Origin of the sequence: Pseudoalteromonas rubra, assembly GCF_000967655.1 — a bacterium.
Lineage (GTDB): Bacteria > Pseudomonadota > Gammaproteobacteria > Enterobacterales > Alteromonadaceae > Pseudoalteromonas > Pseudoalteromonas rubra_A.
Genome location: NZ_JXYA01000056.1, coordinates 1 through 57,407 on the forward strand (window position 1 = coordinate 1; position 57,407 = coordinate 57,407).

42 protein-coding genes and 1 pseudogene are annotated in these 57,407 nt (G+C 47.7%); 33 read left to right on the forward strand and 10 right to left on the reverse strand.

What is annotated here, in order from left to right:
- Nucleotides 1-153: 153 nt before the first annotated feature.
- Together TW77_RS20310 and TW77_RS20315 are read left to right on the forward strand one after the other, a co-directional pair.
- The gene (locus TW77_RS20310) at nt 154-375 is read left to right on the forward strand and encodes a hypothetical protein (RefSeq protein ID WP_046006801.1); all 222 of its coding nucleotides are present in this window, start codon (nt 154-156) and stop codon (nt 373-375) included.
- Between the two features lie 110 nt (nt 376-485).
- Nucleotides 486-833, forward strand: coding sequence for a hypothetical protein (locus tag TW77_RS20315; protein WP_046006802.1), 348 nt, complete (start codon nt 486-488; stop codon nt 831-833).
- Between the two features lie 76 nt (nt 834-909).
- Here the strand turns inward: TW77_RS20315 and TW77_RS20320 are convergent, their stop codons facing one another.
- From TW77_RS20320 to TW77_RS20335, 4 genes are read right to left on the reverse strand one after another with little or no spacing between them, the layout of a single operon-like run.
- Nucleotides 910-1,797, reverse strand: a complete 888-nt coding sequence (locus tag TW77_RS20320) for a phosphotransferase family protein (protein WP_046006803.1) — start codon at nt 1,795-1,797, stop codon at nt 910-912.
- A 28-nt stretch (nt 1,798-1,825) separates the two neighbouring features.
- On the reverse strand, nt 1,826-2,383 hold the full coding sequence (locus tag TW77_RS20325) for a carboxymuconolactone decarboxylase family protein (protein WP_046006804.1): 558 nt from the start codon (nt 2,381-2,383) through the stop codon (nt 1,826-1,828).
- Between the two features lie 24 nt (nt 2,384-2,407).
- Nucleotides 2,408-2,956, reverse strand: coding sequence for a redoxin domain-containing protein (locus TW77_RS20330; protein WP_046006805.1), 549 nt, complete (start codon nt 2,954-2,956; stop codon nt 2,408-2,410).
- 9 nt (nt 2,957-2,965) lie between these two features.
- A complete protein-coding gene (locus tag TW77_RS20335) occupies nt 2,966-3,547 on the reverse strand; it encodes an NAD(P)H-dependent oxidoreductase (protein ID WP_046006806.1) in 582 nt (193 codons plus the stop codon).
- 108 nt (nt 3,548-3,655) lie between these two features.
- Here TW77_RS20335 and TW77_RS20340 point away from each other — a divergent pair, with 108 nt between their 5' ends.
- The 5 genes from TW77_RS20340 to TW77_RS20360 all read left to right on the forward strand — a co-directional run bounded on the left by TW77_RS20340 (nt 3,656) and on the right by TW77_RS20360 (nt 9,605).
- Complete coding sequence (locus TW77_RS20340; protein ID WP_046006807.1) at nt 3,656-4,015, forward strand: winged helix-turn-helix transcriptional regulator; 360 nt, start codon at nt 3,656-3,658, stop codon at nt 4,013-4,015.
- Between the two features lie 340 nt (nt 4,016-4,355).
- On the forward strand, nt 4,356-4,676 hold the full coding sequence (locus TW77_RS20345; RefSeq protein WP_046006808.1) for a 2Fe-2S iron-sulfur cluster-binding protein: 321 nt from the start codon (nt 4,356-4,358) through the stop codon (nt 4,674-4,676).
- On the forward strand, nt 4,669-6,057 hold the full coding sequence (locus tag TW77_RS20350; RefSeq protein ID WP_046006809.1) for an NAD(P)/FAD-dependent oxidoreductase: 1,389 nt from the start codon (nt 4,669-4,671) through the stop codon (nt 6,055-6,057). Before TW77_RS20345 ends, TW77_RS20350 begins: the two co-directional genes overlap by 8 nt.
- 5 nt (nt 6,058-6,062) lie before the next feature.
- Nucleotides 6,063-7,289: an NAD(P)/FAD-dependent oxidoreductase gene (locus tag TW77_RS20355; RefSeq protein WP_046006810.1), complete on the forward strand. Its 1,227-nt coding sequence runs from the start codon at nt 6,063-6,065 to the stop codon at nt 7,287-7,289.
- 192 nt (nt 7,290-7,481) lie between these two features.
- Nucleotides 7,482-9,605, forward strand: a complete 2,124-nt coding sequence (locus tag TW77_RS20360) for a TonB-dependent siderophore receptor (RefSeq protein WP_046006811.1) — start codon at nt 7,482-7,484, stop codon at nt 9,603-9,605.
- Nucleotides 9,606-9,747: 142 nt separating this feature from the next.
- On the opposite strand, the gene TW77_RS20365 is transcribed toward TW77_RS20360, so the two are convergent.
- Complete coding sequence (locus TW77_RS20365; RefSeq protein ID WP_046006812.1) at nt 9,748-12,852, reverse strand: efflux RND transporter permease subunit; 3,105 nt, start codon at nt 12,850-12,852, stop codon at nt 9,748-9,750.
- Nucleotides 12,849-14,021, reverse strand: a complete 1,173-nt coding sequence (locus TW77_RS20370) for an efflux RND transporter periplasmic adaptor subunit (protein WP_046006813.1) — start codon at nt 14,019-14,021, stop codon at nt 12,849-12,851. The genes TW77_RS20365 and TW77_RS20370 overlap by 4 nt, the downstream gene beginning before the upstream one ends.
- Nucleotides 14,022-14,187: 166 nt before the next feature.
- Between TW77_RS20370 and TW77_RS20375 the strand changes: the two genes are divergently transcribed.
- From TW77_RS20375 to TW77_RS20410, 8 genes are all read left to right on the forward strand, one after another.
- Entirely contained in the window at nt 14,188-15,009 is an 822-nt protein-coding gene (locus TW77_RS20375; RefSeq protein WP_046006814.1) for a nicotianamine synthase family protein, read from the forward strand.
- A 5-nt stretch (nt 15,010-15,014) separates the two neighbouring features.
- On the forward strand, nt 15,015-16,280 hold the full coding sequence (locus tag TW77_RS20380) for an MFS transporter (RefSeq protein WP_046006815.1): 1,266 nt from the start codon (nt 15,015-15,017) through the stop codon (nt 16,278-16,280).
- 9 nt (nt 16,281-16,289) lie between these two features.
- The gene (locus TW77_RS20385) at nt 16,290-16,742 is read left to right on the forward strand and encodes a hypothetical protein (RefSeq protein ID WP_046006816.1); all 453 of its coding nucleotides are present in this window, start codon (nt 16,290-16,292) and stop codon (nt 16,740-16,742) included.
- 157 nt (nt 16,743-16,899) lie between these two features.
- Complete coding sequence (locus TW77_RS20390) at nt 16,900-17,622, forward strand: ABC transporter ATP-binding protein (RefSeq protein WP_046006817.1); 723 nt, start codon at nt 16,900-16,902, stop codon at nt 17,620-17,622.
- 39 nt (nt 17,623-17,661) lie between these two features.
- The gene (locus TW77_RS20395) at nt 17,662-19,101 is read left to right on the forward strand and encodes an ABC transporter permease (RefSeq protein WP_046006818.1); all 1,440 of its coding nucleotides are present in this window, start codon (nt 17,662-17,664) and stop codon (nt 19,099-19,101) included.
- Nucleotides 19,088-20,446: a DUF3526 domain-containing protein gene (locus TW77_RS20400; protein ID WP_046006819.1), complete on the forward strand. Its 1,359-nt coding sequence runs from the start codon at nt 19,088-19,090 to the stop codon at nt 20,444-20,446. Before TW77_RS20395 ends, TW77_RS20400 begins: the two co-directional genes overlap by 14 nt.
- A gap of 143 nt (nt 20,447-20,589) precedes the next feature.
- Complete coding sequence (locus tag TW77_RS20405) at nt 20,590-21,084, forward strand: GNAT family N-acetyltransferase (protein WP_046006820.1); 495 nt, start codon at nt 20,590-20,592, stop codon at nt 21,082-21,084.
- Between the two features lie 145 nt (nt 21,085-21,229).
- On the forward strand, nt 21,230-21,916 hold the full coding sequence (locus TW77_RS20410; RefSeq protein ID WP_046006821.1) for a hypothetical protein: 687 nt from the start codon (nt 21,230-21,232) through the stop codon (nt 21,914-21,916).
- Nucleotides 21,917-22,017: 101 nt separating this feature from the next.
- On the opposite strand, the gene TW77_RS20415 is transcribed toward TW77_RS20410, so the two are convergent.
- The 4 genes and pseudogenes from TW77_RS20415 to TW77_RS20425 all read right to left on the reverse strand — a co-directional run bounded on the left by TW77_RS20415 (nt 22,018) and on the right by TW77_RS20425 (nt 24,885).
- Nucleotides 22,018-23,154: a hypothetical protein gene (locus tag TW77_RS20415; protein ID WP_046006822.1), complete on the reverse strand. Its 1,137-nt coding sequence runs from the start codon at nt 23,152-23,154 to the stop codon at nt 22,018-22,020.
- A gap of 157 nt (nt 23,155-23,311) precedes the next feature.
- Nucleotides 23,312-23,521 carry a cold-shock protein gene (locus tag TW77_RS20420; protein ID WP_010385841.1) on the reverse strand — a complete coding sequence of 70 codons (210 nt, stop codon included), beginning with the start codon at nt 23,519-23,521 and terminating at the stop codon, nt 23,312-23,314.
- Nucleotides 23,522-23,796: 275 nt separating this feature from the next.
- Nucleotides 23,797-23,901, reverse strand: a pseudogene (locus tag TW77_RS26025) (hypothetical protein); the annotation flags it as partial.
- Between the two features lie 108 nt (nt 23,902-24,009).
- Nucleotides 24,010-24,885 carry a LysR family transcriptional regulator gene (locus TW77_RS20425; protein WP_046006823.1) on the reverse strand — a complete coding sequence of 292 codons (876 nt, stop codon included), beginning with the start codon at nt 24,883-24,885 and terminating at the stop codon, nt 24,010-24,012.
- A gap of 102 nt (nt 24,886-24,987) precedes the next feature.
- Here TW77_RS20425 and TW77_RS20430 point away from each other — a divergent pair, with 102 nt between their 5' ends.
- From TW77_RS20430 to TW77_RS20515, 18 genes are all read left to right on the forward strand, one after another.
- Entirely contained in the window at nt 24,988-26,562 is a 1,575-nt protein-coding gene (locus TW77_RS20430) for an NADH-quinone oxidoreductase subunit L (RefSeq protein ID WP_046006824.1), read from the forward strand.
- Between the two features lies 1 nt (nt 26,563).
- Nucleotides 26,564-29,014, forward strand: coding sequence for a YbcC family protein (locus TW77_RS20435; RefSeq protein WP_046006825.1), 2,451 nt, complete (start codon nt 26,564-26,566; stop codon nt 29,012-29,014).
- A 195-nt stretch (nt 29,015-29,209) separates the two neighbouring features.
- Nucleotides 29,210-29,431 (forward strand): hypothetical protein, encoded by a 222-nt coding sequence (locus tag TW77_RS20440; protein WP_046006826.1) that lies wholly within the window; start codon nt 29,210-29,212, stop codon nt 29,429-29,431.
- A gap of 91 nt (nt 29,432-29,522) precedes the next feature.
- A complete protein-coding gene (locus TW77_RS20445; protein WP_046006827.1) occupies nt 29,523-30,269 on the forward strand; it encodes a substrate-binding periplasmic protein in 747 nt (248 codons plus the stop codon).
- A 277-nt stretch (nt 30,270-30,546) separates the two neighbouring features.
- Nucleotides 30,547-31,497 (forward strand): GlxA family transcriptional regulator, encoded by a 951-nt coding sequence (locus TW77_RS20450; protein WP_046006828.1) that lies wholly within the window; start codon nt 30,547-30,549, stop codon nt 31,495-31,497.
- A complete protein-coding gene (locus TW77_RS20455; RefSeq protein ID WP_046006829.1) occupies nt 31,494-32,747 on the forward strand; it encodes a peptidase S41 in 1,254 nt (417 codons plus the stop codon). Before TW77_RS20450 ends, TW77_RS20455 begins: the two co-directional genes overlap by 4 nt.
- A 261-nt stretch (nt 32,748-33,008) precedes the next feature.
- Nucleotides 33,009-35,243 carry a hypothetical protein gene (locus tag TW77_RS24475; protein ID WP_052713289.1) on the forward strand — a complete coding sequence of 745 codons (2,235 nt, stop codon included), beginning with the start codon at nt 33,009-33,011 and terminating at the stop codon, nt 35,241-35,243.
- Nucleotides 35,244-35,650: 407 nt separating this feature from the next.
- Nucleotides 35,651-36,694 carry a type III polyketide synthase gene (locus TW77_RS20465; protein ID WP_046006830.1) on the forward strand — a complete coding sequence of 348 codons (1,044 nt, stop codon included), beginning with the start codon at nt 35,651-35,653 and terminating at the stop codon, nt 36,692-36,694.
- 308 nt (nt 36,695-37,002) lie between these two features.
- Nucleotides 37,003-39,069: an LruC domain-containing protein gene (locus TW77_RS20470; protein ID WP_046006831.1), complete on the forward strand. Its 2,067-nt coding sequence runs from the start codon at nt 37,003-37,005 to the stop codon at nt 39,067-39,069.
- A 9-nt stretch (nt 39,070-39,078) separates the two neighbouring features.
- A complete protein-coding gene (locus TW77_RS20475; RefSeq protein ID WP_046006832.1) occupies nt 39,079-39,639 on the forward strand; it encodes a hypothetical protein in 561 nt (186 codons plus the stop codon).
- Nucleotides 39,640-39,960: 321 nt separating this feature from the next.
- Nucleotides 39,961-44,457 (forward strand): ATP-binding protein, encoded by a 4,497-nt coding sequence (locus TW77_RS20480; RefSeq protein WP_046006833.1) that lies wholly within the window; start codon nt 39,961-39,963, stop codon nt 44,455-44,457.
- A 242-nt stretch (nt 44,458-44,699) separates the two neighbouring features.
- A complete protein-coding gene (locus TW77_RS20485; protein ID WP_046006834.1) occupies nt 44,700-46,631 on the forward strand; it encodes a tetratricopeptide repeat-containing diguanylate cyclase in 1,932 nt (643 codons plus the stop codon).
- Nucleotides 46,632-46,752: 121 nt separating this feature from the next.
- Nucleotides 46,753-47,652 carry a sulfite exporter TauE/SafE family protein gene (locus TW77_RS20490; RefSeq protein WP_052713290.1) on the forward strand — a complete coding sequence of 300 codons (900 nt, stop codon included), beginning with the start codon at nt 46,753-46,755 and terminating at the stop codon, nt 47,650-47,652.
- 363 nt (nt 47,653-48,015) lie between these two features.
- On the forward strand, nt 48,016-50,124 hold the full coding sequence (locus TW77_RS20495; protein WP_046006835.1) for an ATP-binding cassette domain-containing protein: 2,109 nt from the start codon (nt 48,016-48,018) through the stop codon (nt 50,122-50,124).
- 15 nt (nt 50,125-50,139) lie between these two features.
- Nucleotides 50,140-51,090, forward strand: coding sequence for a prohibitin family protein (locus tag TW77_RS20500; protein WP_052713291.1), 951 nt, complete (start codon nt 50,140-50,142; stop codon nt 51,088-51,090).
- A 14-nt stretch (nt 51,091-51,104) separates the two neighbouring features.
- Nucleotides 51,105-53,747: an ABC transporter substrate-binding protein gene (locus TW77_RS24480; RefSeq protein ID WP_052713292.1), complete on the forward strand. Its 2,643-nt coding sequence runs from the start codon at nt 51,105-51,107 to the stop codon at nt 53,745-53,747.
- 115 nt (nt 53,748-53,862) lie between these two features.
- A complete protein-coding gene (locus tag TW77_RS20510; protein WP_156158722.1) occupies nt 53,863-54,228 on the forward strand; it encodes a hypothetical protein in 366 nt (121 codons plus the stop codon).
- A gap of 13 nt (nt 54,229-54,241) precedes the next feature.
- Nucleotides 54,242-56,890 carry an ATP-binding cassette domain-containing protein gene (locus tag TW77_RS20515; protein WP_046006837.1) on the forward strand — a complete coding sequence of 883 codons (2,649 nt, stop codon included), beginning with the start codon at nt 54,242-54,244 and terminating at the stop codon, nt 56,888-56,890.
- The last annotated feature ends 517 nt before the right edge of the window (nt 56,891-57,407 follow it).

Below are 57,407 nucleotides of genomic sequence, written 5' to 3' on the forward strand. Positions count from 1 at the left end.
AACCAATGGGGTCCAGCTCTTTTTTAATCGAAAAAGATCAAATATGGAACCTTAGATGATGTATCAAGAAGATACAGCAGCGCCTTTCCGGTCTATCGGTTTGGAAGCAGAAACAGGCGTCACAACTAAAGGAGTCTTGTGCTGGAGAACTGAATGAAACAATACTCAGTCGTAAGAATAAAGTCTCTAAACAAAGAGTTTCAACATTCAGAGCAAAGCTTTGGTTCGCGCGCTCCTCAGATAGGCGATGTCGGAACAATTATTGATGTTTATGACGATTGTCTTGAGATAGAGTGCAGTGATGAAAAAGGCGTTACTCTTTGGTTAGAGTTGTTTGAACCTAATGACGCAGATTTGGAGTTGCTGTACATATAACAAGCGTATAAGGAGAAGGATTGCTAACGTTTGGCCCGGTTCCTCTTCGCTTTATAGTATGGCCATGCATTATCAGCCTTTTATGCGGGTATTAGCATGCAGGAAAGTTTGTGAGAAGATTTCTAGTTTTTGTGTCATTACTCCTAATTGCGTGCTCGCCATCTTGGGAAGAGTCGCCTTATGAGGTTTACTATATCGATGGTACTAAGACGTTAGGATATAGCCTAGGTGAAGGCGGATATATTGGGCGTATTGATGAGCCTGTAAATATCACAGCTAATGAAAAATTCATATCAGTTTATGCTTGCCCATATAAAGCATGTGGCTTTTATTACATTGATAAAATTAAAGACCACAAGTTTGCAGAGCACGATGAATTTGTGTTTGGGCCGTATACAAACGAGCAGTTTATAAGGCTAGTTAAAAAGTTAGGTTTACCGAGCATCAGCTCAGAGTAAACTGATTACCAATAAACGCTATAGAGAATGAGGACAAAAAGCTTGGCGTGTGCTTCTTTTTCGCAAAATTAACATGCTATTCCGCGGCAGATAAAACACCATTCAGGCGCTGTGTAAGTTCACTTTCGAACCGCGTCAGCTTTTCTACTCTTAATTTATTGTGTGTCAGGTAAAGGTAATCGTTGAACAGGCGCAACAGACTCCAGCAGGCTACGCGTTTTTTAAGCCTTGTTTGTTCTGCCGGGTTTTCACTGTAAAGCGCGATAGCGCGGGTTTGTAATGCTTGATCGGCGATGGGGCCATCGCCGTGCCAGTTGAGCAGGGCCAAATCAAAGGCCGGATCGCCAAAGTGGGCGCGCTCCCAGTCAATGGGGATGAGCTGCTGAGCAGGCGTAAGGATGAGATTGCCGGGGTGCAAGTCGCCATGATTGAGCGTAAATGTGCTGAGCTGGTCAAAACCAGGCTGGTGCGCCTGCAATACCGGGTATAGCGAGTGGTAGAACTCGCTCAGTTTGGCCCGTTCAGTGAGGCGGCTGCGAAAATATCGCCAGACAGCGGTGAGGTGGTTTGCCGGGTTCAGGATGAGCGAGGTTGGGGCGCTGATTTTGCCGTGGCGTGGTGCGCTTATCTGATGGATTTGTTTGAGCAGGCCGATAACCTGCTCAAGATTGAGTGCAGCCCAGTCGGCCATGCTTGTTCCCTCAATATAAGGGCGTAACAACGTCTGCTGGCCATTTTCACTTTGGTGAAGTTCAACCGGCTGCGCAAAGCGGGTGGGTTTCAGCAAGGTGTACACGTAGGCCTCAGTTTCCAGCCCTGCATGATTTCGGCCAAGTGAGCGTTTACATACCCAGAGGCTTCCGTCATCTCTTGTCAGCAGAGTGTTGCTATGGGTGAGGCCGCCGCTAAGCGGCCTGTGCTGTGTAGGCTTGCGGTGCAATGGTGGCAAAGCATTCACATTCATGGTTTATGTTGCATATTAACGCTGGTGATTAACGTCGATCCGGGTGCGTCCACTGATAGGGCTGCATGGGCGAGTCCAGCTCGGTTTTGGCCAGGGCATTGGTAAAATTGGAGATAAGCTTTGCAGCAAGGCCGGTCAATACTTCCAGCGCTTGCTGCTTGTTATATCCGGCAGCAAGAAACGCATTCAGCGCGTCATCGCCAATGTGGCCCTGTTTGGCCAGCAAGGCTTTTACAAAGTCCTGCAGTGCTTGCAGTTTGCTGTCGGGCAGCGCTGTGCCTTCACGCAGTGCGGTGATCAGCGCCTCGGGCATACCGGCAGATTTCATCATCCAGGTGTGGCCGGGCACACAGTAGTGGCAGTTATTTTGGTAGTTGGCGGTCATAAAAACCACCTGCTGTTCAACCGCCGACAAGCTGCTGTCCTGCATGAAAGCGGTAAAGGTGTCGTTATACGCCTTATAGGTGACGGCCGACTCAGCCAGTATTTTGTGTAGATTGGGCAGCATGCCAAAGCTGGCCAGCGACTGCTCCATCAGCGGTTTCGATTCTTCTGGTGCCGTATCGGGTTCATAATAGGTAAACATGGTTTTTCTCCAGCGCAATTCGGCTTAGCGGTGCATACCGCGTATGGGGTAGTTATTATCCGGGTCGCGGATCCAGGCCAGTCCGTTGGCCAGCGAGGTTAAGTCCGGGCGAACAAACGGGTTGTTAGAGATATCCGTCACCTGGATGTTGCCGGCTTCATTGACGACAAACAGTCCGGGTTCCGCAAACGGATGATCGGTTTCATGTGCTGAGCGCGGATCAGAAATAAATAAGCCCAGCGTCTTCATTTGCTCAAGGCTCAGGCCATAGCCGAGCTCAAAAGACACATCCAGCTGCTCGCTGTGGCTTTGCAGTTGTGCCAGGCTGTCGCCCGACACGGCAACAATATCGACTCTGATAGCGGCCAGCTTATCTTTGAATTGCTCAAGCTCGTTGAGGTAGCGGGTGCATAAGGGGCAATGGCGACCCCGGTAAACCAGCACCAGCTGCCAGCGCTGGTCATTATTGGCCTGTGCCAGAGGGCGGGTGCTGCCATCGGGCAAAGTCACCTGAATATCCGGAAACGGGCTGCCGGGGTGAAGTTTTTGGGTGTACTGGTATGCCTGGCTCATGAGTATTCCTTAAAAGTGGGTGTTTAAATGGCTTTCGAAGCGTGCAAGGTCGTGCTCAATGTCTGCGTTTTTCATCACATCAAAACAACTAAACGTAGGTATAGACTGCATGCCAAAGAACTTAAAGTTCATATGTGCCGGAAATAGTAAGTCGTCTACACTTTTGCCTTCAAAAAACTCGTGCTCGTCATTAAACGACTCCGCCGGGGCATTAAAGGTTACAGACAACATATAACGTGTGTTAGTGAGTGTTCCGCCACGGCCATAATTGGCTTTGGGGTTGTCTGCCGAGCGGCCATCGCCATTACACAAAGCGCCGCCCATGCCTGCGGTGTATACCTCGTCCATGTACTTTTTAAATGACCAGGGCAGGCCCATCCAGTTAATGGGAGATTGCAGGATCACCACATCGGCCCAGCGATGTAGCTCAAGTTGCTGCTCAATATCCAGCGGCTCAGCCATAGTAACCACCCGGGTCTCATAACCTTTGGCATTGAGGTGAGAGACCGTTTTATCCACCAGAGTGGTGTTCAGTTTCCCCTCAGAAAATGGGTAGTACTGATGGGCGTTTATGATCAGGGCTTTGTTCATGTTTATTCTCCAGTAGGCTTAATAACTTGTGTGGTTTATAATAGTAACCTATAGCGTTTATTCAATTAGTTTACTTTTGGTAACCACCCTGATTTTGGAGTTGTGATTGTGGAAAGTGTTGTTAAAACAGATAGTAAGGGCAGGAAAAAAGTTTTAAATGCCTGTCTGGAACCCTGCGCCATCGAAAAAGGCATGCGTCTGATCGGCTCTAAGTGGACGGGATCGATCATTTATCATCTTAAAGATGAACCTGTGCGGTTTAACGATCTGGCCAGAATGCTTGGCGGTGCCAGCAAAAAAATGATTGATCAGCGCCTTAAAGAACTCGAAGCACGGGGCATGGTGCTGCGCACGGTTGTAAATGAACGCCCGGTGGCGGTCACCTATGAACTGACTGAGTTTGGCCGCTCGGCACTGCATATTCTCGAGCAGCTGCGGGTTTGGTCGGAATCTCATCAACTTGATTAGGGTAAAAGTATGCTTAATCAGTTCGTAAAGTGATCAGACCATGCTGCAAAAACCAGCATGCCCGGATCCAGATCAATTTACGTTTATTCATTGTAAATAAATATAGCTTAATTGTTTATTCCGGGTTAATCTTCTCTCGTTCACAGGAGATGAGCTGAATGTGCCTAAAATAGGGCATAGGCGAGCGAAAGGAACCGGGAAAACGGTTATACACTTTTAAGCAGTTAACTTTTAATTATCATTTTAAGTTGCCCTCAGCGTCAATGGCTCTCACCTGTCCTGTAAATCAAGCGCGTTTATTGCGCCTGATTGATGTATCACAACACGAGAGAGACAAGCTATGAAATCACTTAAGCGCACCAGAGACATTACGCCTCTGCCTTCGCGCAATTTTAAAATTACCGTCGATGATCAACCGGTTGAGGCCTGTGAAGGGGAAACCGTACTGTCGGTTTTGCTGGCCGCAAACTATGCCAGAGTGATGGAAAACGACCGCAACGTTGCATCGGGCGCCTATTGTGGCATGGGCGTGTGCCATTGCTGCCAGGTTAAGATCAATGCAAAGCACAAGCAGCGTGCCTGCCAGACTTTGGTGGAGCCACAAATGTCGGTTGAAACCCTGACTAATCGTTTCAAGGAAGAGGGGATCAAACATGACTAGCCAGACACACGATAAAGTGGTGATTGTTGGCGGCGGCCCGTCTGGCACGGCGGCAGCAGCAGAGTTGGCACGCCATGGATTAAAGTCAGTGATCATCGACGAAGCGCCTAAACTGGGTGGGGTGATCTATCGCGGACCACTGCGTCAGACCGACTCATTGCCACATCTGGATGACAATCTGAAGCGCGCCATGACCGCCTTGCAAACGCGTTATCAGGCCCACAGTGATTCCATAGAAGTTAAAACACAGACGCGGGTACTGGGTCCGGAAGGCAGCAATCAGCTGTTGCTGAGCGATAACTCAGGTTTGAGCCGTCAGCCTTATGGCCACCTGATCCTGGCAACGGGTTGTCACGAGCGCAGTGTGCCGTTTCCAGGCTGGCAGCTTCCCGGGGTAATGCTGCTTGGCGGTGTCCAGCTACAACTTAAAAGTGGCCTGGTCAGACCGGGACAGCGCATGGCGCTGGTGGGCACCGGGCCTTTATTACCTCTGGTTGCCTGTCAGCTGCATAAAGCGGGTGTTGATGTGGTGGGTGTCTATGAAGCCAGCCCGTTTGCCAAACTGGCCAAAGAAGCGGTCGCGCTGCTTAACAAACCTAAGCTAACGCTGTCTGGTATGAGCATGATGAGCTACCTCAAAAAACATAAAATTCCGTTCAAGTACGGCTGGGGTATTGTCAGTGCGCAGGGTAAGGAGCAGCTGAACAGCATTCAGGTGGCACCTTACGACAGTCAATGGCGCGCGCAACGTGATCTGGCGCAGCAGGTGGATGTGGATGCCATTGGTGTGGGTTACGGGTTTGTTGCACGCACTCAGCTGGCTATGCTACTGGGTCTGGATCACCACTACAGTAAAGTCAGTGGCTATGTGCCTGTGCTGGATGAGTGGCATCAGAGTCAGAATCACGAGGCATTTGTGGTCGGCGACAGTAATGGCCTGCTTGGCGCCGATGCGGCCATTTGTGAAGGCCAGCTGGCGGCACTACGCCTGGCCTGGCAATGTGGCAAAATCACCGAGGCGCAGCTGAGTGCTCGCTCTACCAAAGTCAAAAACAAGCTGGCACGAATTAAAAAATTCCGTTTCGGGTTTGACCGCTTCTCCGACCGCCAAAGCGGACTGTTGTCTCTGGCGCAGCCCGAGACTGTGGTATGTCGGTGTGAGCAGGTGCGTCGGGAGCAGCTCGACGAAGCCATTGCTCAGGGCGTAAAAGACATCACCAGTTTGAAGATGCGAACCCGCATTGGGATGGGAGATTGTCAGGGTAAAACCTGTAGCTCTTATGCGCTGGATTATTTGCATCAGGCCGGTTTGACTGAAAATATCGGCGTGATCAAACCGCGTTTTCCTCTTGATCCTATCCCCTTTACCTTAATGGAATGAACACAATGAAGAAATATGATGTTGTCATCGCCGGTGGCGGTGCTGTGGGTGCGGCGTGCGCATACTTTTTAAGCCGCGATACCGATTTAAAAATCGCGTTAATTGATTTAAAGAAACCCGGCAATGCGTCGCGCGCTTCAGCTGGTGGACTGTGGGCCATTGGCGAGTCAGTTGGTCTGGGTTGTGGGGTGATCTTTTTCAAAACCTTGTCTAAGTTACACAGCGAAGCAAAGGGTGAAGAAGTACCCGTGATGCGCCCGCACCAGCTGCCAGACTGCTTTTTTGAGTTTGCCTTGACGTCTAACAACATGTATCCGGCGCTGCATCAGGAAATGCTGGAAAAACATGGGGTGGATTTTAAGTTTGAGCGCACGGGCCTGAAGTTCATCATGTATAACGAAGAAGACCGATTATACGCTGAGCAGATCACCCAGGGGATCCCGCACCTGGCCGATCAGGTACGCTGGCTGGATGCCGAGGAGCTTAAAAAGGAAGAGCCGTATGTGACGGATGATGCCATTGGCGCTATCGACTTTATCTGTGACCATCAGGTGAACCCGTATCGCCTGGTTGATGCCTATCTGGAAGGCGCGCGGCAAAACGGGGTGTCTTTGTATCTGAACACCGAAGTAACTTCCGTGATCCGCAACGGCAACGTAGTGGAAGGGGTGAAAACCGCTGACCAAACCTTTTTCTGCGATACCTTGATCAATGCATCCGGTGCCTGGGCCAATGAGCTGTATCAGCAGGCAACCGGGCGTACTATGCCAGTTTATCCGGTCAAAGGGCAGATTGTACTCTCAGAGCGTATGCCTAAGATCATGAACGGCTGTATCAGTACCAGCGACTGTTATATCGCGCAAAAAGACAACGGCGAGATCCTGATCGGTTCATCCACCGAAGAGAAGGGCTTTGATACCACCAACAGCCTGGACAAAATTCAGGAGCTGTCGCAGGGCGCAATGAAGTGCTTACCTATTTTAAAAGAGTCGAGCATCAAGCGCTGTTGGGCAGGACTGCGTCCGGGTACGCCGGATGAGCTGCCGATCCTGGGGCCGGTTAACGGCGTTGAAGGCTATCTGAATGCCTGTGGTCATTTCCGTACCGGAATACTAACCTCAGCCATTACAGGGCAGTTGATGACGGAGCTGGTGACGGGCAAAAAGACCACGCTGGATCTAACGCCGTTTAGCGTTGAGCGCTTTGAAGAAGCTGCGCAAAAAGCGGGTTAAAACCGTTTAACTTACATACGTACAGGGAGCAAGGACGCTCCCGACCTCACTCTCCTGACTGGCTTGTTTTTTATCAAAAAAGCGTCATATCAAATACACAAAACTTCATTGATTATTTCTTAACACTTGGCTGCATTCGTGGTACAGTCCTCGCGCAAAATTGTTATAGTATATCATAATGAAGGATTGATAATGAAACCCTTACACTCTGCGTGTCGTTTAAGTGTACTCTCTTTGTCTCTGGCTGCGGCGTTTTCTGTTTGTGCTGACAATGCCATTGAAACGATTGAAGTAACGGGAGAGCGTCAGGCCTATCGTGGCAACTTTAGTCATCTCCAGTCGCCCGAATCTTTGTTTGAATTTGACGCTGAATTAATTGAAAAAACGGGTGTAACCGGACTCACTCAGGTGCTGGATATGTCGGCGTCGGTGAGTCGCCAGAACAGTCTGGGTGGTCTGTGGGACAGCTTTGCGATCCGCGGCTTTTTTGGTGATGAAAATGTGCCCAGCGGCTATCTGGTTAATGGATTTAACGCGGGCCGTGGGTTTTCTGGTCCGCGCGACGTATCGGGTATTGAGCGCGTAGAGGTGTTAAAGGGGCCAAAAGCGGCCTTGTTTGGCCGAGGAGAGCCGGGCGGCTCGATTAACCTGGTGACGAAAAAGCCGACCTTTGAGTCTTCCAGCGAATTTGAACTAACTGCGGGCAGCCGGGCTCACCGTCGCCTGGAAGGGGATGTGAATGCCGTACTATCCAAGTCAGTCGCCGGACGCTTTATTGGTTTCTATCAGGAGGAAGACAGCTTCCGCGATACCATAGAAACACAAAAGCACGGCGTAATGGCCTCATTTGTCTTTGATCAGAGCCCAGATTCAACCTGGCATTATGACTTTGAATATGCCGAGCAGGAGATCCCATTTGACCGTGGCATCATCGCGCCGAATGGCAACTTCGACTTTATGCCCATCGAGCGTTTTCTGGGTGAGCCCGGTGATGGCCCAACCACGACTATGGTGCATGGCCATCAGCTTAACTGGTTGTACGATCTGAACAACGACTGGCAGCTAAGCTCCGCACTGGCATTCAGACAAACAGAGCTGGACAGCCTCTCCAGTGACGCCGATATCGCGCCGTCCAGACAAAAGTTATATCTCGACTTTCAGACGCTGACGCGTCAGCACAGACAGCGCGCTTACGATACCGACCAATATGTGGCACGTTTCGAACTGGCTGGAGATGTTACCACTGGCGCCATCAAGCACCACATCATTGTGGGCGTTGACTACGACCGATTTGAATTTGACCGTGACTACCGGGTTGCCCGCGCGCCTAAGCTGGCCACCAACCCGACCGATGCGCAGTTGTATGCCATTAATATTCACCAGCCAGTGTATGGTCAACATACGCCACCCACACCAAGTCCGGTGATTGTGCGTCAGCAAAACCAGTGGGCAACAGGTTTATATATTCAGGACCAAATTGCCCTGACGGATGCATTTCAGGTGCGCATTGGCGGTCGTTTTGACTGGTTAAAGCAAACAACAGACGACAAGGTCAGAATGCAAAATGCCTCACAGTCTGAGCAACATTTTAGCCCGCAGCTTGGCCTGGTGTATCAGTTCAGTGACAACTGGTCACTGTACTCAACCTATGGGGAAGGCTACCGTCTGAACTTTGGTACTGACTATAAAGGCGATGGCTTTGATCCTAACCAGAGTGAGTCAATTGAGTTTGGCAGTAAGTGGTCGCTGCTGGATAACAATCTGGATATTACGCTGGCGTATTTTGACAGCGAGCAGACCAACATCATAGTTGCAGACATCAATAACCCCGGGTTTAGTGCTGCCATTGGTCAGGCGACCAGCCAGGGTATTGAGCTGGACGTGGTCGGTCAGCTGCCGGCAGATGCCCAGATCCAATTCTCATACACACATCTGGATGCGCAGGTTGACAAAGACTCCATTGATACTGGCCTGGGCGTAGCCATTAAAAAAGGCGACGATCTGCTTAATATCCCTGAAAATGCAGCCAGCATTCAGCTGAGCCAGCAGTATTCGGTGGCAGGTAATGCCTTGTCTGCGGGGATTGGTGCGCAGTATGTGGACGAGCGACTGGGCCAGCGTGGCACAGACTTCTATCTGCCTTCTTACGTAACGGTAAATCTGTTCGCAGAGTATGCGATAAGCGAGCGCTGGTCGGTTAAGGCACAGGTACATAACGCCTTGGACCGTAAGCACTTTACCAACTCATATTCGCAGATGTGGGTACAACCGGGTGAGCCACGTAAGGTGTTGGTGTCGACCTCTTATCAGTTCTAACTTTTGCCCTTCGACCTGTTGAGTCGTTTAATGTGCCCTTGCGCTCCCTGCCTGGGCACTTTTTTCTATCCTGAAACGGTTATCAGATAGCTGTCTGCGTTTTAAATAGGATGCCCGGCAGTCCTTGCCGGGCTTTTTTATGTCAGCTTCGCAGCAACTTGAGTGGCACGATCTTTGTGCTTAGCAGGCGTTTAAGATCTTCGAGCATCACATACAAACAGGGCACCATCAGCAAGGTCACTCCGGTTGCGAACAGCACCGAAAAGCTCAGAGAAATGGCCGTTGGGATCACAAACTGCGCCTGTAAGCTCGACTCAAACATAATCGGCACCAGTCCTAAAAAGGTGGTCAGTGAGGTGAGTAAAATGGCCCGAAAACGGCCAATGCCAGCGCGGATCACTGAAGCTTTTATATCCAGGCCCGCTGCTCTGTGGCGGTTGATCACGTCGGTCATTACCAGCGAGTCGTTGATCACCACGCCCGCTGCAGCCACAATCCCAAACACCGACATCATGCTCAGGCTGTAGCCGAGCAGGTAATGTCCCCACAGTGCGCCAACCACGGAAAAAGGGATCACCGACATCACCAGCACAGGTTGCAGGTAGCTTTGCAGCGGCAATGCCAGCAGACAGTAGACAACCAGTAAACCAACAACAGCAAATATCAGCACTTGGCTTTGTTCCTGACGCTGAGCTTGCAGCGCGACCCCCGGCTGGGTGGTTAGTCCCGGATGGGCTGCTGTCAGCTCGTTCAGCAACTGGGATTCTATATATTCGGTGACTTGGGCAAGGCTTGTGTGCTGTTCATCGACATCCGCACTGATGGTGGCGACCTGGTATCCCTGCTCGCGGCTAATACTGGCAAAGCCCGGTACTTCAACGGTGCGTGCCACATCGCCAAAAAACACCTGCTCGCCATTGGGGAGGGTGATCAATGTGTGAGCCAGTGCGCTTATCTGCTGGCGATCGGACTGGTCGCCCCGGACCTTAAACATCACCTCCTGACCTTCACGCATAACGCGCTGCAGTTCAAGGCCGTAAAACCTGGCGCCAACTTGTCGGGTTATTTCCCTGGCGCTCAGGTTGAGCTGGTGTGCCAGCGGTTTTAGCTGGATCTGATATTCAGTCTGGGCACTGTTGAGAGAAGAGTAGACGCTGTGTACACCTGCAATGCGGTTTAGTTTGTCAATCATGGCTTGGCTGGCCTGATAAAGGGTGTCAGCGTCGCTGGCAAACAGGCGGTATTCCAGGTCGCTTTTCTCGGCAATGTCGATAACATCTGATTCTATCGTGAGCTTTTTCACACCGGGTATATCTGGCAAGTGTGCTTGCCAGCGTCTGGCCAGCTCAAAGGTGTCGAACGGACGCTGTGCTTCCGGCACTAACGGCACCACCACCTCGGCCTCAGTCAGATGGTCGATGCGGGTATACATGGCATCCATCATGGGTTTCCCGGTTTGTAGCTGGATATCTTGCTCAACCTGGTTGATCAGGGTTTCTATTTGTTCAACCGCGGCCAGAGTTTGCGCTTCAGAGACATTGTGGTCCATCTGAATATTAATTGACGGATAATCGTGCGGCACTTTGGGCACGGGAGTAAAGCGCAGCAAGCCGCTGACGGGCAGGCAGATGGCCAGGGCCAGCAAGGAGAAAAACCCGGCAATGACGGCATAACGATAATGAATACAATGTTTGAGTAAAGGGGCATAATGCGTGTTCAGCCGTTTCTGCAGCCCGCTATTAAAGCGGTTACGCCAGTGGTTGTTTGGCTTTGCCGGTAAGCGGGTTGCGGCCAGATGTGCCGGTAAAATCAGTTTTGATTCAATCAGGCTGAAGAACAGGCATAAAATACAGACTCCGGCTATGGCAATAAACTGCCCCGAATTTGGACCACTGCTGAACATAAACGGCATAAACACGGCGATGGTGGTCAGTACACCAAAGGTGGCAGGCATGGCCACTTTTTGCGCGCCCTGGATCACTTGCTCTGGCGAATGGCCCTGCGATTCAACCTGCTCACAGACGCTCTCGCCTATCACTATGGCGTCGTCCACCACAATGCCCAGCACCATGATAAAGGCAAACAAGGAGACCAGGTTCATAGTGATCCCAAGCAAGGGCATCAGCCAGAAAGCGCCCAGCATAGAAACTGGCAACCCCAGCATCACCCAGACAGCAAGGCGGGTGCGCAAAAACACGGCCAGCACGATGAACACCAAAATAGCGCCCTGCGCGAGGTTTTCCAGCATCATATTGAGGCGCCCTTGCAGGTAAAAGGTGACATCAACAAACTCGTAAATGTTGATGTGCTCAGGCAGCGCCTGACGCTTGTACTCTACATACGCCTTTACCTTTGCCACCACATCGGTAAGTGACTGCTCTTTGGCCGCCAGCACCATAATATAAACCGCCTGCTCGCCGTTAAAGCGCCCCGCATCCAGGGTTTCACTAAAGCCATCTTTGATGGTGGCGATATCGCGCAATTGCACGGTTTCGCCAAGCAAACCTCTTATAATGGGCGTACTGGCCAGAGCCGAGCCCTGATAGCCTCGTTGCGCCAGCCTCAGGTAGATGTTGCCACGCGCCGTTTTTATTTGGCCCGCTGACAGGTTGTCGGCGTGTGCCTGAATCGCACTGACCACGTCAGACAGGCTGAGGTTATATTCGCGCAACTTGAGTGGCGACAGTTCTATGGCGACCTCGTAGTCGGGAATGGCCGATAAGTCGACATGGGAGATCCCCTTTAACTGCAACAGCTCTGCTTTTAGTTCATTACCGAGTTTGCGCAGTTCAAGCGGGTCGTCCGGACCGGACAACACCACACTCAGTGCGCGCTGACGCTGTGCCCGCTCAACAATTTGCAGTGGCTCCATAGCGACGGGGAAAGTGGCAATGGCATCGAGCTTCATTTTGATTTCGTCCAGACGCAATGCCAGGCTCTGTCCATGTTCCAGCTCAATCTCCACCCGGCCACGCGAGGGGGTCGCCTGGCTGGTGAGGCGTTTAATGCCTGGCTGAGGTTTTAGCGCCTGTTCAATTTTGAGCAGGATATTTTCTTCAATCTCTCGGGCCGAGGCACCCAGCTCGGTGGCGGTGACGATAATCTTATTGTTATCAGAAACCGGAAAGGTTTGCCGTTGGATCCCCTGATAGCTCAGCAAGCCCATGCAAACGATAAACAGCATCAGCAGATTTGCGGCAACACGGTGGTGCACAAAATAGCCAATTAACTTGCTTTGCCGGCTCATTGCTTATCTCCTTTACTTGCCAGTTGGGTATGATCCGTGCCGCTGCGCACCAGCATGCCCGTTTGCGGATAGTCAGGTAGATGTGTGATCAGTTGATAGTCTGTGCGCGGTGGTGCCACGATCAGCACACTGCTTTGCTCCCGGCGCAGTATTTTGGCGGGATATTGCACCAATCTGTGCTGTGGGTTCATAAGCCAAAGCGTGTCATTTTTTACCCACTCCTGGGGTACTTTCAGGACGTTTTTCAGCGTGACGCCAGCAACGTGTGCGTGTAAAAACTGGCCGAAATACACCGGCTGATCGTCGCTGTGTAGCGCATACGGATCGTCTATTCGGATCACATAGTAAGCCATTCTGGTGGTATCGCTGAGCTGACCGGTATGGCGGGTGAGGGTACCGGTTCGCGTTATCTCACTTGCGCTGACGGTGACGCCGGATGCGGGGAGTTGTGGTAAAAAGGGCCTGTCAAAGTTTGCCACGGGCACATGCAGTTCACCATAGTGCAGGTTTACCAGCTGCCCCAGTGGCTGGCCGGCTTTAATCACCTGACCCAGGCCTGTATCTCGCTTTGCTATCAGCGCATCGTAAGGAGCATAGTAGTGGGTTCGTGAGAGGTTTTTTTGTGCCTGTGCCAGTTGGGCTTCGGCTGCTTTAAGGCGCGCACGGGCACTGGCAACCTGAGGTTTTCTGAGTGCAAGCTCGGTCACATGTGCGCTGCGGGCCCATTCTTTTTTCGCCACATCGGCCAGCGCTAACTGCTCTGACAGGTGGGCCTTTGCCAGTGCCAGCTCCGCTTGTTTGTTGAGTACCTGGGTCTGATAATCAAATGCATTCAGCCTGGCAAGCAGAGCACCTTTATGAACAATGCCACCTTCTATAAAAGCGTCGTTTAGCCAGGCAATTTTGCCCGGTAATTCAAAGGCTATGTCTGTTTGTTCGGCAGGCTTTAATACACCGGACAGGTGTAACGAGGTTTGATAGTCAGTGGGCACTAAAGGTGTACTGGAAACCCGTGGCGGCTGTGCCTGTTTTACTTTGGTGTCTTTTGGGGTTTTTGCGAGTGTTACCAGGGCCACACAGGCACTACCGCCTAACAGCACAACCAGGAGCAGCGCCAATGACCGGCGCTTAAGTTGATGATAAGAAGACTTATTTTTATTTGACTCCATAATGGTTTCCCTGCTTGTCATATAACTTTAATGGTAAATTATTTGTTTCGTAAAAATGGTAAGTGACTTACTTAATTAAAAATTTCTAAATAAAGTGGTTTACACACAAATAACGTGTGCGTTATGTTATATCATAAAATCGGAACAGTACAGCAGTGACTTACTTATGACTATCGCGAATCACGTAGGGATCCACGCCTCGCAAATTGTGGACGTTTATGAACAAATTCATACCATGGAGGCCCTGACTATCAATCCGGATACCATGGCCGTCTTCGATCGCTTTCTCAGCCTGTTATCTAATGAGCATGGCAGCGAGTTTGCAGAGCAGGTGCTGGCGCAAGACAAGATCAGAGCCATTAAGCCTCAGATCCAACACTTGTTTAGCCTGGCATCCAGCATGTATGAGCGGCACTGGGCGCAGCGCCTGGTGAGCAGTAACACGCCGCAGAAGGTGTTACAAACAGAATATCCCTATTTTAAGCACTACCAGCGCGCAACGGGACTGGAGATCAATGCCATTAACTCTTTGGCAGCAGACCCGGTAAATCGGGTTCTGATGGTGGGCTCAGGGGCATTGCCGCTGACATCTTTGGCTTTACACAATGCCGGTTTGCAGGTTGATAATCTGGACATACAGCAGGACGATCTGCTGCTTGGCAAGCAGGTGTGCAAAGCACTGTCTGCTGATAATCAGATGGGCTTTATTCATAGCGACATTTGCGAACAGGCTGATCTGGACCGATATGATGTGATCTGGCTTGCCGCCCTGGTGGGGGATGAGCAGCTCAAAGATAAAATCATTGCACACTTATATGAGCACATGCGCCCGGGCGCTCAGCTGGTGGTGCGCACTGCGTTCAACCTGCGCACACTATTGTATCCAAGTGTGGACGAGGGTGGGCTGGCACCGTTTCAGCTGAAACTGAAGATCCAGACTTACGCCGATAACTTTCATTCTATTTTGATTGCACAAAAACCGGTGTAGCAGTTATGTCGATATTCACCTCCTATTTCAGGCTCAGTGCCGAGTATCGTTGGATGCTCGTTGCTGCGTTTGTGTTTAATCTGGGATTTTACATGCTGATCCCGTTTTTGGCAGGCTACCTGAAACAAGACTTGTTGCTGAGTGCCACCCTGGTTGGATTGGTCCTGGGTGTGCGCTCTTTTTGCCAGCAGGGCCTGTTTTTAGTGGGCGGCTTACTGGCCGACTTGTTTGGCGTAAAAAAACTGATAGTGATCGGGTGTCTACTCAGAGCGCTGGGATTCTGTCTGTTTTTGTTTTCTCAAATCACAGAGCTGCTGTTTTTGGCGGCCTTTATGACCGGGTTTGCCGGTGCTTTGTTTACCCCTGCTGCTCAGTCTTACTTTTCTAAACAAACTGAGCTTAGTCGCGCGCAAATGTTTGCACTGGTCGGGGTTGCCAGAAATGGCGGGGAGTTACTCGGCCCGGTGTGTGGCCTGCTATTACTGAGTGTCAGCTTTGATGTGTTGTGCGTGGTTTCGGCGTTACCTTTTGCATTATTTGCGCTGCTATTCACGGTGTTATTGCCAGCTAAACAAGCCCCGGCGGACAACCAATCTACCTCAGAAAAGTCGTCGGGAGGCGGGGTGTCGGCCATGATTGCCGGTGTGCTGAGCAACCGGCCATTTTTGCTATTCTCATTGCTCATGTCGGGCTACTTTATGCTGATCAATCAGATCTCTTTTGCTATTCCGCTGCATCTGGTTAATCAGTCCGGGACGCCGCAGGACGTGGCCTGGGTACTGACCTTGTGCGCGCTGATCTCAATTTGTTTGCAGTTTCCCATCACACGTATGTGTGAGCGCTGGCTGTCGCCCGAACAGTGGATCAGCATAGGTATTGCTTTAATGGGGCTATCGTTTGCCACCCTGGTTCCCGCCTGGCCTTATCAATCCGGCGTTTTGTATTACCTGCCGATGAGCCTGCTGGCAGTCTTGTTTACCCTCGGTACTATGGTGAGTTTTCCCTTTATCATGAGCCAGATTTCTGTGCTGGCACAGGACAAGTCGGTTGCCACGCACTACGGATTTTTTTATTTGTTTGCCGGTGTCGGGTTAATTGCAGGCAGTGCAGTGGTCGGGGTGGCGTTTGATTATGCCAGTCTGAACCAGAACCTGGCCTGGTATTGCCTGATAGCCATTGGGGTGGGCACGGCGGTGTTAAATACGCTGTTTATGTCAACGCCCGCCATACATGCCCAAATTCAAACAACCAGTCCATCTACATCAAAGTAAGGATTAACCATGATTCAACTTACTCAAGCGCAGCAAAGAGCCTATATGTCAGACTATCTGGAAAATGGCTGGCGTGAGGAGCGCATGTCTTTTAGTTCTGTCTCATTAGAACCCGGCTATATTGATGGCCGCATTAATGTGGAGCATTTTCAAATGCCTGGAGATGGCCGTTTTCATTTCAGCGCCCAAAGCGCGATGATCTGGATCTCACAGCTGGGCATTATTTATGGTTGCTGGGACAACCAGTTAAGTGAAAAAGCCGGTGAAGTGTACCTCAGAGATCTCGATATTAAATTTAAGCGCACTATCAACACGACCGAGGAAGTGCGCTTTGAAGGCTTCTTCCCTAAACAGTGTAAAAAGCGTTTGTCGGACGACCTGGTGTACTACAAAAATGCGCAGATCCATGTTGAGGGTGGCGCGTTTACCGGCACCGCGAGCTTTTTGGTACCTACCGGTTAAGGTGGCAAAGTAATAAAAACTGTTCCTATTTAGGTAATTAATGTTATGTTATAACCAATCATGACTAATGACATTTTTCAAACCGCCCATACACCGCGTTTATGTTCGTTCATAAACGCGGTGTGCGCGGTTTTTATTGTATCAGGGAGAACTTTTTGTGTTAGAAGCCATACAGTTAAGCAAATCATTTGCTGATAAACAGGTGATCACCGACTTGAGCTTTAAAGTTGAGCAGGGCGAGATCATGTGTCTGCTGGGTGCCAACGGTGCGGGAAAAAGCACCACGCTGAATATCTTTCTTAACTTTTTACAGCCCGACAGTGGTCAGGCGCGCATTGACGGGGTCGATGTTCAGCAAAGCGCCAACGGCAAAGATAAGCTGGTGTATCTGCCCGAGCAGGTGAACCTGTATCAGGAATTTAATGCCATTGATAACCTCAAATATCTGGCCAGCTTATCCGGGCTGTCGGTTAGTGAGGCGCAGATCAACGCCGCACTTGACGAGACGGGGCTTGAGCAAAATGCCCGTAAACAGTCATTAAAAAATTACTCAAAAGGAATGCGGCAAAAGGTTGGCATTGCCTTTGCCATCATGCGCCAGGCCAAAGTCTTGTTGCTGGACGAACCTACGTCGGGGCTGGACCCCAGCGCCACATTGGAGTTTATTCGGATTGTTGAGCGGCTGGCGAAAAAAGGTGCTGCCATCTTGATGGTGACGCACGACTTTTACTGTGCACATACCCTGGCCGACAAAATTGGCATTATGGATAAAGGCAAACTGCTGACGCTGTTAGATAACAATAAACTGCCTTTAAGTAGCCTGGAAACCACCTACCACGAACTGATCTCCGGGAAAGCGGCCATGCGCGAAGCCAGCTAACGCGGTTGGGCTCATGTATAAACAGGAATTGTCTGATCTATGAATAATAAAATAATGCAGATCTGCCGCCATGAATTGGCCAGTAAACGCAAAAGCCCCAGTCTGTGGCTGATCTTTTTTATGACCCAACTGCTGCTGGCGGTTGCCTTATTAACCGGTTGGCAGCAACACCAGCACAGTATGCACACTCAGGCCAAAGCACAGGAAATTGTTGAACAACAATGGAATGCCCAGCCAGACAGGCACCCACACCGGGTTGCACACTTTGGCCATTTTGCGTTTCGCCCTCCCAGTGCGCTGAGCTTTTTTGACCTGGGCGTTAATGCCTGGGTCGGCGACAGTATTTTTTTAGAGGCGCACAAACAAAATAGCGCCAATTTTGCCAACGATCAGGATGGCGGCACCTTACTGAGATTTTCTGAGCTCAGCAGCGCTAACATTCTACTGATCATCTGGCCTTTGTTGATCATTGCGCTGGGTTTTGCCAGTGTCAGTGGAGAGCAAAAAAGCGGCACACTGCGCCAGCTGATGTCCATGGGCGTGTCTTTTCGTGAATTAATTGCCGGTAAAAGCCTGAGTTACTTGCTGGTGTCTGTGGTATTTATTTTACCTGTGTTTGTTTTAGCCCTGGCCCTTGCTGCCGGGTCAGGCGCTCAGTTTTCAGCAGAAGCACCACTGAGATTAACGCTGCTGTTTGGCACCTATCTGCTTTACTGTCTGTTCTGGATAGCGCTGACGTTATTGATTTCGAGTCTGGTTAAGGCACCAAAACAGGCGTTGGTACTGCTAACGTCGGTATGGTTTATCCTGACTATTCTGATGCCGCGCATGCTGGCAGAGTTTGCCCATCACCAGAACCCCCATCAAAAGCGCAATGACTTTGAACTGGCCATTAAACTGGATAACCGTAAAGTCGGAGACAGCCATAACCCCAACGACCCGTATTTTAGCCAATTCCGTGAAGAAACCTTGAAAAAGTATGGGGTATCGACGGTTGAGGAGCTGCCGATTAATTACAAAGGGCTGGTGATGCAGGAAGGGGAAAAACTCAATGCTGAAATCTATAAAAAGCACTATCAGCAACAAGTAGCGCAGTTTGAGGCGCAGCGCCAGTTTGTTAGTCAGTTTTACTGGCTGAATCCGTATTTGTTTGTACGGGATTTTTCAATGGCGTTAACCCGCACAGACACCCGACACTTTTTGGATTTTGAGCAGCAGGCAGAGGCCCACAGATATGCGCGGATCCAAAAACTCAATCAGTTACACACTCATGAGATCCACCATCATAACGACAGAGCGCAGCGGGTTGATAAATCCTATTGGCAGGAATTTGAAGCGTTTAACTATTTAACGCCTAAGCTCAGCTGGTCATTGAGTGCGTTTTCTCTGGCCTGGTTGCTGCCGCTGCTGGCGGTCGCAGCACTGTTTATTTTCCTGAGTTCAAACCCGATGCAGAGGAGGATCTATGCTGCTGTTTAAACTCGAATGCAAGCGTTTGTTTGCTGGCACCATAAATAAGCTGGTGCTGGTATTGTTCATCGTATCGGGTGTGTTTGCCATTTATCAGGGCGCGCTTGGTTATAAGTCACTGCGCATTGATCAGTATAAGTCGATGGTGGTGTTCCAAAAAGAGCGGGAGCATGTAAACAGTCGTGAAACACTACCCGAGGCAGGCTCTTTGGCCTACTATGCCAGCGCTCCGACCGAATGGAAACTAAGCCCCTGGGCTGCTTTGTTTGTGGGTGAGACGCCGTCTTCTATGGTTGCAACTAAAATTCGCGCCACTGCATTACAAAGTCAGGCCTTTAATCGCGAAATTGTGAACCCAGCTCAGCAACGGGCAGGCGGCCTGGACTTAGGGTTTGTGCTGGTTTACTTCTTGCCTCTGGTAATTGGCATACTCACCGTGACGCTTATCTCAGACGAGCAGCATGCCGGTCGCTGGCGATTACTCAATGCCTTGCCAGGTAGCGCATTGACTTTGCTTGGTAAGCAGATGGCGCTGCGTTTTGCGGTGATCTGGCTGCTGGTGGTCATCTTGCTGGTGAGTGCGGCACTGATATTGTCTTTACCGTTTGATGCACTATTTTGGACTGTGCTGGGTGCCACCAGTTTGTATATGGTGTTCTGGTTTGCACTGGCAACCTTGATCATGAGCTTTGGTAAAAATAGCGTCGTGAATAGCCTGGCTTATCTCAGTAGCTGGGTGGTGCTGGCGCTGTTGATCCCAGGCGCGGTGCATTTGTATTTGTCTGGTCAGTATCAAAGCGATGCGCCGCTTGAGATCACACTGCAACAACGCACAACGCTCAATGATGGCTGGGATAAAGACAAACAAGCCACACTCGATGAGTTTTTGACACACGAAACACCCTGGCAGAATACCGCACCGTTGGGCGAGGCGTTTGACTGGAAATGGTACTATGCGCAGCAGCATATGAGCGACCTTGCAGTGCAGTCGCTGGTTGAAGCTCATATTCAAAACAACCAGGCACGTCAGGCACAGTTACAAACATTGAGTGTGCTGTCTCCGGCGTTGCTTTTTCAGCTTTCTCTGAATGAACTGGCTCAGACCAGCAGTGGCTACCAGCTCAAGTACCAGCAGCAGGTGGCTGACTATCACACGGTGATGCGTCATTTCTTTTACGACTTTATGTTCTTTGATAAGCCGGTAACCCGCCAGGATGTGGAAGACTTTCCGCTGTTCAAAGCGCAGGTCATGGAAACACAAAAAGGACTGTGGAAGTGGTTGTTCAGTGCCTTACTTGTGCTGGCTCTTTGCGCACTGGCAATAGCCAGGATCCGTCAGGTAAAACCGTTTTAACCCCTCAGCACGTACGGGCAGTTTTCGCCCGTACGTATTACTCAGATAATATGAAAAATTTACCAAAAAGCGTGTTGTCCAATTAACGCATGCGCAGTAGGATGGATGTTTCCAATTTTTATCCGCTTTGCTAAGGGACACGCATGTTATCACTCAGACCTTTTGAATCCACCGATGAGCCAAGCCTGGTTCGATACTTAAACAACCCGGCCACCGTGCAATACTTATCACCCAAAGTCCCTTTTCCTTATACTCAGGAAGATGCCCAGTGGTGGATCTCGACCGGCAGTAAAGAGGGGATCACTCGTGCGATGATGCTTGATGGCGTGCTGATCGGGTGTATTGGCGCCCGCCCTGGCACCTTCGAGTATTGTCGAAGCGCGGAAATTGGCTACTGGCTGGCCGAGGAATACTGGGGTCAGGGGATCACGGGCCAGGCATTACAGCTGTTGATAGACGAAGTTGAAACCACCACTGAACTGGTACGCTTAGAGGCCGTGGTGGTCGCACAAAATACCCGTTCAGCCAGAGTGCTGGAAAAAGCAGGGTTTGAATATGAAGGCCTGCGCCGTATGGCAATCTGTAAAGATGGCGAATTTTTTGATGCGCGCTTGTTTGGCAAGTTACTCGCACAGTGACGCATTATCTGTGTAAGCCATAGTCATCTTATCTGTTAGGGTCTGAAGCCAGTGGATGATTGGTTAAGCAAGGTATTGACGAAAAAGGGCTTTTAGCTTAATTTTTTGCTACAACCAGATGTTCTAGCGCAAGGAGTGACAGACAATGGAAATAAATCGAGCAGGCATGATAGCGCCCGCGTCAAGCAACACCCGCAACAGCGAACAATCCGCCACAGAGCAGCTCAGGGCCGCCAAAGTTGAGCCTGAGAACCCCGCCGTCAGCGGTAATATCACCTTTAGTGAAGACAACGGCTTAATGAATGAGGAGGAGATTGCCCGGTTCACAAAGGAACTGAACGACGAACTGAAACAACAGGTTAAAGATTTTGAACGAGCACAGAGCGCATTGGTAAGCAGTCTGGATCTATTCGGCCAGTTTAAAGAAATACAAAAAGTGGCGAACCCTCACTTAAACTTAGACTCGGTTGATTTGGCACAAAATGAAGACGGCTCGCTGGCGCTGGTTGGCGGCAGCATGTCCAGGGCTCAGCGTAGTGAACTTGAGGAGCTGCTCAATCTTAACGACGCTCTGAAAGAAGCATTTACCGAGGTGCACAAAGGCATTTTAAGTGTCTTTCAGTTTCATACCTCTGACTTTGATGTACTCCGTGAAGAAGACTTACGAGGCACACTCAAGCTCAACGAAATGACCGAAAAATACACCCGGCGCTTTACGGGCGGAATTGGTCAAAGCCTGCCGACAGATGAAGAAAAAATCATGGCCGACCCGCTACTTTTCTTCGGCATGATGGTCGATGCACTCAAACCCAGAGTGAGCATTAAAGTGTAACAAGCTATGCCTGTCAGGTTACGTGTGGCCTGGTCGTTTTCATAACGCAAGTTTCTCACGGATAACGGACTACACTCGCATAGTCCGTTATTTCAATTAAGTTAGTCAGCAAGGTCAAACCGCAGCGCAGCCGGCTCCAGTAACTTTACTGTGGGAATAAAATACCGGGTATCGTAAATACCATCATAGTTATGCCAGTGCAGGCCTTCGCTGTCCGTGTCTGCGTCATCGTGATGCCAGGGCTCCAGTGGCTCGCTCAGAAAGCTGACGTGCAGGTGATTTTTATGATTGGCTTTGACCTGGGTAACACCGCGCAGGTTGTCGGCAAAGATGATTTGGGTGGCGCCCAGCTGGACCAGCGCATCGACCAGGCTTTGTGTTGCCTGGCGGTCATACGCCGCATCGCCAACACTGATGGGACCGCTTTGCGTGCCAAGCGGTCGAATGTCCACGGTGCCGCCAAACTTATGAGTAAAATGCGGTGGGTTAATGCCGCCCCAGCGCATGGTGGCACCGGTAATGGTTAAGTGATCTGGCATACCGGCCGGTTTATCGGGCTGGGCGTGCCAGGCGCGGCCTAGGTTTTGCAATGCCGCGAGTAAATTGGGGTGTAAATGGCGACCGACTAACCCCGCCGTGGTGAGCCCCTGATTTGGAGTATCCGGTATAGGCACTAAGCCGTTGACCGCGCATTTTACCTCTAAAGTTTGTTGCTGTGAGCCCACTCGGGCGACAAACCTGTCTGAGCCCGGTACGCTGTCATTGCCGCAGCTATGAAAGTTGTGAATAGCAACCGTTACCTGTCCGCGTGCATCTGTCACCGGGCTGGATACGTCAAACGGTGCTGTTAAGCGAAACAGGCCTTGCTCAATGCGGGTCAGTATTTTAGTGCGTACACTGCGGCTAAATCGGGCAGCCATATCATCAGGCTCTCGCCATTGGGGTGCCGTCAGCGTCAGAGGCGCAGTGCTTATCTCCACCGGCTCGCCCGCAATGGGTTGACCCCGCCAGTTGGTTAATGTCAGCGTCCAGATGGCGGTATTGCCATTTTTTGGAAACAGGGTGACGTCTGTGGCGTTTTCCAGCCATTGCTGGCCAAAGTAGCCGTTGCCGTCAGGCGTTACTATCAAACCATCGTAATAAAACTGGCTGGTCAGAGCCGAGGTGTGTGCTGTGTTTGCAAAAACCGGGCAGCATAAACCCAGTGCCGCGCTTAGCAGCGCAATCCGTGCTTTCATGGTGTCTCTCCTTGAGTTGTCTACTCAAGGCTAGCAGCTCAGACGGGTGTGACAAATTTATGAAGATGCATATTTTTCATGCGTCAGGAAGGAATAGCAGGGGGCAGAAACGAAAAAAGCGAGCCTTAGCTCGCTTTTTTTGCAAAATGCGTAGTAATTAAAGAACTACGATTTTGTCAGCCTGAGGACCTTTTTGACCCTGAGAAACTGTGAATTCTACGCTCTGGCCTTCAACCAAAGTTTTGAAGCCGTCGCCTTGGATAGCGCTGAAGTGAGCGAATACGTCTGGGCCATTTTCCTGAGAAATGAAACCAAAACCTTTAGACTCGTTGAACCACTTAACTGTACCAGTAACTGTGTTAGACATAGTATTAACCTGTAATATAAATAAAAAATTAACCTTCGATAGGTGTGAATGCATCAAAAGTAGAGGTGAAACTTAAATACTGCAGGTTGTGTTACGCGGTGTAAAACAACGAATTGTAGGATGTAAATATCGACTTTCTTTCTAGCGGCCTTCACTCTACAGGGACTCACTGGGTCTGTCTAGTATTATTTGTACAAATTTTAAATTTATCTGCGGCGTACCCCCAACCGGGTGGTCAAAGTACGCCTTAGCAGAAGTTCAATGCTGGCTTGCGCTTAGATTTCGTCAATCACGTGAAACGCCCGGTACTCATCAAAAGCAAACTGGTCGGTCATACCGCTAATATAGTCAATGATCAGCCTGGTTCTGAGGTAAAATTCCTGCTCCTGCGGATTTTACTGCTAAAAGTCGTCACCATCTTTCCTTATGATTTATTCATACCGCTCTATGTTGTCCGTTTTTTATCCACAAAGCAATCCCTTAGCACTTTATGATAAGGGCTGTTTGAGCAAGTTCAGCAAGGCCTGAGGAACGAATTTGCGAGACGTGGTAATGGCGTAAAAGTGCTCAAAAATAGGCAGCTGACTTTGATACTGCTCCAGTAAGCCCTGGGCAATTTCGTCTTTGACTACCACCGGAGGCAGCACTGCAAGCGCGCCACTGTCCCTGGCCAGTAGTCGCAGCATGGCCATGTCGTCCACCTCTGCCTGGATATTGGGTTTGTACTCATGGGCTGCGCACAAGGCATTAAAGGCCGAGCGGATCTCTGTGGTTGGCCCGGGCAATACCCAGCGCACCGCGTCATACCCGTTTGGAAAGTCACTTTTGATGGTCGCGCCTTTGGGGCCGACAATGGCAACTTGCTGGCGCGACACCAGCTGAGTATGCCAGCGGGTTTCGTCCTGGCTGGCAGGGCGGTTGGTAAGCACTAAGTCCAGTTCATGGTTGCTTAATCCCTGTAACAGGCTGTCCATATCGCGGGTGGTCAGGGTAAAACTGATATGAGGATCATCAAGCAGAGGGCTGATAAAGCTTTCAATAAAGTTTCGCGACAGGGTGGTTTGTACACCGATAGACAGGTGTTGCCGCTCGGTGGCTACGCCTTTAAGTAAGAAAGACTCCAGTTCTTCCCCTTTGTAAAAAATGTCGTCGGCGTAACCGAGCACCTGCTTTCCGGAGTCGGTCAGGATCAGTTTACGTCCTTGTTTTTCAAACAATGACACACTCATGATATGTTCCAGCCGCTTTATCTGAATAGACAGGGCTGACTGGGAAATATGAACATCCTGCGCAACCTGAGTCAGGCTGCCTGCTTTGGCAACGCGCCAGAAATAATAGAGGTGGTGATAGTTGAGTCGATTCATTTTATAGTTATATAAAATATATGGTTTAGTTAGAATATATATATTTTTTATATCTTTCAACGTCTGACATACTGAGCCCGTTCTGAATGGAGTGGGATAATTATGTCAATATCGTTAATGATGATGCTCGTCATCACGTTCAGTTTTGCGCTCAGTGCCTGGTATTGTGGCCGTGCAGGTCACATCAGCAGGCGGTTTGTTAACGCGCTGTCTGGCTGGTTACTGGTTTTGCTCACTGCGGCCATTGCCGGGCAGGGCACCAGTGTTGATTTACTCTCGCAAAGCGCGCTCGTTCAAGTTGTGCACGTGACGTCGCTGGGCCTTATCATGTCTGGCCTGGTGGTATTTATGGCCATCATTCTTATGCGCTTTTCGCTTAACTATATGGCCGGGGAGCCACGCCTGGCTGTTTACTGGCGCTGGTTGCTGGGCACACTGGCCGCGGTGTCTCTGGTAGTTTTGAGTAATCATTTACTCTTATTCCTGCTGGGCTGGACCTTAATAAGCCTGGCTTTGCATCAGTTGTTGCTATTCTATCCCGAGCGTCCCCGGGCTGCGCTGGGCGCACACAAGAAATTTATTCTGGCACGTCTGGCCGAGCTGGCGTTGCTTATTGCCGTGCTGTGTTTGTATCAGGCCCACGACACCTTCCTGTTAAGCGATATTCTGGCCCATTATCAGGCACCTAACCCAGAGGTCAGTGTTTACGCCCAGATTGCAGCCGTCATGCTGGTCATTGTTGCGCTGATCAAATGTGCACAGCTGCCAGTCCATGGCTGGCTGATGCAGGTGGTTGAAGCGCCTACGCCGGTCAGTGCCCTATTACATGCTGGTGTAATTAATCTCGGTGGTTTTTTAATGATAGTGTTCGCGCCCCTGGTGATGCAGGTCGCTGCGGCTCAGTGGTTGCTGCTGCTGGCAGGTGGACTGACCACGGTGCTTGCGGCACTCATCATGACCACCCGGGTCAGCGTAAAGGTGCGTCTTGCCTGGTCAACCAGTGCGCAGATGGGCCTGATGCTGGTTGAATGTGCGCTGGGGTTATACGAGCTGGCACTGTTACATTTACTGGCTCACTCCGCCTACAAGGCACACGCCTTTCTTAACTCAGGCAGTGCGGTTCGCGATAACCTGCAGGCGCGTTTGGCGGTGTCCGTTACTCCGTCGCTGGCACGCTGGCTGGGCGCGGCACTACTTAGCCTGGGTCTGGTTGCGTTCACCTACTGGCTGGTCGGTCAGGGCACTGCATTAAGTATGTGGGCTTTACTGGCCATGTCGCTGACTTTGCTCCTTGCGCAGCGCAGCAGTGCTCACCATAGCCTGCCGTGGACAGGTGTACTACTGATCAGTGTACTGCTACTGGCCAGCTATGCGGCGATGAAGACACTGCTGGCACAAACCGTGTTTGCCGACGTGTCTTTACATGAGGCCCCACTGAGTGCCGCTGATAGTGTCGTGATGGTGCTGTTTATCAGCTTATTTGTGCTGAACTGGTTATTAACCTACCGCGCAGCACATCCCCGGGTGCAAAGTTTATCCGTGGTGCTTTTTGCCGGTTTGTATCTGGATGAGTGGTGGACCCGTCTGACATTGAAAATCTGGCCTGTGAAGTTACCCGCACCAGTTAAATCGCAGCGCGCCGCCAAGCGCCAGTATGGATTAATTCAGGAGTCTTAACATGGCAAGTGATACATGCACGCTCACAAAGGCACAGCACAGCGCTGTCCAGGGGGCCTGTCAGCAGTTAGCACCCAGCTGGCCGCTGGATCAGATGATAGCCGTCAGCCCTTACTGGCCGATGCGCCATGAGCGCATAGAGCAGGTCAGTGCCCGGCTCAGCGCGCTGGCGGGTATTTCCATGCTAATGCCTGAGAGCGACTACTTTGACTGGTATCGACGCGGCCTGATCAGCCCGCAAGCTCTGCGCACTGCATTGGCAGAATCCGGGCTGGGATTAAACGTCGATGAACTGATCCAGACAATCGAACAGAGCGGGGAAAAGCTGCCCTGGCAGTCGTTATCGGCGCTGCTTGATGAGCACCGGGCGCGCCACAAAATGGCCTGGCGCGACGAGATAATTCATCAGATCAGCCAGTTTTGTGCCGCTCATTTTCAGCAGGCGCAGCCAATGTTGCACCGCGAGCACAGCAAGGCACAGCCGGATTTGTACGCGCACTGGCTGGTGGTCAGCCAGCGCGACCGGGGGCTCAGCATTGTACTGGACGAGCCCGACCTGCACCGCTACTTTAAACAGTTACCGGATGATCCGAACGCATTGATAGCCGAGGCGCTGAGCACTTTTGGTGTGCAGGACGAGCAGGTTGAACTGTATGCACATGCATTGCTACTGGATATTGGTGGATGGGGCGCCTGGGTTGCCTATCTGCGCTGGCAGGGCGAGCTCAATGGTGAGCCACACGACCAGATGCTGGACCTGCTGGCAATTCGTATGGCCTGGGAGCTGGTACTGTGGCGCTATCAGCAAGCACATTTTCCAACTTTTTTTACCACTTTGGAGCATTCATGGAAACAGTCTCTCGGCCGGTTGCAAAACCTACCGACGCAACATCAAACACAACAAAAGCCTCTGTGGGTTTGGGCCAGAGCGGCGGAGCTAAGCTATCAGCAGCAGCTTCACTATGCATTGAGCAGCCCGGTAAACACACCGGCGCACCCCATACAGTGTCAAGCCGCATTTTGTATCGATGTACGTTCTGAAATCTATCGCCGCGCGCTCGAAGCACAAAGCGATGGCGTCCAGACTATGGGGTTTGCAGGCTTTTTTGGCCTGCCACTTTCCTACCAGCCGCAACAGGCTGACGTGAACCGGCCTCAGTGCCCGGGGCTATTACTGCCCAGCCTGGTGGCCACACATGCACAATCCGACAAGCACGGTGCAGCCTCGCTGAATGCTCAGGCCCGCTGGCAGGGATTTTCTAAATCAGCCACCGCGTCCTTTTCTATGGTGGAATCGGCAGGCTGGCTGGATACGTTTAAGCTTCTGAAAAAGGCATTCTTTGCCTCTGAGCAGGCCCACCCGGTCGATAAGCTGGCCAACAGCCAGGACTGGTCGCTGACACAAAACGGCGAAGAGCTGAGTGCCCAGCAAAAGGCTGAGCTGGCCGCCGGTGTGTTGCATGCAATGGGATTCGAGCAGTTTGCACCCACGGTATTGTTAGTAGGCCATGGCAGTCACTCGACCAATAACTTGCAAGAAGCCGGGCTGGGATGCGGCGCCTGCGGCGGACAAAGTGGTGAAGTGAATGTCAAAGTGCTGGCCTGGCTGCTTAACGACAAAGCGGTGCGCACCGAATTGCAGGCGTTGGGGGTTGAAATACCAGAGCAGACCCGATTTATTGCGGCGCTGCATAATACCACAACCGATCATCTGCGCTGTTATGGCGAACAACCGGGTACTGAGATTATGTCCTGGTTGCAAAGTGCCACGGCGGCGGCGCAAAAAGAACGCGCAGCGAAGCTGGATGAACAGCTGGCAGATGCCGACCGTGAAGCGCTGGACCAGGCCCTGATAGCCCGCAGCCTGGATTGGTCTCAGACGCGTCCGGAATGGGGGCTGGCAAATAATGCGGCGTTTATTGTGGCACCGCGCAGCTGGACCCGGGGCATTGATTTACAGGGGCGCAGTTTTTTACACGACTATCAGTGGCAGCACGATCCGGACTTTAAGGTGCTCGAAACCATTATGACCGCGCCTATGCTGGTCACTCATTGGATCAACATGCAGTACAACGCCTCGACCACAGACAATTTGCATTTTGGCAGCGGTAACAAGGTGCTGCACAACGCGGTTGGCGGCAACATCGGCGTGTTTGAGGGTAATGGCGGAGATCTCAGAACTGGTCTTGCGATGCAGTCACTGCACAATGGACACGACTGGATGCATCAGATGCAGCGACTGTCGGTCTACCTGGCTGCGCCCAAATCGGCAATTAAAGAGATCACCGCGCGTCATGATGTGGTTAAACAGTTGATCGATAACGAGTGGTTGTACGTATTCCAGTGGCAAGAAACAGGCGAAATTAGCCGTTTTTATCAGCAGCGCTGGTGGCCGGTGTCTGCGGCGCAGATCAGCCAAGATGAAGAACAGAAAATAGTACAGTGTCTTTGATTTCTGGTATGGCTAATACCAGAACAAAGCTGTGGGGCACGAAGCGGCAACCGTAAGGTTGCCGCTTTTTTTATTGCCAAACAGTTTGGTATATTGGTGTTGATCTGCCAAAGTTAACAATAACCCGGTCAATTTCATCAAGGGTTTGGGTGAGATATAAAAGAGGCAAGCGCAACAAGTCATGTGGGAGTGAACATGTCGGGAGATATCGTCAAAATTCAGGCGGAGCACTGGTCCGCCACGCAGCTGAAGCTAAAAGCACTCAACGAAAAAATGGCTGATCTGGCGCCTTTGATACTCGAAGCGGCCGAGCAGCTCGACCCAGACAGTAGTAGTTACGATGCCAGCCAACGGCAGGCACTGGCGCAACGTCTTAAAGCAGCGCTTTGCGCAGATGAGCCAGACTCAATGGCATAAATGGGTGGGTAACAAATGCCCCTCATTCTGTCATTGCACCGGGCATAAACCGCTCTAAAATAATAACGATAGCAGGAGGCCGGTAAATACGATGACGTTATCACAGTGTGTTTTTATTTGTAGTGTATTGATATCCGGCCTGTCTTTGGTCAAGGTGGCCTGGGCAGAGGTGCTGGATGTCTCGGTTGGCTGGACAAAGCCGCCGTATGTCATTGAGCAGGGCGATACCGGATTCGAACTGGATATGGTGAAAGCCATTTTTGCTGAACTGGGCCATGAAATTCGTTTTTTATATGTGCCTTTTGGCCGCTCAGATTCTTTGCTGAAAACGCAAAAAGTGGATGCGGCACTGACCATGAACCGGCGCATGGACCTGGCCGGTGCGGTTTTGTCCGAACCCTACATTACCTACCACAATACCGCCATCAGTTTAAAAAAACGCAACCTGAAAATACACAGTGTCAGCGCATTGGAAAATTATGCCGTGATTGGCTTCCAAAATGCCTCTGTGGTATTGGGTATGGAGTATCGGCTGGCCACTGCCAACAGCCCTTTATACATTGAGCTGCCTGATCAGCAAAAACAAGTAGAATTATTGCTTAGGGGCAAAGTGGATGTGGTGGTGATGGATATTAATATTTTTAACCACCTGAGCAAGGCCGTTCTGGGTCAGGATCAGATGCCCAATGTCACCGTCCACCATTTATTTGCGGCTTCGCCTTATCGTATTGCCTTTCGCGACCCGGCCCTAAAAGACGCTTTTAACCTTAAAATGGTCCAGTTTAAAAGCAGCTCCGCCTATTACAAGTTGCTGCACAAGTACGAGTTTTTGCAGTGAGTAGGGTTGAGTTACAACGCCTATAAATAGTGATATCGGCCTGCCTGGTTCGGTAAACCCAGGAGCAAGGCGATGGTTTGATTGAACTTCCTGAGTTCCGCACTACTCTAAAACCACTTCTCTGCGTGCTTTTCCTTTTCAGTGGCCTTCTGACAATACGCAGACAGGGCTTTTGTGTGTATAAGTCCAACTGTGACAATGAATGTCTGTTTTTGTCGTTTTAATGCATTAAATGACACCTTTGCATCGGTTATGATAGATGCCAAAGGAGTAATGCATGACCACAAAACAAGTATATTTTATCGCCGACGGGTTTCAGGCCCTGGATTTATTTGGGCCATTAGATGCGTTTATGGAAACCAACTGCCATGTGCCCAATGCCTATGACTGTAAGTTACTGAGTATTGAGGCCGGTGCAGTTGCAACTGTGTATGGCCAGCAAGTTCAAGCTGATTTTGGCCTGGACGACGAATTTGCTGTGGACGACCTGATCATCTGTGGCGGCAATGGCATGCGCACGCTGTCGCTCAGTGCTGCGCAGCTTAGTGCGCTATCGGCACTGGCGGCCGGAGCCAGGCGGGTGTTTAGTATCTGCACCGGTGCTTTTGTGCTGGCCCAGCTTTTTCCGCAGCAGGCGTTAACGCTCACAACCCACTGGCGGCATTGTGAAAGCCTGGCCCGACAAAATGCCCATTGCACCGTTTCGCCCGATCCGCTCTATATTCAGGACGAGCACATTTGGTCATCGGCAGGGGTGTTGTCGGGGGTTGACCTGGCACTGGCCATAGTACGGGAAGATCACGGCAACAGCATTGCCGCGCAGGTGGCAAAAGATCTGGTGGTCTACTTGCAACGCGCCGGAAACCAGCATCAGTATTCAGATGCCCTGGCGCTGCAATCTGGCGACAGTTTAAAGCTCTCTCCGCTATTGGACTGGCTAAGTACGCAGCTTAATCAGCCTGTTACGGTCGCGAGAATGGCTGAGTTTTGTCACCTCAGCGAGCGACAACTCACGCGCTTGTTTAAACAGCACCTTAACTGTACACCCAGCCATTATTTTAAAGTCCTGAAACTCAATCACGCCCGAGATCTGTTGAGTGAAGAAAACATCAGTTTGCAGCACGTGGCGACAAAACTGGGGTTTACTTGTTATGACAGTTTCAGGCGTGCATTTGTCAGGCAATTCGGCGTATCGCCTTCACACTACACAAAAGGAATTAACCAATGAGACAGGTACTTAGGGGGCTGCTGTTTACTTGTATGGCTGCGCAGGCCGACGCGGCATTGCTTAACCAGGCCCAGCAGCAGGCCTGGCTTGAAGACATTAATTTCTATGCCCGACAAGTAAAAACGCAGCATATTCAGCCATTTCATACCCTGGCAGAATCGGACTTCGATCAGATGATTAGCGCGCTTAAAGCGCAATTAGGGGCGCTGAGTGAAGTACAGGTAGAAGTGCGATTGATGGCAATCAGCCGGGCAATAGGCGACGGACACTGCAACTATTTAATGATGTCGGGTAAGCATCAGCACTTTCCGTTTCGCTTTAAGTTTTTTGGCGAAACTTTACGAGTGGTCGATACCATACCTGAGCACCGTCATTTACTGGGTATGCAGCTGCGTGAAATCAATGGGGTGAGTGTGAGTGAGCTGTATAAGCAGTTGCCTGCCTTTTTGCCTGGCGTGGATAATCAATTCAGCAAGCAAAGCAGTTTTGAATATTACCTGACCTTGCATAAGTTGTTGTTTGGTCTTGGCATAGTTGATGAAAAATCACCAGCGTTATTTCGCTTTACGGGCGAGGAGGGTGACGTTAGCGCCAAAATATCGCCTGTGAGTATGCGGGAATTTGGCAAGCTGAGCTCTGCATATGTGCGCTCAGAGCCAAAGCTATCAGCGCTGGATATAGGCATGCCTGGGATCAGCCTGAGCCTGTTAGACAAAAGTAAAACGGCTTATTTTGACTTTGCATCGTACCCGACACCCGAGCAAGTGATGTCGCACTGTGATGCACTTCAGGCCAGATTAAAGTCGGCCGGTTCGCGCTATCTGATCATCGACTTCAGGGGCAACCGTGGTGGTAACTTTTACGCGGGCCTGGCGTTGTCTGCCTGTTTATTGCCACTGGATCAGTTTGACTGGATGCAGGGTGTTTATGTGTTATCCGACGGCGCGACTTTCTCTGCTGCCATGTCTAATACTGTGCAGTTTAAGCAGATCCTGAATGCCAGAGTGGCTGGCACGCCAACTGGAGGAGATCCCAACCATTTTGCAGAAAATAGCGTGTATTCTTTGCCTAATTCAGGGCGGCGGTTCAGCTTGTCTAAGCGTTATTACCCGTTCAGCGACGTGCAAAGCCATGCGGTGTATCCGGATATCAAGATAGCGCCGAGCTGGGAGGATTATCGTCAGGGGAAGGATACGGTACTGATATATATCTTATCTCAACTCTCATACTCAGCTGTTTTTGTCGAATAGATAGTACGATTAGGCAAGATGCCGGGTATAGCCTGAATGCCTTGTTTCATTATGCGTTTGCGATTACACCTGACTGTATTTTTTTCAAGGTGAGGTGATCGCAAACGCTATTAACCTTAGAAAGGGTAGATCAAAAACAGTTTCTAATAATAAGAGTAGAATTTGGGCTTCTGGCTACAGATGAGAAATCATTTTATAGTATTTCTCAGCAGGCATACTCTCAATGTCCCTGCCACTATCTACTCAATAAGGGAAATAATAATGAAATTAACTCAACTTCTTTGGGTTGCGTTGTTGATGCTATCACTGCGCACCTTTGCTTTGGAGCAAGTGATTATCAAGCGTTACTTGTCTGATGAAGATAGCCCAATTAAGCACATACCACATTTATCGTATTTCCACCTCGATGATTTCGAATCAGGTAGCGTGTCAGTACCCGGTGTTACAATTGATCAAGGTTATATTCGTGCACCTGCGAAATATGTGGATTCGGTAGACGGTGACGACGGCGTAATAAACAGTCGCTGTGGTGGTTGCCGTGGTTACTTTGTCTCTCAGAAGAACCAGTTAGGGGTCAACATTACGTTTGACCGCGAAGCACTTGGTGCACTACCTACAGATGCGGGTCTGGTCTGGACCGATGGAAAGGGGCTGACAAAATTCATTGCCTACGACGAAGCTGGCAATGTGATAGCTCAGTCTGACCCTCAGGACATTTCGGACAGTTCATTTCATGGAACCACTGGAGATGATCACTATTTTGGTACTTTTTATGAGCAGGGTATCGCGCGTATCTATATTGAAAGCACCATTGATGCGTTGGAGTTTGACCACCTGCAATTTGGCCATAGATTGCAGGAACGCCAAGAGCCAATTGGGCCTCTGAATTACACAAGCTTTGAGAAGGATAGCCCTTTTTATAGCGAACAGAGTGCATTCGACTACTTCCACCTGCTGGATTTTGAAAGCAGCACAGATCTTGAAAAAGGCGCTATTTTCTCAGATGGCTATGTTCGTACGCCAAGCAATTTTGTCGACTCTGTAGATGCTGACGATGGTGTACTGGATGGGCAGTGTGTAAGCTGCCATAGCTTTTATGTGAACCAAAGTAACAAGCAAGGTGTGACAATAACGTTTGACGCTGTGAGCCTGGGACACTTACCTACACATGTGGGTGTTGTTTGGGTAGACGGTGCGGGGTTAACGCGTTTTATTGCCTATGACAACGAAGGCGCTGTCATAGCAGACTCAGGCTTGATCAATATTGCTGACGACTCATTTTATGGTACCACGGCGGATGATACATTTTTTGGTGTGATTTCAGAGAGCGGTGTTTCCAGTATCTATATCGAAAACAGTGAAGATGATCTGGAAATTGATCATGTTCAGTTTGGTTACCAAAACCTTCAACCCGCCTTGCCTATTGGTCCAACCCCTTATTTGAGTTTTGAACAGGATAGCCCTTTTTATGCACTCAAAGATGTGTTTGGGTATTTTCATTTGCAAACATTTGAGCATGGCATGGGTGATGCTGTAGGAGCGAGCTTTTCACGCGGAGTGGTGCGCGCACCAGCTAGTTTTGTTGACTCTGTTGATGGTGACGATGGGGTTGTTGATGGCAAGTGCGCGTCGTGTAAAAGTTTTTATGTTGACCAGTCAGCCGAGCTGGGCCTGATGATTACCTTCAATAAAGCCGAGTTAGGTACATTGCCGACTCATGCCGGAATTGTCTGGACCGACGGCAAAGGCGAAACACGCTTTAAAGCTTATGATGAGTTTGGCAATGTGATTGCTGATTCTGGTCAGGTATCTATTGCTGATGATTCATTTTATGGCACTGTTTCGGATGATCACTTTTTTGGCGTGACTGCGCACAAAGGCATCGCCAGGCTGTACATTGAAAATACAATCGATGGCCTGGAGATAGATCATCTGCAATATGGTTATCTGGGGGCACCACAGACCATTAAGCCATTATCTTATCGAGATTTTGAACGTGACAGTCCGTTTTACTCCTATGCTCAGAGTGCGCTTTACAGTCATCTGGAGACATTTGAATCGGGTCACCTTAGTGTACCAGGCGTGAGTGCTAGCCGTGGTTTGGTGCGTAATACTGCTCGTTATGTTGATTCTGTGGACGCGGACGATGGAAAGATAGATGGGTACTGTACAGGCTGTCGAAGTTATTATGTTAACCAGTCCACGCAAGCGGGAGTCAGCTTTACATTTGATAAAAATACACTCGGCAAGCTCCCTAATTATGCAGGCCTGGTTTGGGTTGATGGTAAAGGTCTAACCCGCTTTATAGCCTACGATGAACAAGGGAACATGATTGGTGATTCGGGTTATGTATCAATTGCTGATGACTCATTCTACAGTACCGTTGAAGACGACCATTTCTTTGGTATTGAGAGCAGTCAGGGAATTTACCGGATCTTTATTGAAAACACCGAAAATGATCTGGAGCTTGACCACCTTCAGTTTGGTCACAAGTAGTCGTTTAATATACTTGCGGTTTAGTGCGGGCGCTATTTTTTGATGGCGCCTGTTCTCATTTTTCAGTGCATGGCTCTGCATTATTGTGTGATAAAACTCGTAATGATGGTTTATGACATTGCAAAGAACTGAAAAATTCGCTTGTTAAACAAAGGCGGCAGGATTTATGACAATCAATGGTCAGACTAACATCCTTCACTGTACTCAGCGCGTTTCATACCAAAATAAATGTATGCCTGCTTGTTAACTATAGAAAGCTTTTTATTGTGTGTTTCTGTCTAATTATCTGATTTAAATTTAAAAAAGGAATTATTTTAAAATTTATTTGTTAATTTTATTTTTTATTTATGTGAAATTTATTTCTGTGCCACAGGTCTTGTTGTATGAATTTTAAAAGGAGATACAACATGACCACATTATGCAAACCAGCGACTTTTTACCCCGAGCATTTAGCCAATGCCGATGACATCATGACTGTGATTGAAATTTGTCACCCCGATAGCCCCTACAAGCAGCGGGCGTTTGAAATGATCCAAAACACCGAAGTGAAAAACCGGCACCTGATCTTACCCCTGACTGAGGTTGTTAAGCTTGGGGACTTTGGCGCGCGGGCCGCCCGTTATAAGGATGCGGCTATCGACATGGCCGAAACCGTTGCCAGGGAGGCGATAGATAATGCCAAACTGGATAAGGCCGAGATTGATATGGTGATAGCCACGTCCTGCACCGGGTTTATGATGCCCTCGTTAACCGCGCACCTGATCAACCGCCTGGACTTGCCAAACGAAACCAAGCAAATTCCTATTGCACAACTGGGTTGTGTGGCGGGGGCCTCGGCGATTGGCCGGGCGTTTGAGTATTGTCAGAATCGTACCAACAGCAATGTTCTGATCGTCTGCGTTGAAACCTCCTCATTGTGTTTTCATAAAGAGGCCAACCGCTTACAGGACTTTATCAGCGATGCGCTATTTGCCGACGGCGCAGCGGCTGTGGTAATGCGTGGTGACAGCCAGGTGCCAGGCCTTAAGCTTATTAATAATCAGAGTGTGACTATTAAAGATACCATGCCTTACATTGAGTATGATATTACCCACCAGGGCTTTAAGTTTTCTCTGGATAAGGAAGTTATGCACTCAATTCCCCATGTAGCACCTTATTTGCAATCATTTTGCAGACGCAGCCTGTCGCGCGATGCCAATCAGGTCGACAGCACCATTTTTCATACCGGTGGTAAGCGTATTCTCGATGAGCTGGTTCGGTGTTTATCGCTTGAGCCTGAGATGGTTGCACGCTCCCGAGCTTGCCTGGCCGAAACGGGCAACACCTCCAGCGTGGCTGTCATTGATGTCTTAAAGCGTACCTTTGACAGCGCCAGACGCGGCGATGCCAGCCTGCTTGCGGCATTTGGCCCCGGGTTTACCTCAGAGATGAGCGTAGGCGTGTGGCACTGAGTAATACTCAGGCTATAACAAGGTTAAAAACCAAAGCCGCCTGGATAAACAATCATGCAGGTTGGTTTTGGGCACCTGCCAGCGGGTAAACCATGCTGCCAAGCGTGGCGTTATTTTCTAGCGGGCCGCTATTCAGAGTGACGGACCAACTATTTGCGCATTTTTAAATCGCATTTTTATTTTGATACTGCCATGCAGATTGCAAAAGTTTCTTTCAACGAAATTTTAAACCCTTTAATTTCAATGGTTTAAAATTGGCCTCATGCTTGCAGTCTCCAATGTAGCAAAACAAAACGTTGGAGAGTCACATGAAAAAACTAGTTTTTGGAGCCTGCGTATTTTGTGCAGGGGTATCAGCCGCCCCGTTTGACACATGCCCGTCAAAAGCATTCCTGGTGCAGGGCAATACTGCAACTATGTACGGTGTTAATCTGGTGTCGGGGTCGTATACCACCTTTGCGCAAAGTGTAGGCACCAATAATAAACTCAATGGCATAGGGTTTAGTGTTCATGACCGCTACATCTATGGCTGGGATTACAGCAACAAGGATATCGGTCGGGTGGGAAAAGATTACGTCCTTGAGCCCATAATGACGTCGGGGTTTCCGGATACGAACTTTTATGTGGGTGACGTTGCCATTCATGAAAACGCATTTTACGTTTATAAAAAGGGTGCCAGCCTGGGCCTGTACCGTGTATCGCTCGATGAAGACAGCGGCGATTATCTGCAAGCACAGCGAGTCATTGATGGCAGCGCACTCAACCTCAATATTTTCGATATGGCGTTTGCGCCAGATGAGAATGCCAGCCTGGCCTACAGTGTAGACAGCAATGGTAATTTGTATCGCATTGACGTATCGAACGGCACCAGTACCAACCTGGGCAATGTGGGTCAGTCGGGCACATTTGGCGCGGTGTACTTTGACGTTGAGAGCAACTTTTATATCAGCAGAAACCAGGACGGCCATGTTTTTAAGATTGATATAAACAACCCGGCTAACACCCAATTATTTGCCTATGGCCCGCTGTCGAACACCAATGACGGTGCACGTTGCGCAACAGCCCCCATTATTGATGACACGCAAGAGCCAACCATAGACTACGGTGATGCACCCGACAGTTATGGCACGTCGCTTAGTGCCAATGGTGCACGTCATCATATTGGCGACTTATTTTTTGGTCAGAGCGTGAGTGCAGAGCACTTGCCCAAAGCGGCAGATGATGACAATGGCATTAGCTTTTTAACCAATTTAGAAACCGGGTACGAGACGCTGATCTCCTTTACGCTATCTAAGTCTGGCTATGTGAATGGCTGGATTGACTGGAACGGGGATGGGCAGTTTCAAGCTGCGGAGCAAGTGATAAGCCAATATCAGGGCGTTGCCGGTGAGAACCGTATTTTGGTGCCGGTACCCGTTGATGCAGTGGCTGGCGATACCTGGGCCAGATTCAGAGTATCTCACAATCGTGATATTGCGCCTCAGGGGGGCATTGATAATGGCGAAGTGGAAGATTTAAAGGTATCCGTTGTTGCCAGCAGCCTGATCCAGAACTCGACCTCGTGGAAAACGGCGGCATTTGAAGACTTGTGGCCGCAAAAAGGCGATTACGATTTTAATGATGTGGTGGTCAGATATCGTGTGACGACCAGTCAGGTTGGTAACCAGGTTGTTCGCTATCACATTGAGGGGGCGCTTATCGCGGTGGGTGCAGGTTACCACAATGCCTTTGCCATCCGGTTAAAAGACATCGCCCGTCGGGATGTGGATGAAGCGCAGATTGAGCTGACCATTGATGGCTCGCAACACGCTGGCAGCCCGCTGGAAGCCAATAGAAACGAAGCCATAGTGGTGATCTTTGCCGACACCAGAGAGATGGTACCGGTCCAGCCAGGCTGTAAGTTCTTTAGAACTGAAAGCGGCTGTAGTGATATCCAAAGAGCACCTTATCCATTTGAAATTTCTATACCACTGGCTACCAGTTACAACGCAAACGTTGCGACAAGCGCCAAGGTAGACCCATTTATTTTTGCGGTTGATGGCCATTACCACGGTCCTTTTGTTGACCAAAACAATGGCCGAGGCTGGGAAGTTCACCTTAAAAACCATGAGCCAACCGAAGCCTTTGATAGCAGCTACCTAAATCAGGGGGATGATACATCATTAACCAATGGATATTTCCAAACCTCAACGGGTTTGCCCTGGGCTCTGATCATCAATGCTCAGTGGGACCATCCAATGGAGCGCGTGGATATGTCGAGCGCATACCCGCAATTCGCGACCTTTGCTGAGTCGGCAGGCGCACTCAATGCCACCTGGTTCGAAAACCCGGTACCTGACTATCAACACACCATCAGCAACGCAGCACAAAACTAGGAGAACATCATGAACAAGTTAATCGCAATTCTTATCCCTTTTATGTTGACGGCATGCGGTGGCGGCTCGGGTGGCTCAGAAGGGCAAAGCCAGCCTGCGAGCAGCACTGCGCAGGTGAACACATCAAGCACCACCGAGGCACAACCGAATGAAGTCGCTTCGCAAACGAGGGCGACTGAGCCGCAACAGGACAGCACCCAAGAGCAGGGTTTGAACGAACAGCCGGTGGAAGAGCAAGCGTCTGCTGGAGAGGGAATGGAAGCGGTGGTCGTGGATGAGTCATTTGATTTTCAGACCGATGTGCCGCTAACCGTCTCTGTTGCGCCAAATGTGGTAAACAGTCGTGCCTATCTTAATGTTTGCAAGCAAGGTGCCGCGCTCATCAACGATGATAACTGCTTTTTACGAGCACCTGTTGATAGCACTGGATTAACGGTCCAAATTGAACTGCCACACTCAGAGCAAAAGTTAACAGCCGAGATCTGGTATTACAGCACAGGTGTTGAGCCGCTGGTGTATAGCTGGGAGTTTGATACACGCCAGCAACAGCAAGCCTGGACCATAAATTAGCCTGTCACATAGAGCAAAATTCGTGGTGACTCACGATAGTCCAACGTAAAGCATACCCCAGTATTGAGGTATGCTTTTTTATTTTAAATACAATCATATTCCGGTTCTGTGGTGAATTCTCTGCATTGATAATTAGCGGACGATACGACACAAAATTTTTAGGTCAACAAATTGAACCTTCACCAGAGAATATCGAAGGTGATGCATTATGGCTGACTGGATGGACGGAAGCCCAAAACCGACACTCCCAATGTTAAATGTTGTTTTTTGTGTGTTTTTGTTGTTTATTTGTTTATATATTGGTTTTTTTTGGGTTGATTTATGCGCGGTGAAAGTTCAGGCTCGTCACAAAAAGAAGAGGTTACACATCAATTTCCGAGTTTTCTATTTCCTATACATGAAGACTCTGAGTTTCCGAAAACAATAAGTCGGTTTTTTGTTGGCCGAAGCTCACTGAGAATAGATCTTCTGGGTGCCTTAGAACAATCGGAGGAGCTGGGCGCGTGCTATTTGGTTGGTGGATACAGGGGAGTAGGTAAAAGTCAATTAGTTGAAAAAGTACTAGCAGATTACAAAAGCAAAGTTGAATCTCATGCCGGGCCTGTAGAACATAAAGATCATAACAATACTGAATGTAAAGTTGAGGAGGCAGCGGGTAATAGTAACGAGGATGAGCAAGATAAAGCTAAGTCAAAGCTAAAGGAAGTAGTATTCGCAACCAGGCAATTCATCTCAAACATTCCAAAGATCTCAATAAAGATATACAACAATCATTTTAAACAGTTTTATACAGATGTTCTATCTGATCACAAAAGGGTAATTAAGCTTAACGTTAACTTAAGCGATTCAAAGGTTCTTCATTTTCGTGGCGTTATGATGGACTGCATTAGCTTAATGTACGACCGGGTACTAAGTGAACAAAGTTACTGCGCGAGATTTTCTACACGGTTTATGGCGGTAAATTTCTGGCAAAAAGTCACCTCCTTAATACTCTTTTTACTATGTATACCTTCGATTTTACTTTTCCGGGTACCAAACATTGCGAGTCGGATTAATTGGTTCAGTAAATGTAAAAACTTACTGATGCAAGCCGACTATGAGCAGGAACTAGAAATGTCGAGCAGTTTAAAGTCTGGCATGAGCAATGTAGCTAATAAAGCTAAGTATAAAAGAAGGCGGCTTTCAGACAGGCAAGTTGAAAATAAAATGCTCGAACTGCTGAAAATTGAGAAAAAAAGATCCACATTTGTTTTCGTTTTTGATGAGCTTGATAAATTAGGAGATAAAAATACAGAGCAACCGGAAGGCACAAAACGGGATCTCATTGAAGACTTTCTTGGTAGAATGAAGTCAATTCTAACTTGTGGATATTGCCGGTTTATCTTTATTGGCGATAGGGAAATTGTCGATAACTACCACTCTGAGTCGGGTTCCAAAAATGCACTTTATGAAGGGGTTTTTGACCAAATATTCTACGTTCCCAGTTTACTGTCTGACTACTCTGATCGTCGTCCCAATGTACTACATAGTATGGTTTTTGAATATACAATGAATGTACTCTTTGGCTCTAAGAATATGGAGGGATTTTATGATAAAGCAGGTTTTTCAAAACCAAATCATGATACCGTGATTAGTCGTTCAGATGAAATACAAAATAAATACATAAGATGGGTTTTTGGATGGGAAGAGCAAGGCGGTAAGAAAAAAGAAATAGAAGGCGATGATCTAATTGTCTATAAAAACTATCAGTTTATTTTAAACCGTTTTATCCGTTTCCTTACTATTCACTCATGGGGTAACTATCGAAGATTAACAGTTCTACTCCACCAGTTTCTGGAACAGTCAACGAAAGAAAACTATAAACGTCATAACAAGCAGAGTTCTGTACAACACCCCAAACTTAATATTGAGAATGGGCGTTTAAAATATCTTCACCTGGATAAGAAAGAGATCTCCAGGATCCTGCTCGCCGCGAATGCTTACGAAATGGTTTCCTGGGAAATGGAAGCAAAGCTTGGGGGGAATGACGATAAGTTACTTATTTCAACAATTAACTCTGTTGTTGACCTGTTTAAGTTCCATGAGCTTCCTTTTTCGGGTTCTTACTTGGACAGAACATACGAGGGAATAGATATACATGCCGAGCCACATCTTAAAAATGCGATCAAAGACGTCATAGAACATGTTAATTACTCTTTTATTAGGAAGGTTAGACGCGGACTATTTGAATACAGGTTTTTCAATCATCATGAAGAAGAAATAAAGTATATTTCAAAAAGTGTGGGAGCAAAAGCGTCTAATTACACCTTTGGCCTAAGTTCCTACGATAAGGTAATTCAAATATACGAAGCACAAAGACAGTGGCTGGATAGAAGTGGCATTGAAACAAGCTTACAGGCAAGGGCTGATGTAGATGTCATTCTGGGTGATATCAATACATGGGAGCGGTCTTATGATAAAGCCAGCAGTCATTACAGCAACGCGGAACATCTGCTAAAAAAAGTATTGAGAGAGCCAAAAGGTGAAACCTGGAGGCATGACGGAGGACCCAGTTTTTCGTCTCACTATATGCTAATTCGGGTATTACTTAAAAAAGGTCTTATTTCTGAAGTTAGAAGAAACTACATGTTAGCATGGAGGTATTACAGAGAGGCGTTAAATGTTTCTTGCCAGTCATTGGGTATGCCTTACCGCAGTACTGAGTTGAAAGTAATATTTAAAAAGTTATTCAAAGATGGAGATATAAGACATAGGGAGGTTCTGGTTCTTTCCATGTTGTCATTGAACTCTCTGTCGCTAAAGACGAATCAGACACCAAGGATAGAGATGGAAGAGGTAAAGCGCTCTCTTACCTGGAGTAATGTTAATGTCGGCCAGGGAAAATACAATGGCAGTCTATATCTTAAGTCCGTCGATCCTGATGTTATATACCAAACTTTGCTGGTTCATTATTATTCAAATAACTTTGTTGGAGTAAGGGATGGAGTCGGTGAGTTTGTAAAAAAACTCATTGAGGAAAATAACGGATTTTCTAATTGTAAGAAAATTGAAGGGATTGACTTTACGACATGCTTGATACTGCTTACTTGGTTGCAGTCAAATTTTATTATTAAGATTAATGATATAGTTGGTGAGTATGTGGATGGGCTTACCCAAAGGAAAGGGGATTACCATGATAAAAATGATTGGAAAGAAGAGTTTAGTGAGAGGTGGGACAGTTATATAGAGAAAATTTATTCAATCATCTTTCCGCAATGTTCTGAAGAACTCATTGATGGCAGCGTTTCTTTTTCTGACTTTTTATACAAACAATCAGTTTGTTATCAAGACCTTGATTCGAGTAAAGATAGTAGTGTTGAAGGCTGCTTTTCTATGTTTTCATACGTAAAAATGTACTACCTTATAGCTGAATCTTTAATTGAGAGAGGCTTCAAGGTAAGAGCGAGTTATGTTTATTTGAACTTTATTGTTACTTATATAGGCGTTATGGAGATTTTGCCATGGAATGGTTGTAGTGAAAGAATAAATAAATTGAAAGATGAATACAAAAAAAAGTATAGATTTTATGACTGGTTGACTGAGATATTCAAGTTGCACGCAAAAGCTACGCAGGTGCATGATGAAGGGCTGTACCATCATCAAAGAGATATGTGGGAAGAGAAGAGTGAGCCCAAGGATGGTTTTGCTCAAAAGCTTCAAAATCGAATTAACAGTAAGCAGCTGACTGCCTGGCATCAGAGCCATGCAAAAAATACCAATATCATCATGAACCTTTGGTATGCTCAGGCACTGGGTAAATTGACAGGTGTACATCAAGAAGAAGCAGGAACTGCTCACCTCAGGCAAGGCAAAGAGGAAGGTTCAACAGACACTTATGCCTGCTGGGATACAAGTGATATATCGGATAGGATTAGAACACTTAACAACTGTATTGATTCCATAGAAGTTGACAGAGTGCTCCCACAATACCAGAAAAATTTAGCTCTCTTGTATTGGCTAAAAGGGAGAAGAAATCTTCATTTGCATTTGTCTAAAGACAATAAATATACAGAGTTGCCAGTTTCCCTGCTAGATAGTATTCAGTATCTATATATGGCAATTGAAAAGTCAGAGCAACTTATAGGGTGTGGAAGTATTGATTCCTGGCCGCCTAGATCGCTTGTGTTGCATAATTTACTTGAAGCTCTATGTGAATCAGCTAAATTTTACAACTGTATTGTGGCAAAGGCTAAAGAGTTGGTTTCAAACAATCTTAGTGACGAGCTTTCAAATTGTGGCGGGATGGGAATTGGCAGCTTTGAAGGTTACATTGAAAAGCAGAAGGAGTATTTTGCATCTCAAGATAACGCCAACCCCTACGAGTTAATCATTAATGATATGCAGTTGGATATTCTAAACCAAGTTAGAAGTGATTTTTTTATTACTGAAGTAGGTTCAGGCTCTGCAAATAAAGAGCGTATTACGCAGTTTATTCATAACACCAACATCAAAAAAATTAGATTTAAGCTCATAAAATCATTAGAAACAATGCTTAATGCAAGAGTACCCAGAAACTTCTTGGATATTCGTTCTGTAAACATTTTATTGAAAAACACAAGCAGAGATCTTGAGAGCATAACAACGCGATATTCATCTTTCTACCATCAGCTCTTACAAGGGAAGTACTTCTTGTATGACGATTTTAAAGATCCTCAGTTTAAAATTGAGTGGATGTTTTTACACATTATCAAAAATAGTGGAAAAATTAACAGAGAAAAAGCGTATGGATTTAACGTCAAGGGTAATGATGGGCAAGAGCTGAGTGAGTACTTTTCATAGCGTTAGGCGATTATCAGCTTGCTGGCTTGCCCAAAGTGAACAGGTTACGGTCAAAACTGTCATTTGGACATGGAAAATTAAGGCTTACACGCTTTGGTATAGATGATTGCCTTTGCTCAAATCAACGTATGAGCAACACTCATGTTACCGCCAATAATTCGGTCACTGGCATATGGCTAGCTTCATGGCTAGTTAGCCACTTTATTGTATAATTTAGTAAACACCCTTGAATGACCCGGGTTATGTATAAAAAAGCCTTTCTCGCGCTGAGCTTATTTTTTGTTTCTATGCTGATAGTGGCAACGCTGGATACCTTTTGGTTGCACGGTGCCAAAATGCAGCGCCCAGCTCAAGCACCCTTAGTAATACCGCCCGAAGATCAGTTAAAGCAGCGAGACCCATCGCATCCGCTGCTCGATATGTATGCACTGGCCGCACAGTCGCCGCAGGCGGCATTATCGCAACTGGCTCGGTGGCAACAAGACAACCCTGATTTAAAGCCAATCGAAACCGTGTATGTGCTGTGGACTGCCAGACGCGCCGCGAGCGACGATGACGAACGCGCTGCGTTAGATAAGCAGCTCTCTGAATTGGCACAAAAAAATCAGCTACACTGGTTGCAGGCTTGGGTTGCACAAGCCCGGACAAAGGTTGCGCTGCGCACAGGCGACCTGGAAGCGGCGCGCACTGCCATTGTGGAAGGGGCGACGATTGCGCAAAAACACCATGTCGGGTTTCTTTTAACAGAGCTTTATAACACGGCTGGTGTGGTTTTTAACGCAACCAATGAGCTGGTTAAGGCGCAGCAGTATTTTCTGAAAGGGATAAAGCAGGTTGAAGCGTGGCCCGATGACCGCCTGCATGCGCTGTTGCACAATAATCTTGGGCTTTTGTATGTGCACCTGGAGCAATGGCAAAGCGCATTAAAGTACCTGAGTGAGGCCGAAACACTTTACGGCCGTTATGCCGGTGCCACCCCTGAGTACATGTCTATGATCTTGCTGAACCAGTCTTTTGCACATAACCGCGCCGGGCAAGTCAGCCAGTCCAGAGAGAAATTCGAACAGGCGCTCAGCTATCTGGATGAGGATACCGGGGGTTTCTATCGAATTGTGGCACTTAAAAATGAAGCCAGGTTGCTTAATCTGGAAAAAGACCTTGATGGCGCGACACAAAAAGCCACCCGCTGCATCAATATGACCAGCGCAGAACACTATCCTATGCAGCACGGGATCTGCTGGCTGGAGCTGGGCTTTGCGCATTATGCTGGCGGAAAAATTGATGCTGCGCAATCGGCAACCCAGTCGGCCGTGGCGGTATTTAGCCAGCTTAATCACACCCGCTGGCTGCTCAAAAGTCGGCTTTTTCTGGCACAAGTACTGGAAAGCCATGGCCAGGCAGCAGCGGCACTGGCACTGCTGAAAGAGGTCAGGGTAGAGGAAAAAGCCATGATCATGAATGAGCTGGTTGCGCTGGATACCGCCCTGGAAGTGCAGCAAATTGCTCAGGAGCGTGACCTGTTAAGTGCTCAAAGCCGGTTATCTAACCTTGAACTATTGCTTGATAAACAGCGCTTCAGGCTGTTGGTGTTGTGGCTGATCCTGGCATTCACTGGCGCCGGGTGGCTGGCACTGCGGGCCAGAGCTGTGAGCAAAGACAACCGCCGCTTGTACGATTTGAGCTTTGTTGATCCGCTCACCAAGGCGGCCAACCGGCGTTTGTATCAGCAGGAAATGACAAAGCCGAAAAGGTTGCGCACCGATGCGTTATACCGGCTGGTGGTGATCGACCTGGACCACTTTAAACAGATCAACGACAGTTATGGCCATGACAAGGGAGATGGGGTGCTGGCCGAGGCGGCAACCCGACTGCAAAAGTTTGTTGCCGATGATGAGTTGTTTGTCCGCTGGGGCGGTGAAGAATTCCTGATGGTGGCAAAAGAGCGTGATGATTTTCAGGCATTTAGCCAAAACATGGTCAATGCACTAAGAGACGCCCCGTTTAAACTGGGAGACACCACACTGCGTGTGACCGCCTCGTTTGGTGTCAGCCATGCGATGAATGTACAGCAGCTGGGCACATCGGACGCAGCATTTAAATGTGCCGATCAGTGCCTGTACCAGGCTAAAAGCAATGGCCGGGATCAGGTAGTAATGCCCGAAGCAACCCACTAACAGGGCACTGGATGTAAAGGTTATGTCACAAAAAAATCATCTTCTGTAAAGAAATTTTGAGCAGTTTTTGTTCCAATTTAATGAATATCAAGGATACAATGCAGGTACTTAAGGAGAAAGTATGCTGCAAAACACCCTACGCCACAAAATAAAGAAACGCTCAATCATGCTGCTGGTCTATCCCTGCCTGGTTTTTTTCTGGCTGGTAAGCCTTGGCCCGGAGTTAGCCCTGAGCAATTTTCATAAGCAAATACAGATTGCCCTGACCATGGTGTTCGGCTCCTTTATTGCCGGCGGTACGGCGCTGGGCGGCGGCGCGGTCGCGTTTCCGGTGATGACCAAAGTACTGGCGATAGAACCTGCCACCGCCAAAGTGTTTTCACTGGGTATTCAATCTTTTGGCATGGTTGCTGCCACACTGACCATTTTGTTTTTTAAAATCCGTTTTTATCATCGAGTCGTATTTAACGCATTAACCGGCGCAATCCCGGGAGTGATCGTCTCCTTGCTCTGGTTAAGTGATCTGCTGCCAAGGCTGGCGATTAAATCATTATTCAGTGTCCTTTTGGTGTTGTTTGCCATCACTTTGATAAAGCAGCTCAGAGTGGGGATCCAGTCTCATATCCACGAATGTTCAACCGACTACCGGGCCATTCCTTTGGTGGGCTTTATTGGCGGGCTGGCCAGCGGCCTGGTTGGCTCAGGAGCCGATATCTTTATCTTTGCCTATCTCGTTTTAATGCTGAAAAAAGACATCAAAGTCGCGACCGCAACCAGCGTGATCATCATGGCCGTCACCTCAGTGGTGGGCACTTTTACCAATATTGCGTTGCTACACACATTAACCCCCGACATTCAGTTGATGGTGCACGCCGCAATCCCCGTCGTGATCATCGGCGCGCCACTCGGCGCCCTGGTATGTGCAAAACTACCAGAGCGCGGCGTGGTTAATATGCTTCTGACACTCATCGCACTGGAAACCGGCTTTACCACCTACGAGTGTGTACGGCTCTACTTATAGAGCCCAAATCCATACCGAGTCGGTTTGTAGTGGCATAGTGATTTTGGCCACCTAAAATATCGAGTCATAAATAATATTCCTTTAATCTATATACTGTGGCAGAGGATAGAGACAAAGCTTACTGTGTCTTCTCAGGAGCAATACTAGCTGTAAAACGCCTTTGTAAAATGATAGCTGCCTTATGTTTACACCTCATCTCCAACATACCTTCGCATCAATTAACGCGAAATACCGCATGAAGAATGATTAAATCATGCTTTTATCGTTTGACATAATAGGCATTGCATGTGATTATTAATCGTTTTAACCTGTTTTTATTTATATAATTCAAATAGTGAAGGATACTTTGCTCTATCTACAATTATGGATGATTTGATCTGGCCGTTGTCAAATTTACATGTCGCCGCCTCTTTTTTAGCAAGTGATATTAGGGGTACTAGCGCATGCCCAGAATTTGCCTCAGCAACGAAAAATGCAAATAGGAGTGATGTAAACCTTGATGATTGGTTCGAGCAAGTTGCCAACTGCTCAGGTGTTGACATTCAAAGCAATACATCAAACTATCCCGATGTAATTAAAATGTTAAAGTGTTGCGGCCCGTGTATTTTGATGATGCCAGATAATGGCTTTATCGTATTGCTTAAAACTAAACGCCAAAATGCGGTAATACTAAATTACAAGCAACAATTTAGCCTGCTGCCTTTAACAAAGCTCAAAGATATACTCACAAAAGAGCATGTTCTCCCCTTAAGGCAATCATTGTCAGAGCAACTTTTACCATTGGGGCTACCTACTAAGCAGCATGAAAAAGTACTTGAGTCATTGCTAATCGAAAAATTATCAAATACACCCGTTATACAAGCGTGGATATTTCACCCTGCTGCATATGACAACATATTTGCACAATTCAAGCAGGCAAAGTTTTTAAAAGGTCTAATGCTGAGTATTGGCGCTGCTTTATTATTTCAAATAATGTTGATTATAAGTTGGTATGTGATCGGACTCGGTGTTTTTGAAACAAATGATCATGACAGTGTATTCTCACTTTGGGCTTTACTGCTGTTCAGTGCCATTCCTTTTTACTATTTAAGCCTGAAGATTAAAAATAGGCTGTCGCTTGATTTTGGCGCAGAACTTCGTAAACAGCTATTGCAGGGGATCTTAAAACTAAAGCCCAATGACGTTCGCCGTCACAGTAGTGGCCATTTTATGGGTCAAGTGATGGACATTGATTTACTCGAAGCGCAAAGCTTTGGCATGTCATTTATTGCTATCACCGCGTTAACTCAAGTGTTTTTAGCAGGTATCATCTTGGCAGTCGCAGGGGTAAGTTGGTCACATTCAATACTGTTAACTACGCTGCTAATATTGATAGGCATGTTAAGTTTGAAATACTATCGAGAGATTAAACGCTGGCTTGCCTTTGATTTACAATTAAATTGTAAACTATCTGAGCAATTGGTAGGTCACCGGACTCGATTTATTCAAGAAATGCCCGAGCAACGACACTTAGTAGAAGATGAAGACCTGAGCAACTATACAAAACTTTGCGAGCAGCTCGACAAATGGGGAGCGGTATTAACGACATTTGCTGGCCGAAGAGTTTGGCTGTTTTTGTCGTTGCTTCTGCTCATGCCTGAACTGACAAGTGATAATGTAGATGTTGCGAGTTTGTCAGTCTGTATTGGAGCTATTTTACTCGCGGCTATTTCTCTTGAGCAATTTGCCAATAGTGTAAAATATTTGCTCGAAGCAAGATGTGCTTGGGTAAACTTACGGCCTATGTATGAAGGCGCAGCCGAAACCTGCGCAAACTCAACTCAATCTCAAGCAAGCTTTACTCATGCAGACTCAAAAGGCGCAGAATATCCGACTATACAAGCTCGTGAATTACACTTTTCATTCAATAAGCGCAAAATATTGGATGGCTGTGACTTTAGTATCAACGCAAAAGATAAAATGTTGCTAGAAGGTAACTCAGGTGCCGGTAAGTCTACCCTAGGTAATGTAATCGCGGGCGCATATATGCCGCAACAAGGTGAACTCTCATTAAACGGTACGTCTTTCAAAGCAGTTTACAATGAGCTATGGCGTAAAAAGATTGTCATGGCCCCACAATTTCACGACAACTATCTGTTTTCGCAAACATTGGCTTTCAATCTACTAATGGGACGTTGTTGGCCGCCAAGTGAAGCTGACTTAATTGATGCTCAAACGGTTTGCAACGAGCTAGGCCTTGGCAAGCTAATTAATAAAATGCCTGCGGGGTTGCACCAAATGGTTGGTGAAGGAGGCTGGAATTTATCTCATGGAGAGCAAAGTCGTGTGTTTATCGCCAGAGCACTCCTTCAGCGAGCGGATTTAATCATTTTAGATGAAAGCTTTAGCTCGCTAGACCCCAAAACATTCAATATTGCATTGCCTTGTGTACTAAAGCGAAGCAACGCATTGCTAATTATCGCCCATCCTTAAAGGAAATAAACAACTATGGCTCACACTTCTGATACACCTAAAAATGAGTCTCCTGATAAGGCTAGTTTACCTAAGCCTATGATGAAATTTTGGCAGCGGATAAAAAACCATATCTCGCTAAAAATGCCTGCGAAGGTTGCTTTGGTCTTATTAGCGTTAGTGTTGCTTATTGTGCTTTGGAAACGTGCCATTGTTTACATTGAGGCGGGGGAAGGGGGGGTGTTATATCGCCCATTTGATGGCGGGGTAGTAACCGATCATATCTTAACTGAAGGGATACACTTTCTGTTTCCTCTCAATTATGCGGCAATTTACGATACCCGAGTGCAAATCATTCGCCATGAATTTGATGTACTAACAAATCGAGGCTTGCCCGTTACGCTCAAGGTTGCTGTACGTTATCGACCAATCTTTGAATTACTTGGTGTATTGCACCAAAAGGTAGGACCAGATTATCCAAATAGAATTATATTACCGCAAATAGAGTCGGTTTTACGTAAGGGCTTGGGTAACCATACGCCAGAGGAAATATATACCAACAAAGGTATGTTGCTTAGTAAGTTAATCGCACGAGCAATAGAAGAAGTGGGTAGAAAGTTTGTCATTGTTGATGACATCGTCATACGCAGTGTTTCTCTGCCTTCAGGCGTTCGCACTGCAATAGAAGAAAAGCTCGTAGAAGAGCAACACTTCTTAGCCTACACATTTAAATTAAAAGCAGAGCAACAAGAAGCGGAGCGCAAACGTATTGAAGCCGCTGGTATACAAGACTACGCAGAGAAAATAAACGCCACTATGAGCGATAGGGTTTTGCGTTGGCATGGTATTCAAGCAACGAAAGATCTTGCGTCATCGGATAATGCAAAAGTGGTGATCATCGGCGGACAAAAAGACGGCTTGCCTTTGATGCTCAACGCTGGAGATTGGGCGGATAACTCTGAACCAGAGCGACAAGACAAACAATAGCAAAGGCTGAAAAAATGAATAATTTGAGCCAAATGAGTGCGCTCTTTATCAATAAAAGCATCATACATAAAGTATTTATTTTATGTGGTTTATTGTTATTGCTCATGGCTTGCGACACAAAGCAATCCAAACAAATAAAAGCGTTTCAAGAAGACGGTACTATCACTATCGGTGTAGCTTGGCCACAAGGAAGAGGGCTGTTTGTAGAAGGCGCAAAACTTGCTGTACAGGAAGTTAATGACGCAGGCGGCGTGTTAGGCCAAACGGTTGAACTCGTAATCGACGAGCGAGAAGAGGCGCTGTATGAAGCGCTAGAAACAACCTCTATTTTGACTGCTGGTGAAGGCATCAAAGAATACTCCCGTGTTGTTGCAAGAGATTTCTCATATCACAACAAGCAAGTGGTTGCCGTAACAGGCCATCAGTATTCGGCTAGTGCTTTTTCTGCCGCACAAATTTACCAGCAAAATCAAAAAGTGTTTATCGCACCCACGGCCACCAACGTGTTACTCACAACAATGAATTTTGATTATGTATATCGAATGTTACCCACCAATATTGAACTTGGTCATCAACTTTCACAGTTTGCAGGACACAAAGGCTTCAAAAGGGTTGCAGTGTTTAATGAGCGAAGCGAAGGGGCACTAGAGTTAAGTGAGGCATTCTCTCAAGCAGCGGAAGAAAACTATGGTATAGATACCGCTATTCAACGCTCATTTTTTTCAGACATGCCTGAACGTGAGTTCACCGATTATGCAGTTAGTTTTGTACGAGCGCATAGAAAAAACCCATTAGATGCCATTTTCTTATTTACCGATACCACATTGGCAATCCAAATCATTCGAGAATTTAAAAAACGCGGGCTAGATGATGTTTTATTTGTGGGAGGGGAGAACTTAGATAACCAATCATTTTGGGAAAAGTTAGGCAAACTTCAACAAAATGAAGACTCTCAGATTAATATCTCTGTGCCAACAGTATTTAAGTCAACAAGCCAATTAAATAACACATTTATCAGTAAGTTTGAAAGGCAGTACCAACAAGCTCCTGATAGGTTTGCAACGCTTGGTTATGACAGTATCAATGTCATATTGAGAGCGATAAAACGAGCAGGAACATCAGAGCCAAGCAAAATCGCTGACGAAATACGCTACTCACCAACTTGCAGAGGCCTCACTGGCACGGTAGGTTTCCAAGATAATGGCGATGTGAGCGGCAAAACATATATCATCAAATCGTTTATGAACGGTCGCTTTGAATATCGAACTTTACAGGACAAAGCGGTCAGTGAGCCTAGAGCAAAGTCACTCAACCTGTGTGTAGAACTTGATAGCGACGATGACGGTGTGGTTAATAAATTAGATGTATGCCCGAACAATACAAAGCTACAGCTGAGTAAGGGAATTTATCTTGATGGGGATTTCCTAGGCTGTCCAATAGAGACCGATAGCGACGGCGTACCAGATTATCGAGATCAGTGCCCAAATGATGCCAAAGAAAAGTTGGTAAACGGTGTTAATGAACAAGGCTGTCCAAAAGATACTGACGGCGACTCAATACCAGACTACCGTGATAAAGCGCCCAATAACACGCAAGAGGCAATCAGCGCAGGTGTGAATAATGACGGGATCCCACTTGATTCAGACTCGGATAATGTGCCGGATTATCTCGACAATTGTGTAAATGATTCAGTAGAAGCACAAAGTAAGGGGCTGAACGCCCAAGGGTGTCCTAACGATAGTGACCAAGATAGCGTGCCAGATTATCGAGATCTATGTCCAAATGATAGAAAGCAAGCACTGAGTAAAGGCGTTAACTCTGAGGGCTGCCCTATAGATACGGATCTTGATAATATTCCTGATTATCTTGATGCATGTCCATTAAGTGGCAAACGAGAGAAAGCTGGCGGTTTGGATGCCAAAGGGTGCCCTGTTGATAACGATAATGATGGCGTTGCCAATTATAGAGACAGCTGTCCAGATAATGCACAAAACGAACTGCGCTTCGGCGTGGATGCTGTTGGCTGTCCCATAGACAGTGATAAAGACAATGTATCTGATCATGCTGATGCCTGTCGTATGGATACACAAAAAGCGCTAGCAAAAGGTGTCGATAGCTCTGGTTGCCCATTAGACCAGGATAAAGACGGTATTATAGACGTGTTAGATACATGCCTTGATACTTTGGCTGAATCTCAGATATATGGTGTAGATGCCCAAGGGTGCCCAGTAGATAGTGATGAAGATGCCGTAAAAGATTACTTGGATAAATGCCTAAATACGCCAGAAGGTGTTCAGGTCACCCCAGATGGTTGCACAGTATTATATGTTCATGAATTATTCGCCGAGCATTTTGATAGAAAATACAGAATAACCAACGAAGCAAAGTTAACGCTTAGCACTTTTATGCAACGTTTCGCGCGCACGTTGGTTTATGACGCTCAAATTATAGTTAATACTTCCGATGAACAAGCTAATGACAATGAATACATAAACGCGCTACAAGACTTTTTGATTGCCAATGGCATCGCCAAAACTAAGATAGTCACAAGATATAGTGATATATCTAAAGACAGTGCATTATTACAAAGTTTGATAATTAAACTCGAAGTCAGGATGCAAACCCTCCGCGAACGCCCCATGAATGGAGGTAACTAACTTGGCTGTTCATTTTTCCCAAACGTTACACGCTCTCAATGGCGAACGTCATCGTTCATGGATTGGGCTAAGTTTAGGTTCAATATTGCTGTTCTTGTGGATGATGTGGTTTTTTATGGGCCGCATAACACACCTTGCTTACAGTGAGTCTGTTGAAGTGACCCTAGAAGCTCAGCCTGTGTGGCGAATGAAAGAAGGCAGGGTAACACCTTATCGACAATATCAGTTAGATGCCGTGATTAGTAAAGAGCATATTGAAGATGTTCATGAGGGCCAGCCCGCCATTATCACCTTATCGGGAGCTACAACACTTCCCCTTAAACCTATCAAGTCGTATGTTACCCAAGTTGACTCGACGCAAGGCACTGTGAGTGCAACGTTCGAAGTGGATACACTATTAGGTAACAGTATTGACATAGGCTTTGCTGTTGAGGTTGATAGTCAATCTCCAGCATCCTACTTGTTTCATCTCACACAGTAACTTTAGGTTGAATATGCATAACTCAGAACGTCTTTTTTTCATTCCTGAAGTTATCCAAAGCTCAGCGCTAGACTGTGGGCCGGCTGTTTTAAAAGCAGTGTTATCTGGTTTTAACATTGACGCAAGTTATGAGCTTCTTAGAGAGTATTGCCACACTGATATTGATGGCACATCAATTGAGGCACTTGAAAATGTATTAACAGACTTTGGACTCAATGCAACTCAATTACTCACACCAAAAGAGCACTTTTTACTACCTGAGGCGGAAGTATTACCCGCTATAGCCGTGGTTGTGCAACCAAATGGCATGCCGCATTTTATTGTAGTGTGGCGTATAGTCTCAGGCTGGGTGCAAATCATGGACCCCGGGACTGGACGACACTGGGTAACGCTCAAATCATTGCAAGAGAGGCTATATACACACCAGCTACTGATAGATGAGAGCGCTTGGCAACAATGGGTGACATCTGGTGAGTTTACGCAATTATTAAAAGTCAGAATGCTCACTATTTGTAATGATGCAGATTGGGCACAATCCTGTATTGATATTGCGTTGCAAAGCGATGATTGGCAAAGTATCACTAAACTCGATGCCGCAACCACAATGACTATGAAGGTGATACGTTCAGGCGCAATAAAACCAGGTGAACAGGCTGCTTTATTGCTTAACCACAGCTATCAAACACCGGAACTCATTTCGCCTGATAATTATATTGCAGAGCCTGAGGGTGAAGGCATTGTATACATGTCTGGGGTGGTGATAATACACGTTGCAGGTAAACAAAGTTCGACAACCCCAAGGTCGAATGAGCCGAGTAATGACTGTGGAAAAGCAAAGTTTGATGAGCAAAGTGTAACCCCTGAGTGCTCTATTTTACAAGCCCTCATGGAGGATGGCTTGTTACATCCCATGGTGGTTTTTGTTGGGGTTTTGCTCGCTAGTTTTGGCTTGGCGCTTGAGGTGGTTGTATTACGAGGTTTAGTTGAAATGAGTCAGCAAATTAGCTTGTTTTCACAAAAGCTTGAAATCATGCACTTTGTATTGCTGTTTTTCTTTGCACTACTGTTACTTGAGTGGCCTTTAGCGGTAACTTCTCGTGCCATAGGGCGGCGTATTGAAGTTCGTATTCGGCAACGCTTTTTGGAGAAACTCCCCAATCTTGGTGAGCGCTACTTTAACAGTCGATTATCTTCAGACATGATCCAACGTGCATATGAGCTTCGCCAGTTACGTAATATACCAGTCCTAGGGTTTAACGTCTTAAAAATTACATTGCAAATTGTGTTTATTACTATCGGTCTTGCGGTGTTATTTCCACAAGGTACCGTGATTATCGCTTTTAGTTGTATCGCGATACTTGCTTGTACCTTTGCAACTCAACCTTTAATGCAGGAGCAGGACCTCACGTTTAGAACGCATATCAGCGGATTAAGTAACTTTTATTTAGATGCGCTTCGCGGCCTAAAAACCATTCGTAGCCACAGTAGTGGCGCAGCTGTGAGAATAGAGCATGAACGGCTGCTAGTTAATTGGGTTAGAGCGGGTTGGCGTTTTTGCGCAAGCTATGAACATGTCGCACTTTTTAACTTTTTGGTCGGCTCAGCGTTGACGGTATGGGTCGTATTGTCATACGTAGATTTTGGCGGCGATGCCAGTGGGCTTTTAGTGTTGTTGTATTGGATGCTGTACTTACCTCAACTGGGCGGAATGCTTGCTGAAAATGTGCAACAGTATCCTTCACTACGCAACCGCTTAATACGTGCGCTGGAACCACTGTCGGTACCAGACGAAAACACCACTTGGTACCCACAAACATCTAACTCGGAAGAAAAAACGCACATAAAGCAAAATCAATCTCATGGAGCCAAAATAACGCTCAACAACATTGATCTGGAGTTAACGGGTCAACGGGTATTATCAGACTGGAATGTATGTATAGAGCCTTCAGAACATATCGCTATTGTAGGCCAGTCGGGGTCGGGAAAATCTAGCCTGGCTGGGTTGTTACTTGGGCTATATAAACCTACCAATGTGGGGACGCTGGTTGTTGATGGAAGCCTGTATCAAGGGGAACAAATCCATAAGCTACACCAAGAGATGGTGTGGATAGCCCCTGAAGTACAAATTTGGAATCAGTCACTTGCAGCAAACATACTGTATGGAAATGATAGCCAACGAGATGTAACGCCTACTGTATATGAACAAGCAGAGCTTATAGATCTACTCAATCAGCTATCCAATGAACAGATTGACGCCTTAGGTGAGTGCGGTGGCATGCTTTCAGGCGGTGAAGGGCAACGAGTTCGTATAGCCCGCGCGTTTAACAAACCATCTCCACGTCTTGTGATTATGGATGAACCTTTTAGAGGGTTACCAAAAGTGCAGCGCCAACGGCTCCTGCGCAAAGCGCAACTGTTATGGAAAGAAGCAACCCTAATCATTATTTCCCACCACATTGAAGATACCAAAGACTTTAAGCGCGTGTGGGTGATTGAAGAGGGCCAGCTATGTGAAGACGACTCTGCGAGCACATTGTTGTCAGACCCTAACTCGCTATATACACAGCTATTTCAAGCGCAAGACAATACACAAAGAAGCACTTTGCAAGGCACACAGTTTAAGAAATTTAAACTGGAAAATGGCAAATTGCTTGAGGATTAAAATGTGTTGCTACTTTTTGAAATTCATAAAAAACTGCTGACACATGGGGTTATCATTAAATTAACATTGGCGCGCACATTTTGTATTCAATTAATGTATACTTAATCGACATCTATAATGTCAGTACTTTGAATCAGGTTTATGTTGTTATCGGTTAGATAGGAAAGCTTGTGAAACATATCACTCGAAAATCACTCACCGCTGTGTACGTACGCTATTCAAGGAATGTTAATTCCTTTATTTAATCTTCGATATTTGGTTTTAGCAAACAAATAGACAGTCGTCGCTAGTATTTAAAGATAACGAAGCAAAAACTATTTTGCTCGTTCCATTTCCTGCATTTGCCGCAGCAAACGGCATTATCAATGGTCAAAACATGTTATTGGAGGCGGGTAATATTCCAGGGTGAGAGCATGAAAAATCATTTGCTATTCAGTACCTTTTCAAGGTAGCTCTCGCTTCTAGCTGCTTTCATTTGTTTGGCGCGTACGCCTTTTAGAGCTGGACCCCATTGGTT

What these genes read in the sequence shown, in the direction of transcription:
- TW77_RS20310 (WP_046006801.1), top strand. Translation starts at nt 154, where the DNA reads ATGAAACAATACTCAGTCGTAAGAATAAAGTCTCTAAACAAAGAGTTT.
- TW77_RS20320 (WP_046006803.1), bottom strand. Translation starts at nt 1,797, where the DNA reads ATGAATGTGAATGCTTTGCCACCATTGCACCGCAAGCCTACACAGCAC.
- TW77_RS20325 (WP_046006804.1), bottom strand. Translation starts at nt 2,383, where the DNA reads ATGTTTACCTATTATGAACCCGATACGGCACCAGAAGAATCGAAACCG.
- TW77_RS20330 (WP_046006805.1), bottom strand. Translation starts at nt 2,956, where the DNA reads ATGAGCCAGGCATACCAGTACACCCAAAAACTTCACCCCGGCAGCCCG.
- TW77_RS20335 (WP_046006806.1), bottom strand. Translation starts at nt 3,547, where the DNA reads ATGAACAAAGCCCTGATCATAAACGCCCATCAGTACTACCCATTTTCT.
- TW77_RS20345 (WP_046006808.1), top strand. Translation starts at nt 4,356, where the DNA reads ATGAAATCACTTAAGCGCACCAGAGACATTACGCCTCTGCCTTCGCGC.
- TW77_RS20350 (WP_046006809.1), top strand. Translation starts at nt 4,669, where the DNA reads ATGACTAGCCAGACACACGATAAAGTGGTGATTGTTGGCGGCGGCCCG.
- TW77_RS20355 (WP_046006810.1), top strand. Translation starts at nt 6,063, where the DNA reads ATGAAGAAATATGATGTTGTCATCGCCGGTGGCGGTGCTGTGGGTGCG.
- TW77_RS20360 (WP_046006811.1), top strand. Translation starts at nt 7,482, where the DNA reads ATGAAACCCTTACACTCTGCGTGTCGTTTAAGTGTACTCTCTTTGTCT.
- TW77_RS20365 (WP_046006812.1), bottom strand. Translation starts at nt 12,852, where the DNA reads ATGAGCCGGCAAAGCAAGTTAATTGGCTATTTTGTGCACCACCGTGTT.
- TW77_RS20370 (WP_046006813.1), bottom strand. Translation starts at nt 14,021, where the DNA reads ATGGAGTCAAATAAAAATAAGTCTTCTTATCATCAACTTAAGCGCCGG.
- TW77_RS20375 (WP_046006814.1), top strand. Translation starts at nt 14,188, where the DNA reads ATGACTATCGCGAATCACGTAGGGATCCACGCCTCGCAAATTGTGGAC.
- TW77_RS20380 (WP_046006815.1), top strand. Translation starts at nt 15,015, where the DNA reads ATGTCGATATTCACCTCCTATTTCAGGCTCAGTGCCGAGTATCGTTGG.
- TW77_RS20385 (WP_046006816.1), top strand. Translation starts at nt 16,290, where the DNA reads ATGATTCAACTTACTCAAGCGCAGCAAAGAGCCTATATGTCAGACTAT.
- TW77_RS20395 (WP_046006818.1), top strand. Translation starts at nt 17,662, where the DNA reads ATGAATAATAAAATAATGCAGATCTGCCGCCATGAATTGGCCAGTAAA.
- TW77_RS20400 (WP_046006819.1), top strand. Translation starts at nt 19,088, where the DNA reads ATGCTGCTGTTTAAACTCGAATGCAAGCGTTTGTTTGCTGGCACCATA.
- TW77_RS20405 (WP_046006820.1), top strand. Translation starts at nt 20,590, where the DNA reads ATGTTATCACTCAGACCTTTTGAATCCACCGATGAGCCAAGCCTGGTT.
- TW77_RS20410 (WP_046006821.1), top strand. Translation starts at nt 21,230, where the DNA reads ATGGAAATAAATCGAGCAGGCATGATAGCGCCCGCGTCAAGCAACACC.
- TW77_RS20415 (WP_046006822.1), bottom strand. Translation starts at nt 23,154, where the DNA reads ATGAAAGCACGGATTGCGCTGCTAAGCGCGGCACTGGGTTTATGCTGC.
- TW77_RS20420 (WP_010385841.1), bottom strand. Translation starts at nt 23,521, where the DNA reads ATGTCTAACACAGTTACTGGTACAGTTAAGTGGTTCAACGAGTCTAAA.
- TW77_RS20425 (WP_046006823.1), bottom strand. Translation starts at nt 24,885, where the DNA reads ATGAATCGACTCAACTATCACCACCTCTATTATTTCTGGCGCGTTGCC.
- TW77_RS20430 (WP_046006824.1), top strand. Translation starts at nt 24,988, where the DNA reads ATGTCAATATCGTTAATGATGATGCTCGTCATCACGTTCAGTTTTGCG.
- TW77_RS20435 (WP_046006825.1), top strand. Translation starts at nt 26,564, where the DNA reads ATGGCAAGTGATACATGCACGCTCACAAAGGCACAGCACAGCGCTGTC.
- TW77_RS20440 (WP_046006826.1), top strand. Translation starts at nt 29,210, where the DNA reads ATGTCGGGAGATATCGTCAAAATTCAGGCGGAGCACTGGTCCGCCACG.
- TW77_RS20445 (WP_046006827.1), top strand. Translation starts at nt 29,523, where the DNA reads ATGACGTTATCACAGTGTGTTTTTATTTGTAGTGTATTGATATCCGGC.
- TW77_RS20450 (WP_046006828.1), top strand. Translation starts at nt 30,547, where the DNA reads ATGACCACAAAACAAGTATATTTTATCGCCGACGGGTTTCAGGCCCTG.
- TW77_RS20455 (WP_046006829.1), top strand. Translation starts at nt 31,494, where the DNA reads ATGAGACAGGTACTTAGGGGGCTGCTGTTTACTTGTATGGCTGCGCAG.
- TW77_RS24475 (WP_052713289.1), top strand. Translation starts at nt 33,009, where the DNA reads ATGAAATTAACTCAACTTCTTTGGGTTGCGTTGTTGATGCTATCACTG.
- TW77_RS20465 (WP_046006830.1), top strand. Translation starts at nt 35,651, where the DNA reads ATGACCACATTATGCAAACCAGCGACTTTTTACCCCGAGCATTTAGCC.
- TW77_RS20470 (WP_046006831.1), top strand. Translation starts at nt 37,003, where the DNA reads ATGAAAAAACTAGTTTTTGGAGCCTGCGTATTTTGTGCAGGGGTATCA.
- TW77_RS20475 (WP_046006832.1), top strand. Translation starts at nt 39,079, where the DNA reads ATGAACAAGTTAATCGCAATTCTTATCCCTTTTATGTTGACGGCATGC.
- TW77_RS20480 (WP_046006833.1), top strand. Translation starts at nt 39,961, where the DNA reads ATGCGCGGTGAAAGTTCAGGCTCGTCACAAAAAGAAGAGGTTACACAT.
- TW77_RS20485 (WP_046006834.1), top strand. Translation starts at nt 44,700, where the DNA reads ATGTATAAAAAAGCCTTTCTCGCGCTGAGCTTATTTTTTGTTTCTATG.
- TW77_RS20490 (WP_052713290.1), top strand. Translation starts at nt 46,753, where the DNA reads ATGCTGCAAAACACCCTACGCCACAAAATAAAGAAACGCTCAATCATG.
- TW77_RS20495 (WP_046006835.1), top strand. Translation starts at nt 48,016, where the DNA reads ATGGATGATTTGATCTGGCCGTTGTCAAATTTACATGTCGCCGCCTCT.
- TW77_RS20500 (WP_052713291.1), top strand. Translation starts at nt 50,140, where the DNA reads ATGGCTCACACTTCTGATACACCTAAAAATGAGTCTCCTGATAAGGCT.
- TW77_RS24480 (WP_052713292.1), top strand. Translation starts at nt 51,105, where the DNA reads ATGAATAATTTGAGCCAAATGAGTGCGCTCTTTATCAATAAAAGCATC.
- TW77_RS20510 (WP_156158722.1), top strand. Translation starts at nt 53,863, where the DNA reads ATGGGCCGCATAACACACCTTGCTTACAGTGAGTCTGTTGAAGTGACC.
- TW77_RS20515 (WP_046006837.1), top strand. Translation starts at nt 54,242, where the DNA reads ATGCATAACTCAGAACGTCTTTTTTTCATTCCTGAAGTTATCCAAAGC.